Source organism: Geobacter sulfurreducens PCA (genome assembly GCF_000007985.2).
Taxonomy (GTDB): Bacteria; Desulfobacterota; Desulfuromonadia; order Geobacterales; family Geobacteraceae; genus Geobacter; species Geobacter sulfurreducens.
Genome location: NC_002939.5, coordinates 3,419,457 through 3,476,871, shown reverse-complemented (window position 1 = coordinate 3,476,871; position 57,415 = coordinate 3,419,457). Strand labels below are relative to the sequence as shown.

50 protein-coding genes (1 of these 50 running past the window's edge) are annotated in these 57,415 nt (G+C 63.6%); 28 read left to right on the top strand and 22 right to left on the bottom strand.

Annotation, left to right across the window (positions count from 1 at the left end; all coding sequences use genetic code 11):
- The 9 genes from GS_RS15900 to GS_RS15860 all read right to left on the bottom strand — a co-directional run.
- Positions 1-302, bottom strand: the 5' portion of a protein-coding gene (locus GS_RS15900; protein WP_010943788.1) for a 3-oxoacyl-ACP synthase. The gene continues 892 nt to the left of window position 1, outside the view; the window shows 302 of its 1,194 coding nt (coding positions 1-302); the start codon lies at positions 300-302; its stop codon lies beyond the left edge, outside the window.
- Positions 303-308: 6 nt separating this feature from the next.
- On the bottom strand, positions 309-2,678 hold the full coding sequence (tssA, locus tag GS_RS15895; RefSeq protein ID WP_010943787.1) for a type VI secretion system protein TssA: 2,370 nt from the start codon (positions 2,676-2,678) through the stop codon (positions 309-311).
- Positions 2,679-2,724: 46 nt separating this feature from the next.
- On the bottom strand, positions 2,725-6,189 hold the full coding sequence (locus GS_RS15890; protein WP_010943786.1) for a type VI secretion protein IcmF/TssM N-terminal domain-containing protein: 3,465 nt from the start codon (positions 6,187-6,189) through the stop codon (positions 2,725-2,727).
- A gap of 1 nt (position 6,190) precedes the next feature.
- Entirely contained in the window at positions 6,191-6,949 is a 759-nt protein-coding gene (locus GS_RS15885; protein WP_235044923.1) for a DotU family type IV/VI secretion system protein, read from the bottom strand.
- Positions 6,950-7,220: 271 nt separating this feature from the next.
- Positions 7,221-7,589, bottom strand: coding sequence for a glutaredoxin family protein (locus GS_RS15880; RefSeq protein WP_010943784.1), 369 nt, complete (start codon positions 7,587-7,589; stop codon positions 7,221-7,223).
- Positions 7,586-8,632 carry a low-specificity L-threonine aldolase gene (ltaE, locus tag GS_RS15875; protein WP_010943783.1) on the bottom strand — a complete coding sequence of 349 codons (1,047 nt, stop codon included), beginning with the start codon at positions 8,630-8,632 and terminating at the stop codon, positions 7,586-7,588. Before ltaE ends, GS_RS15880 begins: the two co-directional genes overlap by 4 nt.
- Before the next feature lie 95 nt (positions 8,633-8,727).
- Complete coding sequence (gene msrA, locus GS_RS15870) at positions 8,728-9,216, bottom strand: peptide-methionine (S)-S-oxide reductase MsrA (RefSeq protein WP_010943782.1); 489 nt, start codon at positions 9,214-9,216, stop codon at positions 8,728-8,730.
- 84 nt (positions 9,217-9,300) lie between these two features.
- Positions 9,301-10,062, bottom strand: a complete 762-nt coding sequence (locus tag GS_RS15865; protein WP_235044922.1) for a tRNA pseudouridine(65) synthase TruC — start codon at positions 10,060-10,062, stop codon at positions 9,301-9,303.
- Entirely contained in the window at positions 10,059-10,649 is a 591-nt protein-coding gene (locus tag GS_RS15860) for an NUDIX hydrolase (RefSeq protein WP_010943780.1), read from the bottom strand. Before GS_RS15860 ends, GS_RS15865 begins: the two co-directional genes overlap by 4 nt.
- Before the next feature lie 113 nt (positions 10,650-10,762).
- On the opposite strand from GS_RS15860, the gene GS_RS15855 reads away from it, so the two are divergent.
- Positions 10,763-11,689 carry a PLP-dependent cysteine synthase family protein gene (locus GS_RS15855; protein ID WP_010943779.1) on the top strand — a complete coding sequence of 309 codons (927 nt, stop codon included), beginning with the start codon at positions 10,763-10,765 and terminating at the stop codon, positions 11,687-11,689.
- A 60-nt stretch (positions 11,690-11,749) separates the two neighbouring features.
- Here the strand turns inward: GS_RS15855 and GS_RS15850 are convergent, their stop codons facing one another.
- Entirely contained in the window at positions 11,750-12,550 is an 801-nt protein-coding gene (locus GS_RS15850; protein ID WP_010943778.1) for an alpha/beta fold hydrolase, read from the bottom strand.
- A gap of 160 nt (positions 12,551-12,710) precedes the next feature.
- A complete protein-coding gene (locus GS_RS15845) occupies positions 12,711-13,826 on the bottom strand; it encodes a methyl-accepting chemotaxis protein (RefSeq protein ID WP_010943777.1) in 1,116 nt (371 codons plus the stop codon).
- Positions 13,827-14,082: 256 nt separating this feature from the next.
- Between GS_RS15845 and nrfH the strand changes: the two genes are divergently transcribed.
- The 10 genes from nrfH (at position 14,083) to GS_RS15795 (ending at position 23,868) form a co-directional block, all read left to right on the top strand.
- A complete protein-coding gene (nrfH, locus tag GS_RS15840) occupies positions 14,083-14,547 on the top strand; it encodes a cytochrome c nitrite reductase small subunit (protein ID WP_010943776.1) in 465 nt (154 codons plus the stop codon).
- Positions 14,548-14,592: 45 nt separating this feature from the next.
- On the top strand, positions 14,593-16,065 hold the full coding sequence (locus GS_RS15835) for an ammonia-forming cytochrome c nitrite reductase subunit c552 (protein ID WP_010943775.1): 1,473 nt from the start codon (positions 14,593-14,595) through the stop codon (positions 16,063-16,065).
- A 75-nt stretch (positions 16,066-16,140) separates the two neighbouring features.
- Entirely contained in the window at positions 16,141-17,148 is a 1,008-nt protein-coding gene (locus GS_RS15830) for a 4Fe-4S binding protein (protein WP_010943774.1), read from the top strand.
- 77 nt (positions 17,149-17,225) lie between these two features.
- Complete coding sequence (locus GS_RS15825; RefSeq protein WP_010943773.1) at positions 17,226-17,681, top strand: PAS domain-containing protein; 456 nt, start codon at positions 17,226-17,228, stop codon at positions 17,679-17,681.
- Between the two features lie 149 nt (positions 17,682-17,830).
- Positions 17,831-18,484 (top strand): DUF6448 family protein, encoded by a 654-nt coding sequence (locus GS_RS15820; RefSeq protein ID WP_010943772.1) that lies wholly within the window; start codon positions 17,831-17,833, stop codon positions 18,482-18,484.
- A 40-nt stretch (positions 18,485-18,524) separates the two neighbouring features.
- Positions 18,525-19,052: an HPP family protein gene (locus GS_RS15815; RefSeq protein ID WP_010943771.1), complete on the top strand. Its 528-nt coding sequence runs from the start codon at positions 18,525-18,527 to the stop codon at positions 19,050-19,052.
- Between the two features lie 121 nt (positions 19,053-19,173).
- Positions 19,174-21,189 carry a sensor histidine kinase gene (locus tag GS_RS15810; RefSeq protein WP_010943770.1) on the top strand — a complete coding sequence of 672 codons (2,016 nt, stop codon included), beginning with the start codon at positions 19,174-19,176 and terminating at the stop codon, positions 21,187-21,189.
- A 32-nt stretch (positions 21,190-21,221) separates the two neighbouring features.
- Entirely contained in the window at positions 21,222-22,334 is a 1,113-nt protein-coding gene (gene mobAB / locus GS_RS15805) for a bifunctional molybdenum cofactor guanylyltransferase MobA/molybdopterin-guanine dinucleotide biosynthesis adaptor protein MobB (RefSeq protein ID WP_010943769.1), read from the top strand.
- An 86-nt stretch (positions 22,335-22,420) separates the two neighbouring features.
- Positions 22,421-23,401, top strand: a complete 981-nt coding sequence (moaA, locus tag GS_RS15800) for a GTP 3',8-cyclase MoaA (RefSeq protein WP_010943768.1) — start codon at positions 22,421-22,423, stop codon at positions 23,399-23,401.
- A gap of 32 nt (positions 23,402-23,433) precedes the next feature.
- A complete protein-coding gene (locus GS_RS15795; RefSeq protein ID WP_010943767.1) occupies positions 23,434-23,868 on the top strand; it encodes an MOSC domain-containing protein in 435 nt (144 codons plus the stop codon).
- A 122-nt stretch (positions 23,869-23,990) separates the two neighbouring features.
- On the opposite strand, the gene GS_RS15790 is transcribed toward GS_RS15795, so the two are convergent.
- A complete protein-coding gene (locus tag GS_RS15790) occupies positions 23,991-25,199 on the bottom strand; it encodes a class I SAM-dependent rRNA methyltransferase (RefSeq protein ID WP_010943766.1) in 1,209 nt (402 codons plus the stop codon).
- Positions 25,200-25,293: 94 nt separating this feature from the next.
- On the bottom strand, positions 25,294-25,728 hold the full coding sequence (locus GS_RS15785; protein WP_010943765.1) for an FKBP-type peptidyl-prolyl cis-trans isomerase: 435 nt from the start codon (positions 25,726-25,728) through the stop codon (positions 25,294-25,296).
- 485 nt (positions 25,729-26,213) lie between these two features.
- Between GS_RS15785 and aroF the strand changes: the two genes are divergently transcribed.
- The 4 genes from aroF to GS_RS15765 all read left to right on the top strand — a co-directional run bounded on the left by aroF (position 26,214) and on the right by GS_RS15765 (position 30,866).
- Positions 26,214-27,233 (top strand): 3-deoxy-7-phosphoheptulonate synthase, encoded by a 1,020-nt coding sequence (aroF, locus tag GS_RS15780; RefSeq protein WP_010943764.1) that lies wholly within the window; start codon positions 26,214-26,216, stop codon positions 27,231-27,233.
- A gap of 99 nt (positions 27,234-27,332) precedes the next feature.
- On the top strand, positions 27,333-27,809 hold the full coding sequence (locus GS_RS15775; RefSeq protein WP_010943763.1) for a hypothetical protein: 477 nt from the start codon (positions 27,333-27,335) through the stop codon (positions 27,807-27,809).
- Positions 27,810-27,916: 107 nt separating this feature from the next.
- Positions 27,917-29,989: a M1 family metallopeptidase gene (locus GS_RS15770; RefSeq protein WP_010943762.1), complete on the top strand. Its 2,073-nt coding sequence runs from the start codon at positions 27,917-27,919 to the stop codon at positions 29,987-29,989.
- 28 nt (positions 29,990-30,017) lie between these two features.
- Positions 30,018-30,866, top strand: a complete 849-nt coding sequence (locus GS_RS15765) for a ChaN family lipoprotein (protein ID WP_010943761.1) — start codon at positions 30,018-30,020, stop codon at positions 30,864-30,866.
- 7 nt (positions 30,867-30,873) lie between these two features.
- Here the strand turns inward: GS_RS15765 and GS_RS15760 are convergent, their stop codons facing one another.
- Together GS_RS15760 and GS_RS15755 are read right to left on the bottom strand one after the other, a co-directional pair.
- Positions 30,874-32,304, bottom strand: a complete 1,431-nt coding sequence (locus tag GS_RS15760; RefSeq protein ID WP_235044921.1) for a PAS domain-containing sensor histidine kinase — start codon at positions 32,302-32,304, stop codon at positions 30,874-30,876.
- Positions 32,305-32,356: 52 nt separating this feature from the next.
- Complete coding sequence (locus GS_RS15755) at positions 32,357-34,132, bottom strand: cytochrome c3 family protein (RefSeq protein ID WP_010943759.1); 1,776 nt, start codon at positions 34,130-34,132, stop codon at positions 32,357-32,359.
- A gap of 202 nt (positions 34,133-34,334) precedes the next feature.
- On the opposite strand from GS_RS15755, the gene ileS reads away from it, so the two are divergent.
- Positions 34,335-37,106: an isoleucine--tRNA ligase gene (gene ileS / locus GS_RS15750; protein WP_010943758.1), complete on the top strand. Its 2,772-nt coding sequence runs from the start codon at positions 34,335-34,337 to the stop codon at positions 37,104-37,106.
- Between the two features lie 5 nt (positions 37,107-37,111).
- Entirely contained in the window at positions 37,112-37,594 is a 483-nt protein-coding gene (lspA, locus tag GS_RS15745; RefSeq protein ID WP_010943757.1) for a signal peptidase II, read from the top strand.
- A gap of 3 nt (positions 37,595-37,597) precedes the next feature.
- On the opposite strand, the gene GS_RS15740 is transcribed toward lspA, so the two are convergent.
- Positions 37,598-38,626: a DUF3187 family protein gene (locus GS_RS15740; protein WP_010943756.1), complete on the bottom strand. Its 1,029-nt coding sequence runs from the start codon at positions 38,624-38,626 to the stop codon at positions 37,598-37,600.
- Between the two features lie 113 nt (positions 38,627-38,739).
- Here GS_RS15740 and GS_RS15735 point away from each other — a divergent pair, with 113 nt between their 5' ends.
- The 4 genes from GS_RS15735 to GS_RS15720 all read left to right on the top strand — a co-directional run bounded on the left by GS_RS15735 (position 38,740) and on the right by GS_RS15720 (position 46,188).
- A complete protein-coding gene (locus tag GS_RS15735) occupies positions 38,740-41,193 on the top strand; it encodes a penicillin-binding protein 1A (protein ID WP_010943755.1) in 2,454 nt (817 codons plus the stop codon).
- Between the two features lie 195 nt (positions 41,194-41,388).
- The gene (locus tag GS_RS15730) at positions 41,389-41,673 is read left to right on the top strand and encodes an HU family DNA-binding protein (protein WP_010943754.1); all 285 of its coding nucleotides are present in this window, start codon (positions 41,389-41,391) and stop codon (positions 41,671-41,673) included.
- Positions 41,674-41,918: 245 nt separating this feature from the next.
- Positions 41,919-45,446 (top strand): hypothetical protein, encoded by a 3,528-nt coding sequence (locus GS_RS15725; RefSeq protein WP_010943753.1) that lies wholly within the window; start codon positions 41,919-41,921, stop codon positions 45,444-45,446.
- A 79-nt stretch (positions 45,447-45,525) separates the two neighbouring features.
- A complete protein-coding gene (locus GS_RS15720) occupies positions 45,526-46,188 on the top strand; it encodes a YdbL family protein (protein WP_010943752.1) in 663 nt (220 codons plus the stop codon).
- A gap of 46 nt (positions 46,189-46,234) precedes the next feature.
- On the opposite strand, the gene GS_RS15715 is transcribed toward GS_RS15720, so the two are convergent.
- From GS_RS15715 to GS_RS15710, 3 genes are all read right to left on the bottom strand, one after another.
- Positions 46,235-47,593, bottom strand: a complete 1,359-nt coding sequence (locus tag GS_RS15715; RefSeq protein WP_010943751.1) for an MATE family efflux transporter — start codon at positions 47,591-47,593, stop codon at positions 46,235-46,237.
- A gap of 22 nt (positions 47,594-47,615) precedes the next feature.
- A complete protein-coding gene (locus GS_RS17730; protein ID WP_255296099.1) occupies positions 47,616-47,873 on the bottom strand; it encodes a GSU3128 family (seleno)protein in 258 nt (85 codons plus the stop codon).
- A 184-nt stretch (positions 47,874-48,057) separates the two neighbouring features.
- Positions 48,058-48,996 carry an AraC family transcriptional regulator gene (locus tag GS_RS15710; RefSeq protein ID WP_010943748.1) on the bottom strand — a complete coding sequence of 313 codons (939 nt, stop codon included), beginning with the start codon at positions 48,994-48,996 and terminating at the stop codon, positions 48,058-48,060.
- Positions 48,997-49,163: 167 nt separating this feature from the next.
- Here GS_RS15710 and GS_RS15705 point away from each other — a divergent pair, with 167 nt between their 5' ends.
- The 5 genes from GS_RS15705 to GS_RS15685 all read left to right on the top strand — a co-directional run bounded on the left by GS_RS15705 (position 49,164) and on the right by GS_RS15685 (position 53,350).
- A complete protein-coding gene (locus GS_RS15705) occupies positions 49,164-50,168 on the top strand; it encodes an aldo/keto reductase (RefSeq protein WP_010943747.1) in 1,005 nt (334 codons plus the stop codon).
- Positions 50,169-50,277: 109 nt separating this feature from the next.
- Positions 50,278-51,336 carry an NAD(P)-dependent alcohol dehydrogenase gene (locus GS_RS15700; protein ID WP_010943746.1) on the top strand — a complete coding sequence of 353 codons (1,059 nt, stop codon included), beginning with the start codon at positions 50,278-50,280 and terminating at the stop codon, positions 51,334-51,336.
- 57 nt (positions 51,337-51,393) lie between these two features.
- Positions 51,394-51,843 (top strand): twin-arginine translocation signal domain-containing protein, encoded by a 450-nt coding sequence (locus tag GS_RS15695; protein WP_010943745.1) that lies wholly within the window; start codon positions 51,394-51,396, stop codon positions 51,841-51,843.
- The gene (locus GS_RS15690) at positions 51,840-52,211 is read left to right on the top strand and encodes an aldehyde ferredoxin oxidoreductase N-terminal domain-containing protein (RefSeq protein ID WP_010943744.1); all 372 of its coding nucleotides are present in this window, start codon (positions 51,840-51,842) and stop codon (positions 52,209-52,211) included. Before GS_RS15695 ends, GS_RS15690 begins: the two co-directional genes overlap by 4 nt.
- Before the next feature lie 23 nt (positions 52,212-52,234).
- Entirely contained in the window at positions 52,235-53,350 is a 1,116-nt protein-coding gene (locus tag GS_RS15685; RefSeq protein WP_010943743.1) for an MBL fold metallo-hydrolase, read from the top strand.
- Positions 53,351-53,379: 29 nt separating this feature from the next.
- On the opposite strand, the gene GS_RS15680 is transcribed toward GS_RS15685, so the two are convergent.
- Together GS_RS15680 and GS_RS15675 are read right to left on the bottom strand one after the other, a co-directional pair.
- Positions 53,380-53,844 (bottom strand): EF-hand domain-containing protein, encoded by a 465-nt coding sequence (locus tag GS_RS15680; protein WP_010943742.1) that lies wholly within the window; start codon positions 53,842-53,844, stop codon positions 53,380-53,382.
- 68 nt (positions 53,845-53,912) lie between these two features.
- Positions 53,913-54,389, bottom strand: a complete 477-nt coding sequence (locus GS_RS15675) for a Spy/CpxP family protein refolding chaperone (RefSeq protein WP_010943741.1) — start codon at positions 54,387-54,389, stop codon at positions 53,913-53,915.
- 179 nt (positions 54,390-54,568) lie between these two features.
- On the opposite strand from GS_RS15675, the gene GS_RS15670 reads away from it, so the two are divergent.
- Together GS_RS15670 and GS_RS15665 are read left to right on the top strand one after the other, a co-directional pair.
- On the top strand, positions 54,569-56,008 hold the full coding sequence (locus GS_RS15670) for an ATP-binding protein (protein WP_010943740.1): 1,440 nt from the start codon (positions 54,569-54,571) through the stop codon (positions 56,006-56,008).
- The gene (locus GS_RS15665) at positions 56,005-56,688 is read left to right on the top strand and encodes a response regulator (protein WP_010943739.1); all 684 of its coding nucleotides are present in this window, start codon (positions 56,005-56,007) and stop codon (positions 56,686-56,688) included. Before GS_RS15670 ends, GS_RS15665 begins: the two co-directional genes overlap by 4 nt.
- 62 nt (positions 56,689-56,750) lie before the next feature.
- Here GS_RS15665 and GS_RS15660 read toward each other — a convergent pair whose 3' ends face one another.
- Entirely contained in the window at positions 56,751-57,191 is a 441-nt protein-coding gene (locus GS_RS15660) for a single-stranded DNA-binding protein (protein ID WP_010943738.1), read from the bottom strand.
- Positions 57,192-57,415: the final 224 nt, after the last annotated feature.

Here is a 57,415-nt window from a genome sequence, read left to right as displayed (position 1 = left end):
GCCAAGAGCGCCAGACTTCGCTCGCTCCCGGTCAGGCCGAACCGCACGCCTTCCCCCGAAACCCGGCTGATCGTCGCACCACGCAGGGCGGTGCCGTCGGGGGCGTCGGCCACCAGAACCGTTTCGTGCCAGGCGAAGTGGCTGCGGTTGCGGATCACGGCTGACACGGAGCGCCAGGACGTAACTCCCATGGGGGTCACGAGGCCGAAACCGGTCACGGCGATCCGCCCGCCGGTTCCGGATTTTTGGGCCCTGGTTTTGGAGCCTTTTCCGCAAGCAATCGATTCGCAATCCTGTTCCATCGTTATCTACCCCTTCGTCAGTCGCACCATCTCCACCGGATCGAGGCGGGCGATCCGGTGGAGGGCATCGGCGGCCTTTTCCTTGAAGCGGGGCTCGATCTGGGAATCGAAGCCGGCCCAGGCGAGCTTCAGCCCCCGCAGGGCCAGGGCCGGGTCGTACTCTTCGAGGCCGAAGGCCTCGATGTCCGCCACGACCTGCTCTAGATGGGGGAGCGCCAGCTTGGCCCGATTGGTGTTCACAAGGAGTTGGGCCAGGGCGAGACGCCAGTGGAGCCTCTCCTTGCGGGAGGCGCCGTTGCCGAGTTGTTTCTGGAACCGCTCCACCGCCTCCAGGAGTTTGCCGTCCCGAATGAGAGCCTGGGCCTCTTCCACCTCCCGGGCAATGGCCGCGGCGCGGCCGTCGTTATGACCCACCGCAGGGCAGTCTGCAACGGATGCCCCGCGCTGTGCGAGCCCCGTGAGCCACTGGCGGGTTTCCGGGGCGGCAAAGGGAGTGCCGTCGGCAAAGGTCAGGTCAGGAAGGGCCGGAAGCCGACCCACAAAGGCGGCCGTCTCCGCGCAGACCGCTTCGCGGGCGGCGGCAAAGCGGTCGCCGAGGCGGCAGAGAGCCTTGGCGGTGAGCCGGCTCAGATCGAGCCAGAAGATGAACTGGGGAAGCCGCGCCTCAGCCGCCTTCAGGAGCGCCTCGCCGTCTCCGTGGCTGGCCAGTTCCTGGAGAAGGGTCAGCACCTGCCGCTCGGGAGGAGGGATTCGGGTACGTCCGTTTATCGACGGCGGGAGCTCGGTTACCTTCCCCCAGGCGGCAAGGCGGGAGAGCCGATAGGATACGGGGGCCGCGGGATCCTGCTGGATGAGGGCGCCGGCCGCCTCCCCCACCTGGCGAAGCGCTTCCTCCAGCATCTGAAGGGAGGAGCCAGTGGCAATCGCCTGACAGGGGGGCTCCACGGCGGGGGCGGCGGTTTGACGGGGCGGAGCGAATAGGCCAGTGGCGGGAGCCTCGGCTTGAGCCGGCGTAGCAACCACGGCTTCGGGGGCCGTTTCTTCTCCGCCTTCCGGCGCCATGTCCGCCAGTAGTTGCCTCAGTTTCGTAAGGGAGGGGGCATCCTCCAGGCGCTCTCCCAGAAAGCGGTCTATGGCGCCAAGGGTTTCCAGCACAATGCCGTGTTGCTCAGGGGGAAGGGACCAGTTTCCCTGATGATGCAGGGCGATCACGGTCCGATCCAGCCACCACTCCACCGATCGTTGGCGCCCCCGTGTGCGGGTGGGGTAGAGGGTGCACCAGAACCGTTCCAGGAGATCGCGCCAGACAGTGAGCCCCAGAGCGAGGCCGTCACCCCCGCGGGTCTGGACGAGTCCCACTGCCAGGTAGCTCGCCACAAGGAGGTCTTTGGACCGGGTGGCGAGGATGTCGGCTGCCATATGTACCACCCGTTCCCAGTCGACGGCACCGGCCACGGCGGGGGAGGTGAGCTTGTCAACCTCCGCCTGGAGCGCGTCGAAGAGGGGATCGTAGCGAATATCCTCGCCGGCCGGCCGTTCGGGGCACACCGGTTCTTTTCCGATAGATGCAATGTCCAAGGCGTGCCCCGTTCCGATGCTGTCGTGCCATCCTCCTGCCTCCGGCGCGGACCAGAGGTGGAGAAAATCCCCCGGGGCCAGGGCCCGCCGGAAGGAGGCGAGAAAGGAGTGTTCCAGGTTGCCGCCCATGAAAAGGGTGTGGGGGACTCCTTTGACGGTCCTCTTGGTCAGGAGGTGCCAAAGGCTTACCAGGGTGATTTTGTCATGCACCGGCCCCCGGTCGAGTCTGACGGAAAACTCTTCCCGGCCGGAATGTTCGGCGACCAGTCGTTCGAGACTGGGGATGTCCAGGAAGGATGCATAGGGATCAAGGGGGGAACCGAGCCGGTTCAGGCCGCGGCGCCGTTCCGCCAGCTCGTCCCAGTCCGACCCGGGGGGGCGAACCCTTCGGAGTTCTTCACCCACGTGCTTCAGACCATCAAAGGAATGCGTCGCCAAGTACTCGATCTGGCACCATGACGGTTCACAAGCAAAAGGGAGCAGGTCCCACTGCTCTTCCCATCCCTCAAGGGGGCCGCTTCCCATGATGAGCAGCGGATAGGAGCGGCCGAGGCTGTCGCTGGAGAGCCGGACCACTCCAAGGACAAGGGAATCCCGGCCGAACCCGCGGGCCCAGAAGCGCCAGGAGCAGAACGGCATTGTCGCTTCGTGCCGACTGATGAGATGCCGGTACCCGTTCTCCACCCATGCGGCCAATCCTTCGACAAAGGGAGAATCCTCACCGAGCCGAAAATAGTCAGCTGCGGCAGGATGTTTGCCGAAGGCAGACCAGCGCCAGCACGGATCAACGGAGGGCATCAGTTCCGCTCCTTGTTCCTGCGATACAGCCACAGAGAGTGTGGCCCTACCAGCACCGGGCGATCATCCGTGGAGCCGTGGCTCCGGCCATGGCGCCGCCCTGCCTGATCACCTGCTGACTGCCGGTGAACTGGTAGCTTACCCGGATTGAGGTGATCCCCATGCGAGCCAGCGCATCTTTCTCGCCGGGAAACTCTCCGGCCGCAAACGTGCGATGCCCGCTGGCGAACTCGCGTAGAAAGTCCGGGAATGCCTGGGGTCCAGCATATCGCTTTGTGAGTACCTGGTCGCCCGCCTCAATCTGGAAGATCACGTCGCCGCAGCTGTCGGGCGACCAGTAAAAGGTCTTGCCGGCAGGAAAGTTGTGGTTCGCGAGAGCCTGGGCTTGCCCGGCGCACTGGAGCTCCAATCGCGTGCCGTGCGGCTTGATCCGGGCCTCGGGGTTCGCATCGGTGGGAAGTCCCTTGATTGCTACGGTATAGTTCGACTGCCGGCCGGATGCCATGGCATTGAGCTGTGCCCCTTTGCCCAAAAAGGCGAAGAGGGATCCCTCCAGCGGCAGCGCTCCGCCCAGTGCCTGCCGGGGGGCGTACCCCGCTGCCGTGCCCCGGACAAAGGGGGCGGCCGGGCCCTTCACGAAGCGCCAGGCAAGGCCATCGGCGCCCAGCAGCATTGGCCCCGCCTGTTGGGGGGGCATGCCCAGGGTGGGGGCGAGGACCTGCTCCTCCCAGAGGGTCTGGAGCTGGCAACCGGCTTCGCGCCTGACATATCCCCAGAGAAAATCGAGGGGACCGGTGACGAGGCGCCAGAAGGCGTCGTCGGCACCGGCGCCGGCGATATCCCGCTTCAGCCGTGCGGCCGCATTCCAGGCTGCATGGAATGGGGTTTTCCCCGTGGCGGGATCATCGGTGAAGGTCTGGGATGCCAGTTGGAAGGCCTGCTGCCGCGATGATGCGGCTGGAGCGATGGCCGCCAGGGCTGCCTGGTATTCCTGCCAGCTGCGCGATGCCATGAAGGTCGGATCGATGGTGCTGGCCGCAGCCTCGTTTCCCAGCCTCCTGCGGATGGAGGCCATGAGGCGACGGCTTTCGGCGGTGACGTTGGCTGCTGCATCGTGCGAGACGGCTCCCCCGGTTCGCGCAATCTGGAATGCGAAGAGCTGTGCTGCAAAGGGAGGGAGTCCCTCCGTGCCCGCCAGGGTGTGCAACTCCTGGGTCATCCGGGTGATGAACGCGAAGTACGGACCGTGCTCGGTCGCCATCCGGGTAGCGGCCTGCTGCCACTCGCCGCTGCCCCGAAGCCTCTCGGCGCCGCGGGGGAATGAGGCTGCGAATCCCTGCCACGCCTGCAGGCACAGGGCCCGGTACCAGGGGACGAACCCTGCCCGTGCCTTCGCCAGAAGTCGTGAGTCGCCCACCGCGGTCTCCAGTTCGCGCATGAGCCCGTCAATCCGGTCTTTACCCTTGCCGGTGAAGGACGGGGTGATCGTCGGCTCATCCGGGGCCGGCACGCTTCCTCCCCAGAACTCCGCCAGGGTTACGGGTGATAGCCCCCCATGACGGTCAACCCAGGGGGCGAGCCAGGAAAGGCTGTCGGTTTTGAGCGCGAGGGACCGCCTGAGCCAGCCCTGGAGCTGGGCCGCCTCGCGGGCCAAGTCGGGAGAGTCGGATCGCCATGCAAGATAGTGGAGATAGAGCTCTCCGAACCGCTTGTGCGCGTCGGCGACCGACGGCGTCTCAGCGGCCATGAACGACAGGGACGCCGGCTGAGGGAGGGCGCGCAGTTCATCGAGCCCCCTGCCTGCCCGGCTGGCGGTAAGGATGTTGATCCGTCGCGTCAGGTGGATGGCGTACCGGGCAAAGAGTTCGTCCGGCGTGGCCGCGGAGAGACCGTTCAGCTCTTCGGCCAGGTGACGGTCATAGGGGGCGAGAAAGCCATCCCGGAACTGGTTGCAGAACTTGTCCTTGAGAACAGCTTCAACCCGCCGGCTTTCATTAAGGCCGAACCGGGGCACCCACCAGGCGCGATTCTGCTCTTCCACGCGCAGAATCCCCTGGCGAAGGCTCTCCAGGACCAGGAGATTATTCACCGGATCAGCATTGATGGGCGGCGTCCGTTCGAATTGGCGCGATACCTCGCGAATGGTGGCCATGTTCTTCACGAAGGAAAACGACAAGAGGCCACACAGGGCCAGCCCCACCAGCAGCCAGGAGAGGAGCCCGAGGTTGCCGGTGACGGTGCGCCACTGGACAGACCGTTGTGTCGGGGTCAGGAGTGCCCGGTCGGCGGGAAGGACCCGGGCAAAGAAGTCGTGGAGGAAGATGCCACGGCTGGTGTCGGGGAGCGGTTGGGGCCCGGCAACGGTGCCCAGTGTCCCGCTGAACCGGGAACGGGGGCTGCCGGCCTGACGGCCGCTGGCGAAGAACACCCCTCGCAGCAACGGGGTTTCCTGATAGGGGTTTTCGCGGAACGTCCCTTCCATGAACGCGGTGAGCCCTTCGCGGAGCCCTGCGAATTCCTCGGGGAAAAAGGCGAGAGCCGGCGTCGCGTCGCGGGCTTCGGGCCGGTGGAGGATCTGGAGCCTGAGACTTCTGAGTCGCTCGGTTACCGTCTCCATGGTCCTGGCCGTGAACGAGCCCACGTTGGCGGTCAGATCTCGGTTGATCATGCCCATGGGCTGGCGCAGCGCCTTTTCCGGCAGAAGTTCGGCGAAGCAGTTCATCCCTTCGATAAGGTCACACTTGGTTACGAGCACGTAAACCGGTACCCGCACCCCCAGGGCGCGCATCAGTTCATCCACCCGGCGGCGCATGGTACGCCCCTCCTCGGCGTTTTCCTCCCGTCCGCCGGCAAGGAGTCGGTCTGCCGCCACGGTCAGGACGAGACCGTTCAGGGGTTCGCGTCTCCGGTGCCTGACCAGCAGCGCCAGGAGCTTCTGCCATTCGTCCCGGTCCCGCTCCCCGTTGACCGGCACGGCGTAACGGCCCGCCGTGTCGAGCACGACGGACTCTTCGAAGAACCACCAGTCGCAGTTGCGCGTACCGGCATCATCGGCGGACCGTCGGGAATCGGTGTAGGGAGAGGGGAGACGGGCGCTGGCAAGGCTCGTGCTCTTGCCGGAACCGCTCTCGCCGATGACCAGGTACCAGGGGAGCACGTAGAGGGGGTTGCCCCGTCGCTTGAGGTGCGAGCCTCTGAGGGCTCCCACCCCTTCTTTCCACTGTTGAGCGAGCTGGTCCAGATGCGTACGGCTTCCGTCTGACAGGGTGGAGAGGGTGTCTTTTTCCTGCTCGATAACCTCCCTGACGAAGTGTCGCTCCCGGCGCCGCAGCAGTAGGGACCGCAGCAGTATGGCCCCCGCTGCGATTCCGGCAAGGAGCAGCAACAGGCAGAAGGTCACCCACCAGGGCCAGTCGAGCGCCAGGACGATCCCGGCCACCAGGAATACCGTGAGCACGACGACACTCGCCAGCAGCAGCCATTTCAGCGATTTCATCATCCGTTCGCTCATTTCAGTATGGTACCGTCCTCAGGAACGTGTCACCCACGCCCGTGAGCGTGAAGCGGTAGGCCAGGAGCAGAATCAGGAACAAGGCCACCGGCACAGCTGCCACGGCAACCAGGAACGCCCGGCTTCCCTGCCCGCGTCCGGGGCGGACGGTTGCCGGTGCCGGCCCCGACGGCCATGCCTCGGGAAAGAGTTCGGTCCGTTCCAGAGAGGGAAGTCCTACCGAACTTCCCATCAGCAGTTTCAGCTGGGCGGTTTTCAACTGTTCCAGGTGGTACTCGTCGCCAGGCTTGCAGTATTTGCCGGTAAAGCCGAAGGCCAGGCAGAGATAGAACACTTCCCGCACCTCCCGCTGATTGAGCCCGAGCGCCGTGAGCCTGGTGAAGAATTCCTCCCCCGCGTCGGTGGTGGCGTAGTGGATGCGCTGGAGTTGTTCCTTCAGCCAGGTGTTTTTTTCTTCCCATGATGAGGAGAGAATCGCTTCGTCGATCCAGGCGCAGACGGCGAAGCGCGCCAGGTCGAATTCCTCCCCGTCGAGCCCTTCGCTGCGGGCTGCGGCATCCGCCGTCGCCATGAACCGTTCGATTTCACAGCGAATTTCTCCGTAGGGGGGCTGTCGGACCCCGATGGTCCGGAGGGAGTGGTTCAGGTAGGCCATAACGTCTGTGAAGCAGTCGGTCAGATGCATGGATGGATAAACCTCTCTGCCGGCCGCTGCTGTGCGACGGCCGAAGGCAGGATCGAACCCGGCATCGATGGGCATGACGGGGCATGGACGCACGGCGGTACCGTTAAGCACTCCGGCTACCGTGAGTCACCGTTCGCTGTGATGGGAAATGCCAGGAAAGGTCTGATTCCGGGTGAATCGCGCGGGCCGCCGTCCTAGCGGATGGGAATGAGTCCGGTCTCCTCTGTCATGAGAATTGCCGAAACAATAAAAGAGCTCACATTAAAAGTCAATAAAAAGCTGTGGGGGTTTTCGTCGAATAACAAGGGGTTGGGTTGCTGCGATGTGTGCGAGGCGCACGGGGTGCTCACGGCCGGGAGGAGCGAATGTCCGCCAGGGCGCGTTCGATGGCAGGAATGTCGCAGCCGTCGATAACCTTCTTTCCTCCATCGAGGACTACCATGGGTACGATCTCGCCGCCGTAGCGCTCGCGCCACTCCCGGAACGCGGCGCGGTCGCGGCGGATGTCGCGGCAGGTGTAGGGGATGCCCTTTTCGGTGAAAAACCTTTCCACCTCATCGCAGTAGGGTCAGCCTTCACCGACGAAGATGACCACTGAGGGGTTACGGGATTCGGCTGTCCGGCCGGGCTTGTCCGGGGCGGAATGGAGCAGTGCCGGTGTGAGCGCCACGGTAGCGGCAAGGACAAGCATGGCTGTGAGACTGCGGACCATCATGACGATGCTCCCGGTTGCATCTCGCCGTGGCCGGCGAAGAATGCGCCGAATGCCGCGATAACCCGTTCCACGTCCGAAGAGGTTACGTCAAGGTGGGTGACGAGACGGATACTTTCCCGGCCGGAGATGAGAATTCCCTGTTCGTTGAGAAATGAGGCGAGCCGGTCCGCCGTCCGGAGAGGGAGGCACAGGAATACCATGTTGGTCTGGACCTGGGACGGGTCAAGGCCCAGCCCCGGGATGGCGGCCAACCCCTCGGCCAAGCGGCGGGCGTTGGCATGGTCCTCGGCGAGCCGGTCAACGTTTTCGGTCAGCGCCAGGATGCCGGCGGCCGCCAGGATGCCGGCCTGGCGCATGCCTCCTCCGACCGCCTTGCGCCACCGGCGGGCCGTGGCGACGAACTCCCTTCCCCCGCAGAGCAGCGACCCCACCGGGGCGCCGAGCCCCTTGGAGAGGCAGACCGACACCGAATCCACGTGACCGGCGATCTCGCGGACCGGTACGCCGAGCTTTACGGCGGCATTGAAGATGCGGGCACCGTCCATGTGCAGGCCAAGGCTCTGCTCGTTGCAGAGCCGTCTGGCGCGTGCCAGGTAGTCCAGGGGAAGAACCCGCCCGGCATGGGTGTTTTCCAGGCAGAGGAGCCGGGTGCGGGCGAAGTGGAGGTCGTCCGGCTTGATGGCGGCGGCCACGGCTGAGAGATCGAGGGTCCCGTCGGGTTCCACCTCCAGGGGCTGGGGCTGGATGCCCCCCAAAGCGGCGGCACCGCCCCCTTCGTAGCGATAGCAGTGGGCGGTCTGGCCGGCAATGTATTCGTCACCACGCCGGCAGTGGGCCAGGAGAGCCAGAAGATTGGCCTGGGTACCGCTGGCGGTGAACAGGGCCGCTTCCGTGCCGAGCGTGGCGGCGCCCAGTTCCTCCAGCCGGTTCACGGTCGGGTCTTCGCCATAGACGTCGTCCCCTACCTCGGCTCCCGCCATGGCGGCGCGCATGGCAGGGCTCGGCCGGGTAACGGTGTCGCTGCGCAGGTCAATGATGTTCATGGGATCCTCGTGGGATGGGGATAGTGTGCGTGCGTCGGGTCATTTGCCCGTGGGCGGGAGTTCACGCGCCGGGCTCGCGGAGAATATCCGCCGGCCTACCAGCGGCAACTGCCGCCGCCCCGTTTTTCCAGGTAGTGCTGGTGGTATTCCTCGGCCCACCAGAAGGTGGCAGCCGGAACGATCTCGGTAACGATGGGGCGGGCATGGCGCCCGGAACGCTGCTCGTGCTCTAGGGAGGCCCGGGCCGCCCGCTCTTGGTCCGGCGAGTGGTAAAAGATGACGGAGCGGTAGTTGGTGCCGATGTCGGGGCCCTGCCGGTTGAGCTGGGTCGGGTCGTGGCAGTCCCAGAAGACCCGCAGCAGGTGGTCATAGGTGACGGCGGCGGGGTCAAAGGTCACCTCCACCACCTCGGCGTGGCCGGTGGTCTTGGAGCAGACCTCCTCGTAGGTGGGGTGTTCCTTCCATCCCCCCATATATCCCGCCAGGGTTGAGACGACTCCGGGCACGCGGCGGAACTCCTCTTCCACATGCCAGAAACAGCCGGCCCCGAAGGTAGCCTTCTCAAGACTCGTATTCTCTCCCATGACATGTACCTCCCTGCCTGAAAAGAGTAACACAGCGCGCAATGGTTGTCCCTGCGCGTACCATACGCGCCGCCACGGCAAAAATCAAGGCGGCGCAGGCATGCCCGGCCGCCCGCGACCGGTCGCCGCAGCCAGCCAGCCGAGGCGATCCAGGAGGCGGGCGAGCTCCCGGTCCGGCGGTGCGGCGATGGTCAGGGTTTCTCCGCTTGCGGGATGCGGCAGCGAAAGCTCCGCGGCATGGAGCAGGAGACGGCCGCAGCCGAACTCTTCCCGGAAGAAGCGGTTGTGGCGCCCTTCGCCGTAGGTGGTGTCGCCGATGATCGGGTGGAAGATGTGCTTCATGTGGCGCCGCAGCTGGTGGCGGCGGCCGGTGTGGGGTGTTAGTTCCGCAAGTGAGTAGCGGGAGGAGGCATAGCGCCCCGTTACCACGGGCAGTTCTGCTTCCGCGAGTCGCCGGAAAACGGTGACCGCCGGCTGAGGCGCTGCTGGTGAGCTCTTCGCACCGTCCAGCCGGTCCGGTTCTTCGCTCAGGGAGTGGTCAATGATTCCCTCCGGCGGGACAATCCCCCGGGTGACCGCCAGGTAGGTCTTGTTCACCCGGCCGCCGGCGAAGGCATCGCCGAGCGAACGGGCCGTTGCCGGGTCCAGGGCGAACACCAGGACGCCGGAGGTGGGCTTGTCGAGGCGATGAACGGGATAGACCCGGCGGCCGAGGAGGTCGCGCACCTCCTGGAGGGCGAAACGGGTTTCATGGCGGTCGATGGGGCTTCGGTGCACCAGGAGCCCGGCCGGCTTGTGCACGGCCACCAGGTATTGGTCGCGAAAGAGGATCTCCACGGCGCTCATCCCCGTGCCTTGCCGAGGAGGGCCAGGAACTGCATCACGAGCCGGTAGGTGATCCCCCACAGGACCGGCTTTCCTGACACGGGAAGGATGATGGCCGGTCGCTCGAAGGGTTCGCCGCCGAAGCGGACCGGCGCAGTTACGTGGCGGGCGGGATCGCACAGTGCCTCCAGGGAGACCCAGAAGGCGTCGCGGACCTCGCCGCCCGGGTGAAGGGAAAGTGCTCCGGTCACACCGTAGACGAAGCAGGACACCCGGATCGGCAGGTGGGCCCCCTCGATATCGGCAAGCCGACCCAACAGGCGGGCCGAGGCCAGGTCAACGCCCAGTTCCTCCCGAGTCTCCCGTTCGGCGGCGGCACGGGGACCGGCATCGCCCGCCTCTACCTTGCCGCCCGGAAACCCCAGGTCGCCGGACCAGGGATCGCCATCGTGGGGGGAGCGCTCGATGAAGAGGATCGACACCTCGCTGGCGTCCCGGCGCAAGATCAGCGCCACGGCTGCAGGGGTATAAGCGGCGGCGGCCGGCCGGTTTTCCCCTCCGGAGTCCTTCAAGGTGCGTTCGATCTCGTCAAGGGTCGGGTTCGTCATGGGGATTTCCTGGCGGCAAAAGCCGAGGTGGCTCGCGAATGTTGTTTTTTGCGGCATGTTCGTATAGCATGAGGGGGCATTAAGCACCTTTTTCCGTTTAGAGGAATCCTGCCATGGAGCATCCCCCTTTTTCGCTTGCCGGCAGCATCGGCGCCACCCCCCTCGTTGAGCTGCGACACCTGAACCCGAATCCGCGGGTTCGCATCCTGGCCAAATTGGAGGGGAATAACGTGGGCGGTTCCGTCAAGGACCGTCCGGCTCTCTACATGCTGGCCAAGGCGGAGGAGTCCGGCGAGTTGGTGCCGGAGAAGACCATCCTCGAGCCGACCTCCGGCAATACCGGCATCGCTCTGGCCATGCTCGGCACGGTCAAGGGATACCGGGTCAAGCTCGTGATGCCCGCCTGCGTAAGCCTTGAACGGCGCGCCGTGCTGGAGGCCTATGGCGCCGAGTTGGTCCTCTCTCCCCACGACGAGGCCACCGACGGAGCCATCCGGCTGGCCCACCGCATCCTGGAAGAGGAGCCGGACCGCTACTACATGCCCAACCAGTACGCCAATCCCAACAATCCCCTGGCTCACTATGAGACCACTGCGCCTGAGATTTTCCGGGACACCGGCGGTGCCGTCGACTTCTTCGTGGCCGGCATGGGGACGGGCGGCACCTTGATGGGAACGAGCCGCTATTTCCGGGAGAAGAAGCCTTCCGTGCGCATCGTGGGCGTGGAGCCGCGATTGGGGCACAAGGTGCAGGGGCTCAAGAACATGCAGGAAGCCATCGTGCCTCCCATCTACCACCCCGAGGCCCTGGACCTGAAGCTGACGGTCCATGACGAGCCGGCCTTCGACACGGCCCGTGAGCTGGCCGCCCGCGAGGGCCTTTTCGTGGGGATGTCCAGCGGCGCCGCCGTGGCGGGTGCCGTCCAGGTGGCACGGGATGCCCCGGCAGGCAGCACCATCGTAGTGCTCCTGCCGGACCGGGGGGACCGCTATCTCAGCACGGTCCTGTTCCGGTCGGTTTGCGGCAAGTGCCCTCCCTGAGAGGCGCATGTGCCTGACGTTGCACCACCAGCCCGCATCCCGCGGGCTTTTTCATGTCCGCTACCAGCTGCCGAGCGAGGTGAGGAATTCCAGCAGGCAGTCGTTGAAGGCCCCCGGATGCTCCAGATTGGCCAGATGCCCTGCCTCGGGCACGATACAGAGTCGGCACCCCGGAACGCCGGCGGCAATGGCCCGGGAGAATTCGGCCGGGATGGCCCGGTCATCTTCGGCCCCGATGGCCAGTGCCGGCACCCGGAACCGGTCCAGAAGCGCGCCGTAGTCCGTGCGCTCCCGCATGGCCAGGAGCCCGCCCGCAAGCCCCCGCGAATCGGTGGCGCTCATCCACCCGTAGACCTCCTCAACCAGTTTCGGCCGCTCCGTGAGGTTCTGCTCGGCGAAGAGGACTTCCACAAACGCGTCCGCCACCAGCTGAGGCCCGAACTTCATCACCTCCTGGGCCAGGTGCAGCCGCCGGGCCTTGCCCGCCTCGTCGTCGGCCGGCGCCCGGGTCACGATGAAGCACGCCCCGGCAACCCGCTCCGGGTAGCGTTCCAGCAGGTTCATGAGGACGTAGCCTCCCATGGACATTCCGCCGATGACCGCCTGCCCGATCGACAGATGATCCATGAGCGCCACGATGTCGTCGGCGAATATCTCCATTGAGTAAGGTCCGTCCGGGGCATCCGATTCGCCGAAACCCCGCAGGTCTGGGGTCACGAGGCGAAAGCCGGCGCCGGTCACTGCCTGGATCTGGGGATGCCACATCTTTCTCTGGAGGGGAAAGCCGTGGATCAGGATCAGGGGCGGACCGCTGCCCTGGTCGTCATAGGCGAGGGAGATGCCGTTCACGAGTGCCTCCATGGAGGAGTCTCCTTTCAATCGTCATTGGATCAATGGGAAAACCATATACCAATGCGCCGTCGCGGGGCAACAACCTCGATGGCTGGGCAAAAAAAAGCCCGCAGAAGCGGGCTATTGCAGGCAGTTTCGTAACACTCTGATATGCGAGTCAGGCGTGGGGTCAGCCGTTGCGCGAGATTTCCTCCAGATTGCCGGCAATCACCGAGGCGGTGGCTGCCTGCTCCTCTGAGGCGGTGGCGATCTGGGTGATGACGTTCTTGATCTCCTCGATGGCCTGAACGATGGTCACCAGCGACGATTCCGCCTGGAGCGAGAGGCTTTCGCTCACTTCGGCCTCCTGCTTGGCGTTCTCGATGGAACCCACGGCCTGGCGGGTTTCCCGCTGGATTTCGGCCACCATGGCGTTGATCTGCTTGGTGGAGTTCATGGTCTTGACCGCCAGGTTGCGGACCTCATCGGCCACCACGGCGAAGCCGCGCCCCTGTTCGCCGGCGCGGGCCGCCTCGATGGCGGCGTTGAGAGCCAGGAGGTTTGTCTGGTCAGCGATTTCATTGATGACGTTGATGATCTCGCCAATCTTCTCCGATTTGCCCCCCAGCGAGTCGACGATGGCAGCCGAATCGCGGACGATCTGGGCAACCTTCTGCATCTCCTGGACCGACCGGTTGACGATTTCCTGACCCTCGTGGGCGTTCTGGGCAACCTGGACCGCCGAATCGGAAGCGTTCGAGGTGTTGCGGGCCACCTCGGTCACGGTCATGCTCATCTCTTCCATGGCCGTGGCGATCTGGGCCACCCGCTCCTCCAGATATTCCTTGCGCTGCAGCTCCTGATGGTTGCGCTCCACCACTTCCTTTTCGGCGGTGATGTCATCCCAGCATGCCATGTAGCATTTGACCCTGCCGGGATTCTTCTTGTCCCAGATGGGGAAGGATGTGGTGCGGAGCGTTATTCCCCCGATGGGGATTTCGGCCGAATGGGGCATTTCGCCCGGTTTGCCCAGGATCATGCGTACGCGGTTCGGATCCTTGTGGAACTGGTGAATGGAATGGTCCATGGCTGCTGCCACGTCGGCCCCGCGCAGGCCGGCGTTCAGGTCGCCACGGTATTTTGCCAGCAGCTCCCTCGCCGCCTTGTTCATGTAGAAGATAGTATTTTCAGGGGTTGCATCGCAGAGCATCACAATGTTTTTCACATTTTCAAGCATTTGCTTGAGCACATCAAGCTCGGCGTCTTTTTCCTCCAACTGCTTCTTCATCCCCGATACAAAAAACACGGTAGTACCTCCTTTGGACGGAAACCTTCATACGGTTTGGCACTGAACCACTACTAATCTACATCGGCAACCAAAGCAGATTCTTTATGAAAAAGTGCATTTTTTGCGGGCAATGCCGGTGCCGTCAGTTGACGGGTGTGAATGTTCGAGCTGTTGACTTGAGTCAAACCATCCGCGCCAATGGTTTGTATTCTAAATATCAACCGCCGGTACTCGCCGCAGGCCGAGCGGGCGCCGCACCCGATAGGAGAATGGAATGGGAATCTCGTTGTCACGACAGGTCCTGGCGACCACGATTATCACTGGTATTGCCGGTGTGGCGGTAGCGGCATTCGCGCTGGTGGGGCCGCCCCGGCTGCTGGAGCACTCGGAGTCGCCGGCATTTTGCGCCGGCTGCCACGTGATGGGTGAGCAGCACGAGGCTTGGAGCCACGCCGGCGCCCACCGGAGGATCAGGTGCGTGGACTGCCATCTTCCCAACGGCAATCCGGTCGCGCACTACGTCTGGAAATCCATCGACGGCATGAAGGATGTGGTGGCCTTCTATTCGGGCCATGTCCCCGATCCGATCAAGCTGTCGTCCCATGGGGCAAAAGTCGTCCAGCAGAACTGCGTCCGGTGCCACGAGGCGACGGTGACCACCATGGACCGGACCCGCCAGTGTTGGGGCTGTCACCGGCAGCTGCGGCACAAGCTGACCGGCGCCATGGCCACCCGGTGACGGGCCGGGACAGAGCATGCATTTAGCGCAGGAGAGGAGAGCGATATGAGTAAGAGAAGCATGAAGCGTTGGGCCGTCGTGACTGCCCTGGCCGCAACGGCAGCGGTGGCGGCGGCCGGAGCCGGCTGTGCCCCCAAGAAGGTGGAACAGGCCGGCAGGGTCGCCATCCCCGACGGTACCATCGACCCGGCCGAATGGGGAAAGGCCTACCCGGTCCACTACGATCTCTGGAAAAAGACCGAAGAGCCCACCGTGGCGGGTAAGAGCCGGTACAAGAAGGGGTATGACGACGACGGCGTTTTCTACGACAAGCTGGACGAGTTCCCCTTCCTGGCGCTCCTCTACAACGGTTGGGGGTTCGGCGTGGAGTACAAGGAGCCCAGGGGCCATGCCCACATGGTGCGGGACCAGTTCGAAGTTGACCCGGGGCGAGTCAAGGCGGGAGGCTCCTGTCTCACCTGCAAGACCCCCTATGCGCCGGCCCTGCAGCAGCGCCTCGGCAAGGACTACTTCTCCAAACCCTACAAGGAAGTCCATGCCCAGATCCCCAAGGAGCACCAGATGCTGGGCGTGGCCTGCATCGACTGCCACAACAACAATGACCTGTCCCTGAAGGTCTCGCGGGGGTTCACCCTCGGCAAGGCCCTGGAAAAGCTCGGCGTGGATCAGGAGAAGCTCTCCACCCAGGACAAGCGGACCCTGGTCTGTGCCCAGTGCCACGTCACCTACAGCATTCCCAAGGACGAGAACATGAAGTCGACCGATGTGTTCTTCCCCTGGGATGGCAGCAGCTATGGCGGCATTACCATCGAGAACATCATCGCAAAACTGCGGAGCAACCCGGCAAACCGCGAGTGGACCCAAGGGGTAACCGGCTTCAAACTCGCCTTCATCCGCCACCCCGAGTTCGAGCTCTTCTCCAACAACAGTGTCCACTGGCAGGCGGGGGTCGCCTGCAGCGACTGCCACATGCCCTACACCAAGGTGGGCACCCGCAAGGTCTCCGACCACCGGGTCATGAGCCCCCTCAAGAACGATCTCAAGGCGTGCCAGCAGTGCCATGCCGAGAGTCCCGAATGGCTCCGTAATCAGGTGTACGCCATCCAGGACCGGACCATGTCCCAGTTCATCCGGGCCGGATACGCCACTGCCACCGTGGCCAAGCTCTTCGAAATGGCCCACAAGGCCCAGGCCGAAGGCAAGCAGATCGACAAGGCCCTCTATGACCAAGCCAGGGATCACTACGAAGAGGCGTTCTACCGGGTAGTCTTCATCGGCGCCGAGAACTCGATCGGTTTCCATAATCCCACCGAAGCTCTGCGAATAACGGGCGACGCCGCTGCCCACGCGGGCAAGGCCGAAGGGTTCCTGCGGCAGGCCCTGGCCAAGGCCGGGGTGACGGTTCCCCTCAAGGTCGACCTGGAGCTGGCCAAGTACACGAACAACCGCGGAGTGAAGAAGCTCATGTTCAAGGCCGAGCACGAGATCAAGGACCCGTTGGCGGCCAAGGAAAAGTAGTCACGATGGCAGCGGGGCCGGGGCCGGTATCAGTCCCTGCCGGCTCCGGTACCGCTGCTGCGCGAGGCACTACCCATGAACAATCGGCATCAGCATGCACGTATCACCCTCTGGCGCTCCCTGGTCCAGTGGGGCTTCTTCGCCTGGGTTGTCGTCATCGGCATCCGCTTCGGCGTCTTTGTCCGCCACTTCGAGACCGGCGGCGCAACGCCGCTGATTTCCCGCCCGCCGGGAGTGGAGGGATTTCTTCCCATCGGTGCCTTGGCCGGCACGAAGCTCTGGCTTGCCACCGGCACCATCAACCCGGTCCACCCGGCAGCCCTGGTCATCTTCCTGACCATCGTCGGCATGAGCCTTGTGGCGAAGAAGTCGTTCTGCTCCTGGCTCTGTCCGGTGGGGACCCTGTCGGAGGCGGCCTGGAAGCTGGGACAACGGCTCTTTGGCCGCAACTTCCGGGTCTGGCCCCGGCTCGACCGGGTCCTGCGGGGGGCGAAGTACCTGCTGCTTCTCTTTTTCGTCAAGATCATCCTGGTCGACATGCCGGTCTTTGCCCTGGCGGCCTTTCTCGAAACCCCCTACTGGGCCGTGAGCGACGTGAAGATGCTTCACTTCTTTACTCGGATGTCGGGCACCACCGTGGCGACTCTCCTCGTACTCACGGCACTGTCGCTGCTCTACAAAAACGCTTGGTGCCGCTATCTCTGCCCCTACGGCGCGCTGTTGGGGGTGGCGAGTTTTCTGAGTCCCTTCAAGATCCGGCGCGACGCGGCCGGCTGCACCGGCTGCCGCAGCTGCTCCAGGGCCTGCCCGTCCGGGCTTCCGGTCCACGAGCGCGAGACAATCCGCTCCGCCGAATGCACCGGCTGCCTCACCTGCGTGGCCAGCTGTCCCCAACGGGAGGTGCTCCGGATGGCGCCACCCCTCTGGCGACAGCCGCTCCCGGCATGGGTGTTCCCTGCCGTGGTGCTGCTCCTCTTCGCCGCCGGCATCGGCACCGGTATGGCCACCGGCGCCTGGCAGAGCTCACTTACCTATGAGGACTACCGGCAGCTCATCCCCATGGTGCCGTACCTGAGCCACTGAGAGGATGGGAGGGGCTTGACCCCCGTCCAAGACGGGGTACCGTTTATCATTCAACGTGGGAGAACAGGAGGTGTTGCATGGCTGACGATACGAACGATGTCCTGTACCGCTTGGTTGCCGAGGGAGTTCCCGATGCCGTTGTCTACGCCGACCGGGAGGGGGTCATCCGTCTTTGGAGCCCCGGGGCTGAACGGATGTTCGGCTTTGCCGCAGCCGAGGCGGTGGGGCAGTCCCTGGACCTCATCATTCCCGAAAACCTGCGGGCCCGTCACTGGGAAGGGTACCGCCGGGTCATGGAGACCGGTACGACCCGCTATGGCACCAAGCTGCTCACGGCACCGGCCCTGCGGGCCGACGGCAGTCGCCTGTCCACCGAATTCTCCATGGCGCTCGTGCGCGACGAGGCCGGTACCATGGCCGGCAGCGGCGCCGTGATCCGCGACGTGACCGATCGCTGGCTGAAGGAAAAGGATATGAAAGAGCGCCTGGCGGAGCTGGAACGGTGCTGCGGCGCCGACCGGCCCGGCCGGTAGCGCGTAGGCGCGAAAAGAAGGAACCGCATGGAGTATTTCATCGCAGGACAGGCCCTTTGCTGGGGGCTCGTTGCGGCGGCCGCCCTGCTCTGGAAAAGAGAGTGAGGCAGTCTCCACCCATCACAACGACGTGAAGGAGAACCGGAACCATGAACAGGAAGACCATTGTTATCCCCGCCCTTTATCTAACCCTTCTCTCCGCCGGGGTCACCCTGTCCGCCGGCAGCGCCCGGGCCCACTGCGACACCATGGACGGCCCGGTCATCCAGGATGCCCGTATCGCCCTGAAGAAGAACGACGTCACCCCGGTCCTCAAATGGGTCCGGGAGAAGGATGAGCCCACGGTCCGCGCTTCCTTCAAAGAAGCCGTAGCCGCAGCGCAGAAGGGGACGAAGGCGAAGGAGGCGGCCGAGCACCGCTTTTTCACCTCGCTGGTGAAGGTCCACCGGACCGCAGAAGGGGCTCCCTTTACCGGGCTCAAACCCGCCGGCACGGTGGAGCCCCCGGTGGCGGCGGCCGATGAGGCCCTGGCGTCGGGGTCATCGACCGAACTCGTGAAGATCGTCACCGATGCGGTTGCCGCCGGTATCCGCGAGCGCTTCGACCGGGTTGTCGAGGCGAAGAAGCACAAGGACGAGAGCGTGGCGGCCGGCCGGAAGTACGTGGCAGCCTACGTGGAGTACACTCACTACGTGGAGCGCCTCCACCAGGCCGCGGAAGGACACGCCGCCCACCATGGCGGTCCGACCGGGACGAAGGCGCCTCACGGCCACGGCGATGCCCATGTGAGCCACGGCCACTGATCGCGCCGTTCATTGATCCAGGCATGGAGGCCGTGCGCGCTTGAAAAAACGGATCACCCGGTTACCCGGCAAGATGAAAGGGCAGGGGAGGAACAGGGAGCGTCCTCCCCTGTCGTTCAAATACGCCCTGTGGGGGTGCGTGAGCGGAATGGCAGGGGTTCTTGCCATAATGGCGGTGACCCGCATGGCGGGCCATCCCCTGCTGATCGGCTCCTTCGGCGCATCGGCGGTGCTTTTGTTCGGGGCCGCCGAGTCCCCTTTCGCCCAGCCCCGCAACCTGGTGGGGGGACACCTGGTTTCCGCCGTTACCGCGGTGGCGGTGACGGCCTGGCTCGGGTCCGGTCCCGTTGCCGTCGCCCTGGCAGTGGGGGCGGCTACCCTTCTCATGTACCTCACCCGCACCATCCATCCACCCGGTGGCGCCACGGCCCTGATCGGCGTCCAAGGGCACGCCGGGCTCTCCTTTCTCGTGGACCCGGTGCTGACCGGTGCGCTGATCCTGCTGACGGTGGCCCTCTTCACCAACAATATCGTCCAGCACCGACACTATCCGGAGCAGTGGTGGTAAGGAGCCCGGCCCGGTAAAATAAGCTTGCCCGCATACCCCGGTTCCGGTAAGCTCGACCGCAACACCCCCGCCGTTCCTCTCGCCATCATCCGGCCGGCGTTTTCGGAGTTGCGCGTCATCGATGGACAGCCCGCCCCTCTATAACAGCAGGATCTTCGATACCTATCTGAAGCTCCTCGCACAACGGTATCCTCACGTTCGGACCGATGAGGTGCTCAGCCATGCCGGGATGTCTGAGCACGAGGTCGCGGACCCCGGCCAGTGGTTCACCCAGCAGCAGGCGGATCGCTTTCACGAGGTGCTCACGCGGATGACCGGCAACCCCGGCATCGCTCGCGAGGCGGGCCGTTACGCCGCATCGCCCGAAGCGCTCGGCCTTGTACGGCAGTACGTCCTCGGACTGGTGGGGCCTGCCCTCGGCTATGCCCTCCTCAACCGCACGGCAGCCCTCTTCACCCGGTCGTCGACGTTCGAGTCCCGGAAGATCGGGGACAACAGGATCGAGGTCACGGTTCGCTTCAGGCCGGGGGTGAGTGAGCGGCCATACCAGTGCGCCAACCGCACGGGATTCCTCGAGGCGCTTGTCGTTATCTTCAGCCGGTGTCTTCCGGAAATCGAGCATCCCGAGTGCATTTTTCAGGGCGGAGGGGTCTGTCGCTACATAATTTCCTGGCCTAAGGGGCATGCCGATCTCTGGCGGACGGTGCGCCGCTGGGGGCTCCTCGGCGGGACGGTCCTCGGGCTTGCCACTCTTCTCCTGAGCCCCTCTCTGTTCCCCGTTGTGGCAGCGGTGGCCATTCCCCTGGTCCTGCTGTTTTTTCTTGCCGCCGAGCGGGCCGAGAACAAGGATTTGAGCGCGGCCGTCGACAACCTGCGGGATTCTACCGAAAAGCTGCTCGGCCAGTCTCAGTCAAACAGCGACAATGCGCTGCTCGTGAGTGAAATCGGGCAGGTGGTCAGCAGTAAGAGCGATATTGAGCACATTCTGACCGCTATTGCCGTCCTACTGGAGAAGCGGCTCGACTACGACCGGGGCGTGATCATGATGGCCGATGCCGGCGGGAGCGCTCTCAGGGTGCTGGCCAGCTACGGGTTCGACGAGGCGGGTCGGCGGGTCATGCACGAAACGCCCATTGCGCTGGACGGCGTCGGTCCCCGCGGCGTCGTGGCCGCTTCGTTCCTCGACCAGAAGCCATTCCTGGTGAACGACCTTGATGAGATTAATCATCTCATCCCGCCGCTGCATCGGGAGTTGGGCCGCCGGCTGGGCATTCGTTCCTTCATCAGCTGCCCCATTGTTTGCGAGGGGCAATCCCTCGGCGTACTGGCGGTGGATACGATACGCACCGGCAGGCCGCTGCTCCAGAGCGACCTGAGCCTCCTTATGGGGATTGCGCCGGTGATCGGCATCAGCATTCACAACGCCGAGCACCTGGCCCGGGAACAACGGCAGGCTGCCCTGCTGGAGGTTGCCAACCAGGAGTTGGAGGCGTTCTGCTATACCGTTGCCCACGACCTCCGGGCACCACTCCGGGCCATCAACGGCTATTGCGCCGTCATCCGTGAGGAGTGCGACGACCGCCTCCCGCCGCCCTCTCCGGTCTATTTTTCCCGGATCGGCGCGGCAGCGGTGCGGATGGGGGAGTTGATCGACGATCTGCTTGCTCTGTACCGGGTAACCCGCAGCGAACTGGTATGGGAGGAGATTGATCTGAGCGCCCTGGTGGCTGAGGTGGCGGAGGAGCTGCAGCAGCGGGAGGCAGCCCGCTCGGTGGAGTTTGCCATTGCCGCCGGCGTCACTGTTCGGGGAGATCGGAAGTTGCTGCGGATCGCTCTGGAAAACCTGCTGGGCAATGCCTTGAAGTATACCGGCATGCGCCCCCGGGCACTCATCGAATTCGGCACGGCAGAGGTAGGCGGTGTTACTGCCTGCTTCATCCGGGACAATGGCACCGGTTTCAACATGCGGTATGTCGACAAGTTATTCCGGCCCTTCCAACGGCTCCACCGGGACGATGAATTCGAGGGGACCGGCATCGGCTTGGCTACCGTGCACAGGATTGTGAGCCGCCACGGCGGACGGGTCTGGGCCGAAGCCGAAGAGGGTCGGGGCGCCGTATTCTACATTGCCCTTTGACTCTTCGACCGTCGCCCCCGTACAATCCGTTCATGGACAATGCTCTCCTCTCCGACGTGACCGGCGTAATCCTCGTGGGCGGCCGGAGCCGCCGCATGGGGCGTGACAAGGCTCTCCTCTCCCTGGGTGGTGCGCCTCTTGTGGCGCGAGTGATCGAAGCCTTCCGCCGGGTTTTTGCCCGGACCGTGCTGGTGGGCGACCGGGGGGAGCGCTTTCGGGAGTTCGGTGTAGAGGTGATTTCCGATATTCACCCCGGCAGCGCCCTTGGTGGTCTCCACACGGGCCTCGCCCGGGCCGGGACGCCGTACGTGTTCGTTGCGGCATGTGACGTGCCGTGGCCCGATTCCCGGGTAATCGCGCATCTTTGCTCCCTGCGGTCAGGTTACGACGTGGTGGTGCCGCGCACCGACGGAGGATTCGAACCCCTCTTCGCCGTGTACGGCACGGGTTGTCTTCCGGCGGTGGAACGGATGCTGCGGCAGGGAAACTGCCGAATCTACGATTTCTACCCCGAGGTGCGGACCCGTCAGGTTACGATGGCGGAACTGGCCGGTCTCGCTGCCCCGGAACGGACGTTCGTCAATGTCAATACGCCATCAGAGTTCGAGCACATCAGGCAACGGGAGGAGGCACCAATGGCCAAGGCCATATCGTTCGTGGCAAAGTCCGGGACCGGCAAAACCACGCTTCTGGAGAAGGTCATCGCCGAGTTGAAGTCCCGCGGCTATCGGGTCGGCGCCATCAAGCACGACGCCCACCGCTTCGATATCGATCACCCGGGCAAGGACAGCTATCGCCTTACTGCTGCCGGGGCTGACACAATGCTCATCTCTTCGCCCGAAAAGCTGGCCGTGGTGAAGAAGCACGAGGTTTCTCCGCCCATCGAGGAGTTGATCGCCACCTACTTCGGCGATGTTGACATCATCATAACCGAGGGGTTCAAGAAGAGCGGCCTTCCCAAGATCGAGGTACACCGCCGGGAGCGGAGCACAACGCTGCTCTGCCGGGGCGAGCAGCATGACCCGACGCTGCTGGCGGTGGCGAGCGACGAGCCCCTGGAGCTGGACGTGCCGGTCCTGGACCTGAATGATCCGAAGCAGGTGGCAGACTTCGTGGAGGAGCGGTTTCTTACGCAACGGAGTTGACGGTTCCGTATACGCTCACCTCTATCACGGGTCATTCTGCTATAGTAACAAAAATGCAACGTCGTACCTTTTCGCCTGGATTTCCCATGGAACTCATTGACAGCTTTGGTCGCCGCATCAACTATCTCCGCCTCTCGGTCACCGACAGGTGCAATCTCCGCTGCAGTTACTGCATGCCGGCCGAGGGGGTGGAAAAGCTCGCCCATGGCGACATCCTTTCCTACGAGGACCTTTTCCGCATTGCCCGGGCCGCCGTTGCCATAGGCATCGAGAAGATCCGGATCACCGGCGGCGAACCCCTGGTCCGCAAGGGAATCGTGCCGTTCCTGGCCCGCATTGCCGCCATTGAGGGGCTTCGGCAGCTGGTCCTCACTACCAATGGTCTCTTGTTGCCGGAGATGGCGGCCGATCTCCGGAGCGCGGGTGTCCAGCGGCTCAACATCAGCCTTGACTCGCTCAGGGCCGACACCTTCCGGGCCATCACCAGGATCGGAGAGCTGCAACGGGTGCTCGACGGCATCGCCGCCGCCGACGCGGCCGGTTTTCCTCCTCCCAAGATCAATATGGTGGTCATGCGCGGTGTCAATGACGGTGAAGTGGCCGATTTTGCCCGCCTCACCATTGACCGTCCCTGCACGGTGCGTTTCATCGAGTACATGCCGGCCACGCGGGAGAACAACTGGCAGTCCCTGACGGTGCCTGGCCGGGAAATCCTCGACCGGATCTCCGCATCGTACGAGCTGGAGCCGGTGGAGAAAGGGGCATGTGCCGGACCGTCCAGGGATTTCAGGATTCGTGGCGCTGCCGGGACACTCGGCGTGATAACCGCCGTTTCCGGGCACTTCTGCGGCGATTGTAACCGCGTCAGGGTCACCTCGACCGGCATGGCCAAGAGCTGTCTCTTCTCGGATGAAGGGTTCGACCTGCGTCCGTTCCTCGAAACCAGCGATCCGATTATCCTTCAGGAGGCGCTGCGGCGAATCGTGGGGGTCAAGCCCGAGCGCCACGGCATGAGCGCATGCAAAGCGGAGCACCAGGCGTTTTCCATGGCGAAGATCGGCGGATAACAGTGCCGGAAGCACCACAACGAGAGGGTTTCATGTCAGCGAGAGTAGTTGCCGTCTGTATCAGCAGGAACAAGGGGGAGCGCAAGACGCCGGTGACGGGCGTGGAGTTGCGGGAGAACCACGGTGTTGTGGGCGACGCCCATGCCGGCGACTGGCACCGCCAGGTGAGCCTTCTGGCCAAGGAGAGCATCGACAAGATGCGGGCCATGGGGCTCGACGTGGATAGCGGCGATTTTGCCGAGAACATCACCACCGAGGGGATCGACCTGCCGGCGCTACCGGTGGGGGCGCGTTTGACGGTGGGGGAGACGCTCCTCGAAGTCACCCAGATCGGCAAGGAATGCCACACCCGCTGTGCCATCTACTATCAGGCCGGCGACTGCGTCATGCCCAAGGAGGGCATTTTTGCCCGGGTTCTGACAGGGGGGGCGGTGAGGCCGGGGGATGTAATCGTCCGGGTGCCCTAGCATTACCTCCGACCAGTTTCCGCCCGCAATCCCCTTCTGGGTGCGACTTTTCATGTGCCCTGTCGGTCCTGCACCCGCCGGTTCTCTTGCCCCGCGATAGCCCACGGGACGTAACGCACCCGTTACGTCCTTCCCTTGACACTGACGACATATTTCAGATAGCGCCCTTCGGGAAAAGTGACCGGGTAGGGGAAATCTTCAGGCTGGCCGGCCAGGGAGATCACGCGCACGGTGCTGCCTGCCTGGAGCGCTCCGCGGCGCAATTCCTTGAGGTAGTCGGCCATATCCACCTTCTGGTGGTTGGATGAGGTGATCAGGAGCCCACCTTCCGCCAGCAGGGGAAGCGAAGCGGCAACAAGGTCAGAGGTGCCGCCGCGCGTGGTGAAGCGGCTTTTCGACGTGGTTGAGAAGGAAGGGGGGTCCATCAGGACGATGTCGAAACGCTCCTGCCGGCGGGCGAGCTCCGCCAGGGTGTCCATGCAGTCGCCCACAATGAATTCGTGGCGCTTGGGATTGAGGCGGTTTGCCTCGAAATGGGCCTTTGCCCAGTCGGTGTAGGTGGGAGAGGCATCCACGCTTGTCACGCGGCTCGCTCCGCCCGCCGCGGCTGCCACGGAAAAGGCGCCGGTATAGGCGAAGAGATTGAGCACCCGCTTGCCGGCGGTCCGGGCCATTAACTGGCGGCGGTTGGCGCGCTGGTCCAGGAAAAGGCCGGTGTTCAGACCCCGCTCCAGTTCGACCAGAAAGGTCAGACCGTTTTCCCGCACGGGCAGCCGTGGCGGTGCGGATGTCCCGGCCAGGAGCCGCCCATAACGCTTGGTGTCGCTAACCGCTTCCAGCTCCCGCGTGTTGCGGGGGCGGGTTTTTTCATAGATGCCGGCCGGTTTCAGGGCCCCGGCCAGCACCCGGGTCAGTTCCGGCAGGTGCGGTCGCCACCCCCCGCAGTAAAGCTGAACCATCAGGTAGTCGCCGTAGCGGTCCACCGTGATGCCCGGCAGACCGTCCCCTTCGCCGTTCACAAGCCGGTAGGCATCGGTCTCCTCAAGGGGGACATGGGACCGCCGCAGCTCCAGGGCGTCTTCCAACCGTTGTGCCAGCCACCTTTCTCCAAGGCGGAGTCCTTTCCCTCCCAGTACCCGCGCCACAATGCGCTCGCCCGGGTCCAGCAGGGCCGTTGCGAGAAAACGCCCCGAGGCATCCACCAGTTCCACCAGATCGCCGGCCGAGCCGGCGGGCCACTTTTTCGTATAGGCGTCGGCTATGATCCAGGGATGCCCCAACTGCAGCATTCTCACCGATTCAGGGCCGACGACGCAGCGTAGAGCTCCCATCGTCTTCTCCTTGTTCCGGTGAAACAGTTAACACAGCTGCCGACGGCGGGCAACGAATTAATCGAGCGGTCACCGTTGCCGGACCATAGCCCGCTCAGGCGTTTTCGATTCCGTCGAGCCGGAGCGCAAAGGTCAGGTCGCAACCGGCCAGGGGATGATTACCATCCAGAACCACATGGGCGTCGGTCACCTCCACCACAAGCATGACCCGCTCGGCGCTGCCGTTGAACTCAAGGCGCAGTTTCTGACCAACCGAGATGGGACGGTCCGCGGGGAAGGAGTCCCGCCCCAGGGTCAGCATGTTTTCCGCCCGGCGCGGACCATAGGCGTCTGCGGCGGCGATCAGGATGTTCCTGGCCTCGCCCGGCCGCATGCCGATGATTTGGCGCTCCAGGGCGGGAAAGATTTCGTTTTTGCCAATGGTGAAGCGCAGTGGCGCCTCGTCGGTGGTGCTGTCGAAGATTCTGCCGTTGTCCAGGGTACCGATGTAGTGAATGAAGACGATGTCGCCCGATTGAGCTGTTCTCATGTCTGGATGCTCCTTCCTGCCGGGCCGTCACGGGTGCCTAAACTATAACCACCGGTTGCCTCGGCATGGTCTCAGTCGTGAGTGTCTTGTTCGGCTGTGCGTGGTTAAGTGGTTGAAAATGCGTTAATGTCCCGTTGCGACGAGGCACCTGGAAAGAATAAAGCAGAAATCGAACCAATGGCGTATCCATTACGAATTAATGCTTGACAATGTCCTGCCGGATCGGCAACTATACGATTCATGATGAATTCGGGCTTCTACTTCTACGAGAGCTTTTACTTTTGGTACGGCTTTTATTTTAGGCCGTCTGCCCAGGGTAGGGGTTTGTCGTAGGGGAAGCACACACCATACACTAAACCGGAAGCCGAGGGTGGACAGGAAACCACCCCCGGCTTTTCAGTTTTCAAGACCAATACTGCAGCACCACTGGGCCGGGGGAGAAATCCTCCGGCCTTTTGTCTTTCGGGACACCACGGGAGGAAGGGATGATCATCGTCATGAAAGCGGGAGCGGCAAAAAAAGACCGGGACGAGGTAATCAGGCGGATCAGGGAGCTGGGCTACAAGCCCCATGTCATCCATGGCACCACGCGGGACGTGATCGGGGCCGTGGGGGACGAGCGGGGCAAGTTGGTCCTTCAGGGCGTCGAATCCATGCACGGCGTGGAGAGCGTGGTGCCGATCCTGAAGCCGTACAAGCTGGCATCAAGGGAGGTGAAGCCCGAACCGAGTGTTGTCGCCATTACGGATACCGTGGTCATCGGCGGCCCTGAAGTCATTGTCATGGCCGGTCCCTGTTCGGTCGAGGGAGAGGCCATGATTATCGAGACGGCCAGGGCGGTAAAGGCGGCCGGCGCCCAGGTGCTTCGGGGCGGAGCGTTCAAGCCGCGCACCTCTCCCTACTCCTTCCAGGGACTCGAAGAGGAAGGGCTCAAGCTGCTGGCCAAGGCGCGCGAGGAGACGGGTCTCCCCATCGTGACCGAGGTGGTCAATCCCGAGACGGCCGAACTGGTGTCCGAGTACTCCGACATTCTCCAGATCGGAGCCCGCAATGCCCAGAACTTTGCCCTGCTCAAGAAGGTGGGGCAGCTTCGGCGCCCGGTGCTCCTCAAGCGGGGCATGTCCATGACCATCCAGGAGTTCCTCATGAGCGCCGAGTATGTCATGAGTGAAGGGAATCAGTCGGTTATCCTCTGCGAACGCGGTATCCGCACCTTCGAGACCGCCACCCGCAACACGCTGGATCTCTCGGCCATTCCGGTGTTGAAGCAGATGACCCATCTGCCGGTCATTGCCGATCCTTCCCACGGCACCGGAAACTATCACTATGTGGCACCCATGGCCCTGGCAGCTGTTGCCGCCGGCGCGGACGGGCTCATGATCGAGGTGCATCCCGATCCCGAGCGTGCGTCGTCCGATGGGCCCCAGTCGCTCAAGCCGAAGAAATTCGACGCGCTTATGGCAAAGTTGCGGCTCGTGGCGGCGTCCGTGGACAGGCGACTGTAACGATGCGTGGCCGCCTGTCCCATGCCGGGTCGGGAAAGGGCTTGCGGGGGGGCGGGAGATTCGCTATGGTGAGAGCACATTAATCCATGGAGGGATTTCATGACGCTCATTCGACTGACTCTGTTTCTGACGGCCGTGCTCGCGACAACTCACGCCTTCGCGGCTCGGCAGGCGACGCCGGTTGCCGAATCAGAGGTACGGCTGGCCCTGGAGTCGATCCTCGATCTCTGGCGCGACGGTAACTACGATGCCCTCTACGAACGGACGAGCATCACCGGGGGCGGGAGTCGCGAAGCATTTGCGCGCCGCCTTGCCGGAGCCTCGCGCCGACCGGCGTGCTGCTGGGAGAAGATGCAGGAGGTTCGGGTGATGGTGCGCGGCACTGATTCCGTCTCCGTCCGGGCCAGCTTCGGCCTGGAGGGAGGACCGGGCGGCACCAATCACGTGACGCGGGCCATCCGCCTCGTTCGGGAGGACGGCGTCTGGAAGGCGTCGCGGGCTGATATCCTTGCCCTGGCAGGTGAAAAACGGGCAACGTACCGCTATGTGAAGCAGGAGGGGAACGCCGGACCGTAGCTGATCCGGGAGGAATGTCTCCCCGCCCCGCGGTTCCGGTCATGCGGCGGGGCGGGCTTCCGGGGCAGCCCTTGGTATCGGCCGGTTTGATGGTATAGTTGTTGACCATGAAACCTTACATCGCCCTTTCGGCCATTCTGGTCGCCATGCTCCTTGTCGCCTGTTCGGCACGGGGAGAAGTGCGCGTCGTCCGGCAGGAGATTGCCGTGCGGCTCGTGCCGCCGCAGCATCTCGTCGTCGGTGAAAGCACCCTGTATCTCGCCCCCGGTGCTGCCGGGGAGTTCAGCCTTGCCCTCAACGGCGCGGCCAGGCTCGAAGCCGTGCGCCTGGACGGCCGCGACATCCCTTTCCGCAGGGAGGGGGGGACGCTCCGGCTGAATCTGTCCGCGGGCACCGGCGAGCGACGGGTGACGGTTGCCTACCGCTGTATATTCAATGATCCGGCCCCGGAGCGGCCGGTCGTGACGGAGGACCCCTCTTACGGGGTGAACGCCGTGGTTGCCGAGCGGGGGACTTATCTCGGCAGCGGCGCGGGCTGGTATCCGGAACCGGCGGCTCCGCCGGGCCGCCGCATCGTTACCGTCGAGGCTCCCGCGGGCATCGAGGCCGTGACCGCCGGTCGGCGCGCTGTCAGGGAAACGGCCGGCGGCGTCACCACCTCGGTCTGGGAGGAGGAACATCCCGCCGAGGCCCTGTCGCTGTCGGCGGGCTCCTACGTGGTTGCCGAGCGGAACGTGGACGGCATCCCTCTCTACACCTACCTCTACCCTGAAAACGCGGTGCTCGCCGACCGCTATCTTGAGGCGTCCGCCGGCTACCTCCGGTTCTACGCGGAGAAATTCGGCCCCTATCCCTTTGAGAAATTCGCCGTGGTGGAGAACTTCTTCCCCACCGGTTACGGTTTCCCGTCCTACACCCTCATCGGCGGCACGGTCATCCGGCTTCCCTTCATCGTCCATACGAGCCTCCCCCATGAGATTGCTCACTGCTGGTGGGGCAACGGCGTGCTGGTGGCCTACGAGAAGGGCAACTGGTCCGAGGGACTCGTCACCTACCTGGCGGACTACTTGCTGGAAGAGCGGAAGTCGGCCCGGGATGGGCGTGACTACCGCTACCGCCTCCTGGCCGACTATGCCTCGCTGGTGTCCCCAGGAGAGGATTTCCCGCTACGGCGGTTCATGGGACGGGTCGATCCGGCCTCCCGCACCATCGGCTACGGCAAGGGATCCATGCTGTTTCACATGGTCCGCCGGGAAATTGGTGACGATGCCTTTTTCGGCGCCCTCAGGCAGGTTTTTCGTGAGTTCCGGTTCAAGGCGGCATCCTGGGACGATTTCGCCCTGGCCTTTTCCCGCGCCTCTGGCCGCGACATGGTTTCGTTCATGAACCCGTGGCTTGAACGGACCGGCGGTCCCCGACTCGCCCTGACCGATGTGGAGCGGCGGCAGGGCGGGGATGGCTGGCTCGTGAGCGGGGTGGTCCGGCAGGTGGGTGATGCGTTTCCTGGGCGGGTGCGGGTGCGGGTGGACGCCGGCGGCACGTCCCGGGACATTCTGGTGGAGCCAACGAGGGGGCGAACTGCCTTTACGGTCGATGTGAGCGGGCCGCCCGAGCGGGTTACGCTCGATCCCGAGGCGGATACCTTTCGACTTCTATCACCGGAGGAACTCCCGGCAACGGTGAACAGGATCAAGGGGAGCATGGCCCTGACGGTCGTGACGTCGCCCGGCTGCGGTGCTGACAGGGATACTCTGGCGCTTCTTCTCCGCTCTCTCGGCCAGGCGGAGGCTCCGCTGATCCGGCAGGACCAGCTCAATGCCGCGGCCCTGGCCGGTCGCGACATTCTTTTTTGCGGCGTTCCCGGGACGACTGGTATCCGGTCGCCGCTGCCCCACGGCGTTTCAGCGTCTGCCGGCACCTTTGTCGTGGACGGCACGACATATGCCGGAGCCGGCGACATGCTCTTCGCGGTCGCCAACCGGCCCGACGCGCCGGGCCGGGTAACGGCGTTCCTTCATTCCCTCTCCCCGGCTGCCGCCGGTGCGGCAGCCCTCAAGATCACCCATTACGGGCGCTACGGGGTGCTCGTTTTTTCGGGCGGGGACAACCGGGTGAAGGAAACTCCCCCGGCGCTCAGCGAAACCAGCGTGGTAACGTTTGACCGGCAGGTTGACAGATAGGATGACGCGACGTCATTCGGGAGGAAGCATGAAGCGATTGGGAACATTCGCCGGCATTGCGCTGGTGCTGGCCCTCACTGCGGTGGTGGCACGTACCTGCTTCAGTCATGATCTGATCGTGCGGATCAAGGATCGCAAGGAGATCAGCTTCGAGGAGATGCTGCGGGATCTAAAGGCGGGCAAGGTGATCTATGTGGGGGAGACTCACGACAATCCCTATCACCATGACCTTCAGCTCAGGATTGTCCGTGAGCTCCATCGGGCCGGCGTGCCGCTGGCCATTGCCATGGAGATGTTCACGTACGAAAGCCAGGAGGAGCTGGACCGCTGGGTGGCAGGGAAAACCGATCCGGCGTTGTTTCAACAGATCTACCTGAAAAACTGGAACTTCCCCTGGGCCCTGTACGGCGACATCCTGCTGTTTGCCCGGGACAGGCGCATCCCCCTCGTTGGCCTCAATGTCCCCCGGGAGGTAACCCGCAAGGTTGCCCGCCAGGGGTTCGAGTCCCTGTCGCGCGAGGAGCGCCGCAAGCTCCCCCCCAGTATCACCTGTGACGTGGATGATGCGTACATGGCCATGATCCGGCGTTCCTACTCGGATCACGATACCAGCGCCAAGACTTTCAAGAACTTCTGCGAGGCCCAGATGCTCTGGAACAAGTCAATGGCCTATCACCTGGTCGAGTATCTGAAAAACAATCCCGGCCGGACCGTTGTGGTCATCACCGGCAGCGGGCATGCTGTGCGGGGGGGGATGCCGGTCCAGGTCGACCGGGAAAAGCCCGGTCTCGCCAGCAGGGTGGTTCTTCCCGATCCGGTGGTTCAGAACGGGGCGATCTCCGTGGAGGACGCCGACTACCTCTGGCTGTCACACTGACGCCGGTTCACGTCATGGCCGGCAGGGAGATGAAGAAGGTGCTTCCTTTGCCCGGCGAGCTCTCCACCCAGCTCCGGCCGCCGTGGGTGGCCACGATTTCCCGTACGAGGGTCAGGCCCAGGCCTGCCCCGCCCACCTTGCGCCGGTCGCTGTTGTCGACCCGGAAGAAGCGCTCGAAGATCTTTTCCTGGAATTCGGGAGAGATTCCTATCCCTTGGTCCCTGACCCAGAGCGTTACGATGTCGGCGGCGGCGCTGGCGCCGATGGTCACGTCGCCCCCGTCGGGGGAGTACTTGATGGCGTTGGACACCAGGTTGGAAATGGCTTGGTAGAGCTGCTCCTCGTTCCCCCGTACCGGCGGCAGGTCGGGAGGGCATTCGACTACAATCCGGTGCTTCTTGGAGGCGGCGGCGTAGAGCGAGACGACATCCGCCACCAGCAGTCCGACGGCAACAGGCGTTATCCGGAACTTGACCATGCTCGCCTTGAGCCGCTGGAGCTGCAGGAAGTTGGTGATGAGCTCGTTGAGCCGCTCGGTCTCCCGGTAGATGGTCTTCAGGTAATTTTTCTGCAGGTCCCGGTCCACCTCGTTCTCCAGCAGAAACTCCGTAAAGCCCATCATGGCGGTGAGGGGGGTATGCATCTCGTGGCTGACTGCCGAGATCATTTCGTCCTTCATCCGCTCCATCTCTTTGCGCTCGGTGATGTCGATGGCAATCTCCATCCGGACCATGCGTCCGTCGGTCCAGCGGATGGCCTTGTCGATGCATTGGTACCAGCGGCTGCTGATGCTGTTCTGGTACTCCCAGATGTAGGGGGGGAGCGCTTTGCCGTCCATGATCAGTTTGTCGTTGGTGCAGAAGTCGCAGGGGGTGGACCGGCCACCATGGAGCACGTCGTGGCAGGTCCGGCCTTCCCATGCTTCTCCGAAGAGCTGGGCGCCGAACTTGTTCAGGTAGAGCAGCTCGTAGGAGTTCATGTCGACAACGTAGACCAGGGCGTTGAGAGAGTCGAAGATGGTACTGATCTGGTTGAACTGGGCGTGCATGGCCTCTTCGGCCTGGCGCCGGCGCCGGCGTTCGTCAGCCTCGCGCAGTTCCCGCTCGATGGCGGGGACGAGGCGGGAAAGGTTGCCCTTCATGAGGTAGTCGTGGGCGCCCGCTTTCATGGCGGCAACGGCCAGATCCTCGCCGATCTTGCCCGACACGATGATGAACGGAACGTCGAGGCCCCGCTCTTTTACGATGTCCAGGGCGGGGAGCGCCCCGAACTGGGGCATGTTGTAATCCGAAACAATGACGTCCCATTCCCCGGCATCAAGGGCTCGGCGAAGCCCTGCGGCACTGTCGGCGCGCTCGTAGGCGGGATCGATTCCCCCGCGGCGCACTTCGCGCAGCAGCAGAAGGAGATCGTCCTCGGAATCTTCAAGAATCAGCATGCGAATTGGTGTCGGTGTGGTCATGGAGTCCTCGTTGACCCTCTCGTGGCGGTCAGCGGTGAATTATACCGGCGTTACGGGCGACGTCGCGGTTGTCCTTGAACCGCTCGTACCGGGTACGATCCCCGATGGTCGGCAGGGAGAAATCGCCCGGAATGGTCCACGCGTTCTTCAGGTAGAACCAGGGTGCAAAGCTGGAGACGGTCGTGCCCGCGGTCGTCTCGATCCGCTCCTGTGTCGATATGTTGTGGATGGCGAGCCCCCTGGCATCGGCCACCACCGTATGGCTGCCGCTGAAAGGAAGGGCTCCGGCATCGGTAAAATCCCAGTCCACCTCCCGGCGCTGGGCGCCGTCGGCAGCACCGTGGCACGAGTCGCACGGCCGGGGCGGGCCGTACTTGTGAGAGACCTTGTCCATCTGGATCCAGAGGAGCGCCTTGTTGTTTTCCGGCAGGCCACCCACGAGGCCCACGTAGCCGTAGGCATCGTCGGTCCGCTCCAGATCGGGCAGCGTGGCGGGCCAGCGCCAGTGGAGGCCGGGTTTGAGTCCGGCGTCCTTCACGTTCATCACGGCCATGGGGTAAGGCTTTACCGGAATCCACCGCCCTTTCTGGTTGCGGATCAGGATCGGATCGTCCATGATCCCATAGTATTCCTTGTACTTGAAGAACGGCGTGCCGATTCCCCCCAGGATTCCCGGCCCCCAGTAGGTCCCCTGGTAGCCGCCCACATTCCGCACGTGGCAGGCCTCGCAGGTAAGGGTACGATGAACGGATGTCCCGTGACTGGCCACGATTGCCCCGTGGCACCGGTCGCAGGCCGCCTGGCGCTTCACCATGGCGTGGGTCAGCCCGTTGCCGTTGCGGCTCGACTCGTGGCAGTCGAGGCAGGCGACCTTTGCCTGCAGATGAACATCAGGGGGCGCCCCCTCCGGGTTGGCATAGACGCCGCCGAAATATCCCGCCCCGCGCCGCCGTTCCTCGGGCCCCGCGTGGCAGGTCTGCCCCCTGCCTCCGCCGTAGCAGCTTTCGGGCGGGGGAGTTCTGCGGAAGCCGTGCATTCCCTTTTTCGGGTCGGCGGGGTCCGCTGGTTGAGGGTCGTAGTGGCAGTCGAGACATCCCACGTGGCAGGTATTGCACTGGCGCTGGTTGAGTGCGTTGGTGGCCCGATCGAAGGGGGCCGCCGTATTTGCGGCGATGGCTTCATGGTTGTCGCCGAACCAAGCCCCGCAGTTGTGGGGGCCCCGCTCCCGGTCCGTCCAGGTGCGGTAGGCGCTTTGTTTGCCGTTACGGGCCATGGTGCTCCTGGTGAACTCGGCAAACTGCCGCGCGTGGCAGGCTCCGCAACTCTTCTCCATGCGCCCGAAGTCCTGAGACAGGGTGTCGGTGCGCTTGTCCTGCCACAGGATGATGCTTACGCTCTGGTCCGGCGCGGCGGTTCCGGCCTTGTCGGTCATGAGCTTGATCCGCTCCATGGGGTTGCTGCCCAGGGAAAGGGGGTGCTTTCGCTCGACCGTCTCTCCGGTGAGCCCCTTTTTCCGCACTGCCACGAGCCGTCCCATGCCGGCATGGGCCTTGTCTTTCTCTTTGGCATCGGGGCTCCCGCCGTGGCAGAGGTGGCAGTCGGCCGGCATGCCGGTCTGGGCCCTGACCTCTTGAGGGGTGACGGTGAAGTGGGGATAGCCCAGCTTTTTCATGATCGAGGGGTTGCCGTGGCAGCCGACGCATCCCGATCCGGCGGCGGGAGGCGTGGCAGCAGTCGCCGTTCCACCGGTTGCCGCGACCGCGAGGGCAGCCAGCGCGATATTCCCCGCCAACAGTCTAAGCATTCGCTAACCTCCATCCATACCGCACAAAACAGTAAAGCAGCGACAGGTATCACCATTCTATCTTCACTACTCCCTGCGGTCAACGGCACGGCCGCATGGTTTCGTTCTCCGGTACCAATGCTTGACTTTTCGACGGTTTGTGAGTAGCGTTAGACGTTTTCCCGCCGTGGCGGGGCGCGCATATCCGAACGTGGAGGAACCAATGGATTACAAGAGCACCCTCAACCTGCCGGTCACCGATTTCCCCATGAAGGCCAACCTTCCCCAGCGGGAGCCGGAGATCCTCGCCGCGTGGCAGCAGGGCGACCTGTACGGCACGATCGCCAAAGCGGGCAAGGGCAAGCCGCGGTACGTCCTCCACGACGGGCCTCCCTACGCCAACGGCCATATCCACATCGGCCACGCCCTCAACAAGATCCTCAAGGATATCATCCTCAAGAGCAAGCGGATGCAGGGGTTCGACGCCCCCTATGTGCCGGGCTGGGACTGCCACGGCCTGCCCATCGAGCTCCAGGTGGAGAAGAACCTGGGGTCGAAAAAGCACGAGACCACCAAGCTCCAGATGCGCAAGCAATGCCGGGAGTATGCCGAAAAGTTCGTACATGTCCAGCGGGCGGAATTCGAGCGGCTCGGGGTCCTGGGCGACTGGGATCGTCCCTACCTCACCATGAGTTACGATTACGAGGGAATCACCGCCCGGGAACTGGCCCGCTTTGCCGAGAACGGCGGCCTCTACAAGGGGAAAAAGCCGGTCCACTGGTGCTCCTCCTGCGTCACGGCCCTGGCGGAGGCCGAGGTGGAGTATGCCGACAAGACTTCTCCCTCCATCTATGTGAAGTTCCTCCTCCAGGACGATATCGGCGGCGCCGTGCCGGCCCTGGCCGGAAAGAGGGTGTCGCTGGTCATCTGGACCACCACTCCCTGGACTATTCCCGCCAACCTGGCCGTTGCCCTCCATCCGGAGCTGGACTACGTGGCCTTGGAGACCGGCGGCGAGGTGCTCGTGGTGGCCGAGGGACTGAAGGACGCCTTCATGGCCGCCACTGGCGTGCAAGGGGATGTGATCGCCACCTTCCGGGCGGATATCCTGTACCGGAAGCGGTGCAAACACCCCTTCTACGACCGGGATTCCATCGTTCTGCTGGGTGAGCACGTGACCCTGGACGCGGGTACCGGCTGCGTCCACACCGCGCCCGGCCACGGCCAGGAAGACTACGAACTGGCCCTGGTGGAGGGGCTCGATATCTATAACCCGGTTGACAACCGGGGCCGCTATATCCAGAGCCTGGAATTCTTCGGCGGCATGTTCGTGTTTGACGCCAATGCCGCAGTCATGGAGAAGCTCCGGGAAGTGGGTGCGCTGGTGGGCCAGGGGAGCGTGGAGCACTCCTACCCCCACTGCTGGCGGTGCAAGAAGCCGATCATCTTCCGGGCCACGGAGCAGTGGTTCATCTCCATGGAGAAGAACGACCTGCGGCAGAAGGCCCTCACGGAGATCGACCGGGTATCCTGGGTGCCCAAGTGGGGGCGGGAGCGGATTCACGGCATGATCGAGAACCGTCCCGACTGGTGCATCTCCCGCCAGCGTTCCTGGGGTGTACCCATCACCGCCTTCTACTGCACCGAGTGCGGCGAAATCCTGGCCGACGGCAAGACCATGCATCACGTGGCCGATCTCTTCATGGCGGGGGGGGCCGACCTCTGGTACGAGAAGGAGGCCGCCGAGCTTCTCCCACCGGGGACTGTCTGCCCCCAGTGCGGCAAGAGCGCTTTCGAAAAGGAAATGGACATTCTGGACGTCTGGTTCGACTCCGGCGTTTCCCACGCCGCGGTTCTGGAAAACCGCCCCGAACTGGGCTCGCCGGCCAACATGTATCTGGAGGGGAGCGATCAGCACCGGGGCTGGTTCCATTCGTCGCTTCTGGCTTCCGTCGGCACCCGCGGGGTTGCGCCGTACCGTGAGGTGCTCACCCACGGCTTCGTGGTGGACGGCTCCGGCCGGAAGATGAGCAAGTCGGTGGGGAACGTGGTGGCCCCGGAGGAAGTGATCAAGAAATACGGCGCCGAGATCCTCCGTCTCTGGGTGGCCGCCCAGGACTACCGGGACGACGTCAGGATTTCACAGGAAATCCTTACCCGCCTGGCCGAGGCCTACCGCCGGATCCGCAATACCTGCCGCTACCTGCTGGGGAACCTGAACGACTTCGATCCAGACGTGGACATGGTCCCCTACGACCGGATGACCGAACTGGACCGGTGGGCCCTGCACCAGCTTGAGGTGCTGAAGGAAAAGGTCGCCGCAGCCTACAACGAGTACGAGTTCCATATTCTCTACCACGCGGTGAACGGCTTCTGCACCGTGGAGATGAGCGCCTTCTATCTGGACATCATCAAGGAGCGCTACACGAGCAGAAAGGATGCCCCGGAGCGCCGCAGCGCCCAGAGCGTCATGTACCTGGTGCTCGAATCCCTAGTCACGCTCATGGCCCCGGTTCTCTCCTTTACGGCCGACGAGGTGTGGGGGTACATGCCGAAGCGGTCCGAATCCAGCGTCCACCTGGCAACCTTCCCCGAGTTCCGCCCCGAGTGGAAGGATGAATCCCTGGTGGAGCGGTGGGCCCGGATCATGGCGGTGCGGGGCGATGTGTCCAAGGCCCTGGAGCAGGCCCGGGTGCAGAAGACCATCGGTCACTCCCTGGACGCGGCAGTGACGCTGGCGGCCGAGCCTGGGCTGCTGTCGTTCCTGCAGGAGTATGCCGGAGAACTGTCCACGATTTTCATCGTTTCACGGGTGGATCTGGTGGAGGAGGGGGCCGGCGACTACCCGGCAGCGGAAGGGGTAAGCGGGCTGAGGATCGGGGTCAGTGCCGCGCCTGGCGAGAAGTGTGAGCGCTGCTGGCACTACGACGAGGAGATCGGCGGCGACAGCGAGCATCCGACCCTGTGCCCCAAGTGCGCAGCGGCGGTCAAGTAGCCTGTATGAAGCCGACCTATCGCATCTTCAATGCAGTGGTGCTGGGCTCCCTCGTTCTCGACCAGGCGACGAAGGTCCTCATCGACCGCACCATGGATCTTTACCAGTCGATTCCTGTTATCGACGGATTGTTCAGCATCACCTACCTGCGGAATCGGGGGGCCGCGTTCAGCTTTCTGGCGGATTTTTCCTACCGGCTCCCCTTCTTCATCCTGGTTTCGGTGGTGGCCCTAGGGGTGATAGCTGTTACGTTCCGCAAGCTTCGGGACGACCAGCACCTGGCGGCCGCCGCGCTCGCGCTCATCTTCTCGGGCGCCCTCGGCAACCTCATCGACCGGGTCAGGCTCGGCGAGGTGATCGATTTCCTGGACGTCTACTGGAAGACGTATCACTGGCCCGCGTTCAATGTGGCCGATTCGGCCATCTGCGTGGGGGTGGCGCTCCTTGCCGTCGACATGATCCGGGAGGAGCGGCGCAAGGCCCCCTGAGGTTCAGAACCGGTGTGACAGTGCCAGATGGAACACCACGTCCGGCGCCGTCTTGACACTTGCGTCCTCCGCCACCCCGATGTCAAGGGCGGTCCGGTCCGAAAAGGCGATGGTGCCGCCGCTGGTGATGGTGATGGTGTCGCTGCCCAGCTCCCGGAGACCCGATGTGCCGTAAAAGGCGGAGTGCCAATCTCCCTGGACCTTGAGGGCGATCCAGGAAGCGGGGCTCCAGCCGAAGCCGAGGGTGCCGAATCCCGCCGCGTTCCGTTGCTGGTCGGCCAGCACGTCCCCATCACCCATTACCATCCCCCCACCGGCACCGAAAAAGGTAAGGTGCCCCCATTCCCCCACCGGCAGGTCAGTGCTGCCCGTGAGCCAGAGGGCGAAGTCAGTCCCGCCGCTTCCCCTCAGCCTGCTGCTCTCCCCTGTCGGAAGCTTGAGCGATCCGCGCAGGGCCAGCGACGTCCGCGATTCCCCTGTCCCCTCATGAAGCCGTACCGCCGCATTGAGTCTGACGTCGCCGATGCCGAAGCCGCCGTCGTCGTAGTGGAGCCGTTCTGTGCCATCGCGATGATAGCTGAAGAGCAGCTCGTCCTGTGGATACTTGTCCCGGCCGCCGTTGTTGAAGTCGAACACCTTGTGGAACCCTTCCACAAAGCTGTCCAGAGCCCCGCCTGATGCGCCGATGAAGGGAACCTGGATGCCCGCCTCGAACCAGGGGGCCACGCCGTAACGAAGGTCCAGCGCCACGCGGTAGGTTTCGCCGTCCAGGTGGACCGATTCGTTGGCGTTGCTGTCGATGGCGAAGTTGTTGGCGGCATCGGCAATAAGCGTTACCTCTGTCTCCCGCGGTGCGAGCAACCGGGCGCTTCCGGCCGCGGGGGCGGGGTGGATGAGTGCCAGAGGGCTCATGTTTATGGTTCTGAAGGGGACGATTTCCGCCGCGTGGGCCGTTGCGCCGAGGACGGCGGCTCCTGCCAGAATGCCGATACATACGGCCAGGGAGTGCTGAAACGTGAGTTTTTTGCTCATGGCTCCTGTTCATCCTCCTTTACCATAATCTTCTTGAACTGTTCGACGCCTCTGCGCTAAGGTGACACGTTACGGGTTCAACATCTTCAAATCAGGGAATTTGGTGGCGCTCGATGACAGTTGGTAGGCAGAACCCCGGTCCCCGGAACATAAACCGTCGACGGGGCAAAAGTCCATTGAAAATTGTTGCTATAACATCGATATGTCTTGCGGTGGCAGCCCTGCTCGCGCTGGGGGGATATCTGTTCTACCTCATGGCGACCCTCCCGAAAGTGGACCGGTTGGCCGATTACAAGCCTCCCATCGTTTCCCAGGTTTTCGGCGACGATGGGAGCCTGGTGGGAGAGTTCTATCTGGAACGGCGGACGGTGGTGCCGGTGGAGAAGCTGCCTCGCCGGCTCGTCCAGGCTTTTGTCTCGGCCGAGGATTCCAACTTCTACCAGCACAAGGGTCTGGATTACGTGGGCATTGTCCGGGCCGCGGTTAAAAACCTCATCTCCCTGCGCAAAAAAGAGGGGGCATCGACCATTACCCAGCAAGTGGCCAAGTCAATGCTCCTTACCCCCGAGAAGAGCTACACCCGCAAACTCAAGGAGGCGGTTCTCGCCAAACGGATGGAGGAGCGGCTTTCCAAGGACGATATCCTCTATATATATCTGAACCAGATTTATCTTGGCGCCGGTTCGTACGGCGTCCAGGTGGCGGCGGAGACCTACTTCGGCAAGAACGTCGAGCAACTGAACCTGGCCGAAATGGCAATGCTCGCAGGCTTGCCCAAGGCCCCCAACGCCTATTCTCCCATCAAGCATCTTGACCGGGCGCGGGAACGCCAGGCCTATGTCCTTGAACGGATGGTAAAGGAAGGCTACGTCACCCAGGCCGAGGCGGATCATGCCCGGGCCACTCCCATCGTCATCCAGTCCATGAAGAAGGTCAACAGCGAACAGTCCGCCTATTTCCTGGAGCATATCCGGATCGCCTTGGAAGACCGCTACGGTGAGGAGCAGCTTTACAAGGAAGGGTTGCGGATTTACACCACCATGAACGCCGAGATGCAGAAGGCGGCCTATGAGGCGGTGGTGAACGGTCTCAAGAACGTGGACAAGCGGCAGGGATTCCGCGGCGCAACGGCCTATCTGGCCGAGGCTGCGGTGGCTGCAGTCTGCGATAAGGTGGAAGACGGCATCGATACTGTTTCTCTCAAGCAGGGAGCCACCTACCAGGGGGTGGTCACCGCCGTGGACCCCGTCCGGGGGGACGTGACCGTACGGGTCGGTGACCGCACCGGCACTCTCTCGCGCAAGAATATGGCCTGGGCCGGCAAGGTGCAGTTGGTGAACGCCTGGGGCAAGCAGGAGGTGAAGGGTAAATTCCTGTCGCTCGGCAGCGTGATCCTCGTATCGGTCGTTACCCCCGACGCGGACAAGAAAGGGGCTGTCTTTGCCCTTGATCAGGAACCCGAGGCCCAGGCGGCAGTGGTGGCGCTGGATCCCCTCTCCGGCGCGGTCAAGGCGATGGTCGGGGGGTACGACTTCCGCAAAAGCCAGTTCAACCGGGCATTGCAGGCAAAGCGTAATCCCGGCTCCGCGTTCAAGCCGCTTATCTATGCCGCCGCCCTGGACAAGGGGATTACCCCTGCCACCATCTTCGACGACTCGCCGGTGGAGTATGAAAGCGGCAAGGAAAAGGCCTGGAAACCCAAAAACTACGACAACATCTACCGGGGCAACGTGACCATGCGGGAGGCCCTCACCAACTCCATCAACGTGGTGAGCGTCAAGATCCTGGAGCAGATCGGCGTGGACTATGCCATCGAGTACGCCAAGAAGCTGGGCATAACGTCTCCCCTTTCGGCCAACCTGACCCTGGCCCTGGGCTCTTCCAGTCTTACCCCTCTTGAGCTGACCTCTGCCTACGCGGTGTTCGCTTCGGGCGGGTATCGGACCACCCCCTACTTCGTCACCAGGGTCGAGGATGCGGAAGGGCGGACTCTTGAGGAAACAGCACCGCCGGTCATTCCCAGATTCTCCGTCATGACGTCGGCCGAATCGTCTCCCCTCGAGGCGTCGCCCGCCCCTCCGGCCACGGCCGGGGACTCGGCGTCAACGGCGGTGCCGGTGATTGCGCCTGAAACCGCCTACATCATGACCAATCTCATGGAAAGCGTTGTCCAGAGCGGTACCGGACAGCGCGCCAGGGCCGTCGGCCGGCCGGTGGCCGGCAAGACCGGAACCACCAACGATATGAAAGATGCATGGTTCGTGGGGTACATCCCCCAACTGGTGGCCGGAGTCTGGGTCGGCTACGATCAGGAGCGCTCCCTGGGGGCCGGCGGATCGGGCGGACAGGCTGCGGCTCCCATCTGGACCGAATTCATGCGGCGGGCGGTGGCCGGGATTCCTTCCCGCGACTTCGAGACGCCTCCCAACGTTACTTTTGCCACCATCAATCCCCGCACCGGTCGGCTGGCCCGGGAGGGAAGCGACGGCGCCGTGCAGGAGTGCTTCATTGCGGGCACCGAACCGACCGCTTACGATGGTGAATCCTCCGAGGATGGTGTGCCATAAATACTTGTGATATCAGCATGTTAATATGTAGAGTTCGCGCCAGTGCTGGAGTTGCGGACGTCAGGTGGCCAAAAAACCTGATACGGTAAGGGTTTCCGCCGATAAAAAAATGAAGTTGACGAAAATAAATCCCTTGCAAAGTGGAAATTTCTGTCTATAGTATCTGCCAGAATTACCAACAAAGGAGGGTTGACCATGACCAAAGCTGAACTTGTGGATGCCGTAGCGAAATCTGCCAACCTGACCAAGGCGGCCGCAGACAAGGCCGTTGGCGCCGTTATCAGCGCCGTCAGCGACGCCCTTAAGAAGGGTGACAAAGTGACCCTGGTCGGTTTCGGTAGCTTCGAGGTGTCCACCCGCAAGGCGCGCACCGGCCGTAACCCCCAGACCGGCAAGGAGATCAAGATCGCTGCCGCCAAGGTTCCCAAGTTCCGTCCGGGCAAGGCCCTCAAGGACGCGGTTGCCGGCAAGAAGAAGTAGCGGCGGTACACCGTCATTCCAGACGGTACGGGTTCTCCCTTCACAAAGGATGAAAAAGCCCCCTTATTGCGGGGCTTTTTCATTTTAAACGAATTCATAACGGATGGTTCGGGAGCGCGCCCGTCGTCACGCCGTCTTCGACCGGACCTCAATCGCACCGTCGTTTTTGCACCCCTCTTTTTCCTGCCCTCCCTTGCCAGGGCAGTGCTTACCGGTTACAGTCTCCTTCGGAGGGAGACAGTCCAATGCCGCATTCTGACCAGATGGAGACACCACAACGCCGGGGCGGTCGCCGCATGGCAATGGCGGTGGTCGCGGTGCTTCTCCTCTGTCTCCTGATCTTGATCCTGGTTAAGCTCTATCTGGCGTCTCCCCTGGCCACACGTCACCTGTCCCGCCTGCTTTCCCGAACCCTTGGCTGTCCCGTTACCATTACCGCGCTCCATACCTCGGGCATGGGCATTGCCGTCAGAGGCATTGCCATCGGCAACCCTGCGGGGTTCCCCGCAGGCGTCCTCGCCGCAGCTGATGCCGTTACCGTTGTCCCCCGCTGGGGAGCCCTCATCCGCGGGGAGCGGACCCTGCACCGCATCATTCTGGACGGGGTACGCCTTACCTTGGTGCGAGATCGGTCCGGTACCTGGAACCTGGCGCGCCTGGCAACGGGAATGAAGGGGAAAAAGCCTGCCCCGGATACCCGCATCGGAGAGGTTGTGGTGCGCCGGGGTAGCCTGGCGGTCGAAGGCCATCGCATGGAAGGGATCGATCTGAATCTGCGCGACCTGTCAACGCAGGGGACGACCGACTCCCGGCTTGAACTCGCTTTTGCCGACGCCGCCGGAAACCGGTTCAGCCTGGCGGGACGGGGTCGCATGGGGGCCCGCCCCGCCTTTGATCTTACCCTCTCCGCCCCGTCTATTACCCTCGCATCCTTTTCGCAGCGGAGCAGCGGCCGGGCCCTAGACCTCGCCGGAGCCCACGGTTCCTTGGCTGTACGGGCTCAGCTGCGGGAGGGCATGATCCGTATTGACGGGGGCGGCGCGGTGCAGAATGGTGTGCTTATGGCCCGGGGACAGAGGATTCCGCTGGGCGGCAATCTCCAGGCAGCGGTTTCCTATGACATGCAGGCGGACCGTGCTGTGCTCGACCGCCTGGATCTGGTTCTGAGCGATCTCGTCGCGGCCCGGTTGACGGGGACCATGGAACAAGTAAGGCGCAAGGGGCGCTTTGACGCCCGTTTGACTCTTGACGAGGTGGATCTGGCCCGGTTGGGACGTTTCCTGCCGGCGTCCGGCACGCGTATCGTCACGGCGGGGATGCTCCGGACGCGGGGAATACGGGTTGTCGGCGACCGCGCACGGGGGGTAACCAGCGTTGACGGTGCTGTGACACTGAGTGGCGGGACCATTGCAATGGGCGCGAGGGTCGTCGCCCGGGACGTCGACGGGACGGTTTCCGTATCCCCTGCGGCAAGGGGATGGCGCCTGTCCGGCCAGTTGCTCTCGCCCCGGACGGCAGGAGACGTCATGGTCGATGGACTCCGCATTCCGTTCGAGGCGGAGGTGTCCTCGCACTTTAAGCCGACGGAGGCACGGGTTGCCGGCATGTCCTGCCGGGTCATGGGTATCCCGTTGGAGGGGGGCGGGCGATTCAGGCCGACGGCGGCGCAGCCACTCCAGCTCTCTTTGCGGGTACCTTCCTCGTCCCTCATGCTTGCCGCCACTCGGTTGGAACCCTACGGCCTGCGCCCCGAGCGCGGCACCGCTGCGCTTTCCCTGGATCTGGCGGGCGGCGTTCGCGGTCCTTTTGTCGGCGAACTCGCTGCGGCGGTGAACGGCGCAGCCCTGTCGATCAAGGGAAAGCCGGCCACTCTCGGGAAGGGTGACTTGCGCGCCCGTTTTGCCTGGCGCCAGGGCGCCGCGTCTGCCGCCGGCACACTTCTGCTCGACGACGCCTCCTACGGCGGCCGTCAGGGAGAGTTGGCGGCTCCGTTCAGGCTTGACGGCCGTTCACTGATGCTTGACGCCCCCCGTTTTCGCTTTGGCCCCTCAGCCGGTACGGCCCGGCTGGTGGTGGTCCGGCTGCCGGACGCGCCGGCAGGGACAGTCCGCCCCTTTACCCTGGAGGTGACGGAGGGAGCAGTGACTCACGGAACAGGAGGGGCCGGAGGAATCAATGCATCCATCCGGGGAACCTATCATGGGGGCACGCCGGGCTGGCCGGAAGTGGAAGGGAGCGGGGCGGCGGCGCACCTGACGTTGCAGGGGAAACCCATCGGCGCGCCCTCGGTTAGGTTCACGCTCGGCCGGGAGAAGGGGGAAGCGGTGGTGGGAGGGCATCTGCTGGGGGGGGCACTTAGTGCCCGGATCGATTTTCCCGCACGGTCCCCGCTGGAGGATCTTCGGTTCTCCGGTTCGCTTCGGCAGGCGAAGCTGGCGGCCATCGCTCCACTAATGCCCGCCACCGGCCGGATTCCCGCAGTGGCCGGGGGGGAGGCCACCATCAGTGTTGACGGCGGCTTTGCGGGGGGAGCAGGGCTGCACTGCGGGCTCGAAGCACGGGCATCCGGCATAGCCCTGGACGGAGCGGGGGGTAAGCGGCTCCTGTCCGGTGCGGAAGCCCGGGTGGCGGCCCGGGTGGCCGGGGAGCGGCTCGACCTGCGCGAGGCGGTGGCCGTTCTGGGAGAAGGGGCCTCCGTTCGGATTGCGGGAAGCATGGATCGGTTCCGTTCGCCGGAGCGGACAGGGACATTTTCCGTAACGCTGCCGCGTACCTCTCTCACGTCCCTGGTGGACCCCCTGATCAATGTCCTGCCGCGGCCGGTGCAGGAGGCGACCCTGGAGGGAGATGTGGCCGTCGCTGCCGAGGTGGCGTTGGCGGGAAAAGCCGGGATGGTAGACGGGACTGCGACGCTCTCCGGGGTCCGCTTAGATTTTCCGTCCCAGAAACTCAATGTCAGCGGGATCGGCGGGACGATTCCCTTCTCGCTCCGGACGGCTGCCGAAGCGGCCAAGCGCCCCCGCCAGGAGCTGAGTTTCAGTCGGGAGAATTTTGCCCGCCTGCAGGAAATGCTCCGGCAACAGGGCCCCGGGGATCATACTCTCACCGTGGGGAAGATCCGCTTCGGTCCCCTGGAGCTGGGAGAGACGACCCTGGGGCTGCGGGCCGCCAACGGCACCTTGGAGATCAGCTCGCTCCGGTCAGGGCTCTACGAGGGACAACTTCTGGGGAGAGGGTTCGTGACGGCCCGGGGAGGCATCGTCTACGGAGGCGATATTCTGGTTTACGACCTGAGCCTTGCGCGACTCTGCGATGCAGTCCCCAAGATCCGCGGATACGTTTCCGGCCGGGTCGACGGCCTGCTCAGCCTCCACGGCCAAGGGGCCGGGATGGACGGGCTCACCGGCTTCACCGACCTCTGGGCTCGGGAGTCGACTCGCGAGCGCATGCTTCTTTCCCGTGAATTCCTCCAGCGCCTGGCAGGAAAAAAGCTGCGCGGCTTCTTTTTTCGCGACGACCGTCCCTACGATCGGGGCGAAGTCAGCGCCTACCTGGAGAACGGGTATCTCACCTTCACGACCCTGGACCTGGCCCATACGAATATCTTCGGCATCAAGGACCTGAGCGTTTCGGTCGCCCCGGTCCAGAACCGGATTGCCCTGACGCACCTGTTCGGAGCCATCAAGGAGGCGGCCACCCGCGGCAAGGCGGTGGCCGGGGAGCCGGCACCGGCCGAAAAGCCGGTGGAGATGGAGTTTCAGTGGCGCGACTGATGCCACTCGCCGGCGCAGTCCTTCCAATTGGGGCTTCATGTGATATAGTGCACGGTAGCTAATCAGCAAGGAGGAAGCGATGATCAGGAAGCTCTTCGCCGGAACCCTGATGGGGCTCTGCGGCCTTCTGGCCGCCTGCGCCATCATTACCGTCAATGTGTATTTCCCCGAAAAGGCCGTCAAAGAGGCTTACAAGTCGCTGGACGATATGCTCCTTGGACGGGAGGGGGAGCAGAAGCCCGCGCCCGACCAGAAACCGGCCGAGGGGCAGCCGCCGGCGGACAAGCCCCAGAGCCGCCTGTGGAACAGTCTGCCGTCCCTGTCGCTGGTGACCGAAGCCTGGGCGGCTGACGATTATGCGGATCAGTTGGCCGTGGAACTGTCCAGCATGCCTGAGGTGCTCAAGGCCTATGACGAGATGCGGGCACGCCTGCCCAAGCTCGACCAGCTCCGGAGCCAGGGGGTCGTGGGTGAGACCAACCAGGGGCTCGTGACCATGAGGGACGCGGCAAAGGCGGCTCCCGGCGACGACGCGGTGGTCAAGGCCGAGAACGACAACCGTAAGACCGTCATCACCGGCATGGCCCGGGCGATCATCAGGCTCAACAAACAGAAGGAATCCAAGCAGGCCCTCAGTCAGGTGCTCCCCAAGGCGGCGGCGACCTATGCCGACACCAGGCGGGAGGAGGCCCGGCCGGGGTGGTGGATACAGCTCCAGAACGGCAGGTGGGTGCAGAAGTAGGGAACGGGGCGGGCCTTCACGATGTCGAAGCCGCGCCCGCTTCGGTTCAGATGATGACCGCGTGCAGGTCCCGCTGGCGGTACCGCCACCAGAAGGCGGCGGCTCGCACGTACCAGTCGATGACGAAGACGCCCCAGACGGCGTAGAGGGAAAGGTGGCACCAGTCGGACGCCACCCATGAGAGAAAGACCCGCACCCCCCACATGACGCCGAGGGTGACCAGGAAGACGTAGAAGGTGTCGCCGGTGCCGCGCAGGCTCCCGGCATAGACGAAGGAGAGGGCCAACGGCACTTGGGCGAAGGCCACCAGCCGCAGGAACACAATGCCGTTTTCGATGACCGCCGGGTCCCGGGTGAAGAGCCCGATGAGCGGCCCGGGTACTGTCAGGAAGACGGCCGCCATGGTCCCCATGACAATAACCGCCAGGCGCAGGGCCTCACGATGGCTGATCCGCGCCCGGCGGTATTTTTTTGCCCCCAGGGCCTGTCCCATGAGGGTGGCGGCGGCGATCCCCATGCCCGCACCCGGCATGAAGGACAGGGATTCGATGGAGAGTCCGATCTGGTGAGCTGCGTAGGCGGCGGTGCCGTAGCCGATGATGAATTTCGAGTAGAAGAGCTGTCCCCCCTGCTGGGCAATTCGCTCCAGGGCCACGGGCCACCCCACTCGCCAGATGCGGCCCATGAGTCCCGTGTCGGGTCGGCCGATGCGGATGTAGTCCAGCCTCAGGGCTTGCACCAGCAGGTAGAGAAAGCCGATGGCCTCGGAAGCATTGATGGCGATGGCCGCGCCGGTGACCCCCATGGCGGGGAGACCGAGCTTGCCGTAGATGAGGGGCCAGGCGATGAGCACGTGGAGAATGTTGACCAAGATAATGGCCTGCATGGGCGTGCGGGTGTTGCCGATGCCGTGCATGATGGCCGAAAGGATGTTGAGGCCAGTGGTAAAGGCAAGATAGAGGAAGACCAGCCGGGTATAGCCGGCTGCCAGGTGGAGCACGTCGTCCCGGGCACCGAGGAACGCGGCCAGGTCGTCGCTGAAGAACCAGCCGAGCGCGGAGGCCGCCGCCGTCATGCCGGCGCAGGCGAGACTCGCCGCAAAGGCCGCCCGCCGCGCTTCCCGGCGCTGTCCCGCCCCCCGGAGGTGGGCGATCACTACCGTGGTGCCGGTGGCAAGCCCCCAGAACACGGTCATCGTCACGAACACGAGAAGCTGGCCGAGTCCCGTGGCGGCAATGGCCGCGGCTCCCAGCCCCCCCACGAGAAAGATGTCGACGATGGCCACGAGCCGCTGGAAGAGCGAGGACAGGAGTACCGGCAGCGACAGGTTCATAACGTTGCGGCGGATGGAGGCGCGTTTGCTCCGTTCCCTTGCGTACCGTGCCCTGAACCCTCTCTTCGCCATCCGTTCTTCTTAAGCCTCCCTGTCAGTCACCGAGTTCCAGTTCCCCGGCCATGTTCAGAACGAAATTCTTGGCCCGCCCGGATGGTGCGATGATCCCGTAGGCCAGGGCCTCCTTTAGCTCGGCGTCCGTGGCGCCGGCCTCCTTCGCGGCCGCGAAGTGTTTCTTCAGTCAGGTAGGACACCCCACTGCCACGGCGCAGCCGACCCGGATCAGTTCCCGCGTCCGGGCATCGAGGACCTCTTCGTACTCGAAATCGAGAATCTTTTTACGGATTTTCATGGCCATCGCTCCTTTTCCGTGAACCTCATGTCCGAGCATGGGAACTATGCGGTTCCACCCGGTGATTTGCAAGCGCTTTTTGGGGGGCAGACCATTGATCCGAAAAGGCTCCGGCCGATTTATCGTTCGCCACTGACCCGGAGCATCGACACCGTGGCGGATCTGCCCCCTGGCGGTGATCAGGCTATTCAGCGACCGGACTTTGACGCAGTCTCGCGATGTCCCGCAGCGGGGGCGCTCCGAACAGCCGGCTGTATTCGCGGCTGAACTGCGAAGGGCTCTCATAGCCGACCTGGAATGCCGCGGTAGCGGCATCGAACCGCTCGGTAAGCATCAGGCGCCGTGCCTCGTTCAGTCGCAGGTGCTTTTGGTACTGGAGGGGGCTCAGCGCGGTCATCGAGCGGAAGTGATGATGAAAGGTCGAGCTGCTCATGCGGGCCTGCTCGGCGAGATCGTCGATCCGGAGCGGCTGGGTGAAGTTTCCCTTCAGCCATTCGATGGCCCGGGCGATCTGCTGGCTCTGGCTTCCGGCCGAGGCGATCTGGCGCAGCCGGGCCCCCTGGTCGCCGACGAGCAGCCGGTAGATGATCTCGCGCTGGATGATCGGCGCGAGGATCGGGATGTCCTTTTCCTCGCCGAGCAGGTCGATGAGGCGATGAAAGGCGGAGAGCAGCGGCAGCGTCACGTCGCTGGTCGCCATCCCGCGGGTCGATTGCTGTGGCGGAGGGGGCGGCAGATTGCTGTCAACCATCAGCTGCGAGATCTCCCGCTGGTCGAGCCGCATGCTGAGTCCCAGATATGGCTGCTCGGGACTTGCCTCAGTGATCTGCACGACCGTCGGCAGGTGCACCGAGGTGATCAGGTAATTGCGGGCGTCATACACATATGTGTCGTCCCCGAGCAGCACCCGCTTCGCCCCCTGCGCGACCAGACAGATGCTCGGCTCGTACATGCCGCTCATCGGCTCGGTTGGATGTTCCTTCCGAAAGAGGAACAAGCCCGGCACCGCGGTGGTGACCCGTTCCTCCGTCTCGGTCCATCGGGCAATTCTCGCTACCAGTCCTTCCAGCGCGGCTGTCAACTCGCAGCACTCGATCCGATCAGTGTCATCCCTATGTTGCATCGCTACCTCCGCGTATCATCCTACGGACCTTCCCTTCTTTCTTCAACCCCTTTGTCGAGCCGTCGCGCGATCAGGCAAGAATCAGGCAGGATCGGTCTACCGTCCCTCGCCTCGCCTGGGGTACGTTTTAACCACCCGAAAGGGAACGCGGGTGAAAGGAGAAAACGATGCACAAACGACTATTGGGGAAAAGCGGTCTGGAAGTCTCGGCGCTCGGGCTCGGTTGCATGGGGATGAGCTTTTCGTATGGACCTCCAAAAGACCGGGAGGAGATGATCGCGCTGCTTCGGACCGCCGTGGAGCGGGGCATTACCTTTTTCGACACGGCGGAGGTCTATGGTCCGTTCATCAACGAGGAACTGGTCGGTGAGGCGCTCGCGCCGTTGCGCGAACGGGTGGTGATCGCCACCAAGTTCGGGTTCGATACCAGTGTCGATCCGCGGGCGATGAAGGGGCAGGGGCCGGTATTGAACAGCCGGCCGGAGCACATCAGGGCGGTCGCCGAAGCGTCGCTCAGGCGGCTGCGGACGGACGTCATCGATCTCTTCTACCAGCACCGGGTCGACCCAGCGGTGCCGATCGAAGAGGTGGCGGGGGCGGTAAAGGAACTGATCCGGGAAGGGAAGGTCAAGCACTTCGGCCTGTCGGAAGCGGGCATCGAGACGGTCCGCCGTGCCCATGCCGTGCAGCCGGTGGCCTGCGTGCAGAACGAGTACTCGCTCTGGTTCCGGCGCCCGGAAGAGGGATTGCTGCAGGCTCTGGAAGAACTCGGCATCGGCCTCGTTGCCTACAGCCCGCTCGGCAAGGGGTTCCTTACCGGGAAGATCGGCGGTGACTCCACGTTCGACAGCACCGATTTCCGCAGCACCCTGCCCCGTTTCGCACCCGAGGCGCTGAAGGCGAACCAAGCCCTGGTCGATCTGCTCGGCAGGATTGCAGAACAAAAGAATGCGACCCCGGCCCAGATCGCCCTGGCCTGGCTGCTGTCCAGGAAGCCGTGGATCGTGCCGATTCCGGGCACCACGAAGCTGGATCGCCTGAACGAGAACATCGGCGCACTCGCCGTCGAACTGACCGCAGCGGATCTGTCCGCGATCGAAACGGCTGCCGCGCAGATAGCCATCCAGGGTAACCGGTACCCGGAAAAGCTGGAGCAGTTGACCGGGAGATAGTCATGTTGCCCCTCATCGTCCCTCTCCCCAACGGGCGAGGCGAGAAGACCCAGAGGGCCGGGGTGAGGGGCAAGGCAGTGTAAAAACAAACCGCCAAGGAGAATCAGCCATGTACAAAGCCAGAGCCTATTCTGCCGCCAGCGCCGCTTCGCCGCTGGCCCTCGACACCATTCCCCGCCGCGAGACGACCGAGCGCGACGTGCAGATCGAGATCCTCTTCTGCGGCGTCTGCCACTCGGATCTCCACACGGTGCGGGACGAGTGGAACAGCGTCATGCCCACGGTCTACCCCTGCGTGCCGGGGCACGAGATCGTCGGCCGGATTACCAGGGTCGGTTCCGCTGTCACGAAATTCAAACCGGGCGATCTTGCCGGCGTCGGCTGCCTGGTCGACTCGGATCACACCTGCCCGAGTTGCCAGTCGAACCTGGAGCAGTTCTGCCCAGACGCCACCTTCACCTACAACTCGCCGGACAAGCACCAGGCAGCGCCGGTCACCTACGGCGGCTACTCCGAGAGCATCGTGGTCGATGAGCGCTTCGTGCTGCATGTCCCCGCCACCCTCGACCTGGCCGGAGTCGCGCCGCTGCTCTGCGCCGGCATCACCACCTACTCGCCGATTCGCCGCTGGGGCGACATCAGGGGGAAGAAGGCCGGTGTCGTCGGCCTCGGCGGACTGGGGCACATGGGGGTCAAGTTCGCCCGTGCGTTCGGTGCCCAGGTGGTGGTTTTCACCACCTCTCCGGGCAAGAAGGAGGATGCCCTTCGTCTCGGTGCCCACGAGGTCATCGTTTCCACCAATGCGGAAGAGATGCAGCAGCACGCCGGCACGTTCGACTTCATCCTCGACACCATCGCCGCCGACCATGACATCAACGCCTACCTCAACATGCTCGGCCGCGACGGCACCATCACCCTGGTTGGCGCGCCGGAGAAGCCGCTGGAGGTATCCGCCTTCGCTCTCCTGTTCGGCCGCCGCAGCCTTTCCGGGTCGATCATCGGCGGCATCGCCGAGACCCAGGAGATGCTCGACTTCTGCGGCCAGCACAACATCACCGCCGATGTGGAGGTCATCCCGATTCAGAAGATCAATGAGGCCTACGAGCGGCTGCTCAAGTCGGATGTGAAGTATCGCTTTTCCATCGATATGGCGTCGCTGAAAGGGTAATGGCGACGCAACCGAAGGGCGGACCGGGATGCCGGTCCGGCCCTGACGGAGGTTGGTATGGAGATGGAGCAGATCGAGGCTCAGGAGGGCGATGAACGAACAGCCCTCACCCGGCGGGATTTCATAAAAAGCGTCGGGCTTGGAGGGGGGCTTGTCCTCTTCGGCCAGTTCGGCATCAACGCTGCGGCCTGGGCCCTTTCCGGAGACCCCGTCCTGAAGATGGTTCTGGTGGATTACGCGAAATGTACCGGCTGCCGGAGTTGCGCCACGGCGTGCGCTGCGCAGAGGACCGGGGTGATTATCCCCAACCCCGCCACGGGAAAGCCGGAGCGGATGTGCACGCTCTGCGGCGGCGACCCGCAATGTGTCAAACGGTGCCCTTTCGGCGCGCTTTCGTATGTGGAGGTTCGACCCGACCGGAAATTCTACGGCTTCGGGCCTGAAAAAATTGCGGCCGAGTTAAGCCGGAACTGGTACGGGACGGCTGATTTAGGAGGTTCAAGATGAGCGGGAAACCGGGATATCATGGCGTAATTCTGAACATAAATCTCTCCACCGGGAAGATTGAAAAGGTGGCGGTTCCCCCTGCGGACTTGGACCGATTCGTCGGCGGGCAGGGGCTCGGCATGAAAATCCTCTGGGACCGGCTGAAAAAGCCGGGGGTCAACCCGCTTTCTCCGGAGAACCCACTCATCTTCATACCCGACCGCTTTTTCGAGGATGCCTTCACCATTGGCCCGAAGAAGGGGGCGGTGCTCGACCGGGACAGCTTTGATGCCATGCTCACCCGGTACTACACGGATCGGGGGTGGGACCCGGACATCACGAAACCCGGGAGCGCAAAGCTGAAAGAACTCGGGCTGGATTTCATCTGATCCGATCAAGCAGGCGGGAACCGATGAAACGAATCATACTCTATACCCTGATCGCAGGAGTCGTCATCGTTATGGCATCCACATTGTTCAATAAAACCAGTTCCGCCAGGACCCGGTCATCTCTCTCGCTCGCGAGTGACCTGAAACGTCCGGTCGAGGTGACAACAGGCGGACCGCTTGAGCTGGCCCGCGTCATGTGGGATTTCTTTTTCAACAAACCTGCAGACACGCGCCCTTCCGGGAAAATCCCGGTACAGACAGTGATCGGAGCGCAGTTGATGAGTGCCCCGAACAACACGGTGTACCGTCTTGGACACTCAACCGTCCTGATGAAGCTTAATGACGCATTCTGGATAACCGACCCAATGTTTTCGGACCGGGCATCACCCGTACGGTTTGCCGGGCCGGAACGGTTCCACCCGCCCCCCATCAGTATCGACGAGCTCCCGCCGATCAGGGCGGTAATCATCTCCCACGACCATTACGACCATCTGGACCACGATTCCATCATGAAGCTGGCGGGAAAAACGGAGTATTTCCTGACGCCGCTCGGGGTGGGGGACATCCTTGCCGACTGGGGTGTGCCGGCGGCAAAGGTGCGGCAACTGGACTGGTGGCAGGGAATCGACGTCGGCGGTGTCCGCTTTGTTGCCACCCCTGCGCAACACTTCTCCGGACGCGGTTTCTTCGGCAAAAATCTTACCCAGTGGGCTTCATGGGTAATCCTTGCCCCTGGCCGGCGCCTGTTCTTCAGTGGTGACACCGGCTATTTCGACGGCTTCAAGCAGATCGGCGATCAATATGGCCCCTTTGACCTGACCTTGTTGGAAGCAGGTGCCTACAATGCACGCTGGCCGAACGTCCACATGCACCCGGAAGAGAGCATCCAGGCGCATCTCGACCTGAAAGGCAAGAGCCTGCTCCCGATCCACAACGGCACCTTTGATCTCTCCATGCACCCCTGGCGGGAGCCTTTTGACAGAATAGCCGCCCTGGGCATTGCCCGGGGCATTCCGGTCTTAACTCCGCTGATGGGCGAACCGGTGAGCATGGACGAGGCCACGGGCGGCCTGCGCTGGTTGCAGCTGAAGCCAGAGAGGCAAAAACGGCTAAACCCCGCCCGAGGGAGCAGGGTTTAGCCGTTTGAAGCCGGGGAGGATATGGTGCGTCAGGTTGTGATGCTTAGCAGCGACGTTGATGTGGAAGAACTGCTGCTGTCCGAGTCCGATGCTCCCTTCAGGAAGCTGATCAGCTCAGCGATGGATTGATCGTCGGCGTTCGCCAGGTACGACTGGAGGGCGTCCTTGAGGGCGGTGGCGCTTTCATCCATCGGTTCGCCACCCATCATGGCCTCCCGCTCGTGGGGCGGCCGCATGCTCTCCCTGAATCCCTTCAGTTCCTCTTCGCTGAGGGAGCCGCTGCCGTCGCTGTCGGCATTGGTGAAACTCTCCTCCACGTTGATCGATTGGCCGGTCCGCTCCTGCATCTTCTCGACCATCGCCTGCAGTTCCGTCTGGGACACTGCCCCGTCGCCATCGGTATCCACCTTCTTGAACATCTCCTTCGGGTCGGGTCGCTTCATGCCGCTCATGTGGCCCATGCTGATCCCGGTTCCGCCAATGCTGTCTACCATGGTCTGTCTCCTTTGCGAAATGGGGGAAGCGCGGCGTGGCCCCCTGTTCATTATCGGGTAGCCGTCGTTCACTCCATGCCGGGACGGTCGGGGCGGGGTCGCGGCGGGCCGTACTTCAACGGATCGAGCCGGTCTGCCAGTTCGCGTTGCTCGGCGGTCAGGATGGCGTTGATGGCATTTCTGAGCTTTGCGCGGGAGACAATCATTTCAGTCATAAGGTTTCCCTTTGTTGCGGCAAGGGCTCGTACCGTCGCCTCATCCAAGCTCGCCGCAGTCGTCGCCTCCCGGAGCGCTCGTTCATTTTCCGCCAGCTGCCGGTGCAGGGGCGCATTCTGTTCCGCATCGGTCGAAATAAGGGCTTCGATCTGTGCCTGTTGAGCGTCGGTGAGTTTGAGGACGCTCGCCATCCGCTCCAGAAAGTGTTCCTGTCCTTTGCCCATGGGGGGCGGCTCCGGTGGCGGTGGGCCGTCCAGCGACCACGAGGTGCCCGTCGTCCCGAATGCCGTCGCCCCCACCAGCGCGATCATGCACAGCTGCTTTTTCATGGTGATTCTCCTTTCCTGTGTGATGTTGCCGTACTGTCCGAGTAATAGCGCGGGAATGTGGCCGCAATGTGGAAGAAATGAGGAAAAGTGCCGGGCGCTTGTCATACCGGTCTCTCTACCCCCGGTGGATGTGGTACAACATTCACGAGAGCGTTTCGCCGGGCACAAGGACGAGGACCATGAAGATCGGCATTACCCATCGGCTGTTCCTGGCCATGCTGGCAGCCGCCGTGATGGCGGTAATCAGCATGGTCGTCATCATGACGTGGAGTGTTGACCGCGGGTTTCTCCGCTATGTCAACGCCATGGAGCAGCGTCAGATTGACCGGCTGGCAGCGGAGCTGGAAAAGCGATTCGCTGCTGCAGGAAACTGGGATTTCCTGCGCCGTGAGCCGGCCATGCTGGCCAGACTCGTGGCGGAGTCGCTACCCGCACGGGAGGAAATGCCGTTCGAACCCGGGCCGCCCGGGCCGCTCCCCGGCGATGGGATGCGGCCGCCTCCGCCGCCCGAACGCATGGTTCATCACCTGACGGAGCGTCTCCTCATTCTCGACGCACGCCGGGAGCATGTGCTGCCCGTCGACTTTTCCGGCGACGTGGCGGAGCTGAAAGCCCTGCGTTACAAGGGGGCGGTTGCGGGGTACCTGGGGCTCGCCCCCCGCCGCAAGCTCTCCGAGGCACACCAACTCCGGTTCATCCGGGAACAGAAACTGGCCGTGGCCCTGGTGGCGGGAGTGGTGGTCTGTCTCGCGGCCGGCCTGTCGCTTCTGGTCGCGAAGCGGCTCGTGCGCCCCATCCGGGATCTGGCCGGGGCCACCGGTCAGCTTGCGGCCGGCCGGTTCGACACCAGGATCCCCGTGGCGTCGTCGGACGAACTGGGACACCTGGCCCGCGACTTCAATGCCCTGGCCCTCACCTTGGAGAAGAACGAGCAGGCACGGAGGCAGTGGGTGGCGGACATTTCGCACGAGCTCCGTACTCCGCTTGCCGTGCTCCGGGGCGAAATAGAAGCGATCCAGGATGGCGTCCGACAACCGTCGCCGGATTCCATCCGCTCCCTCCATGGGGAGGTCCTGCGCCTGAATCGGTTGGTGGACGATCTTTACCAGCTTTCCCTCACCGACATCGGCGCGCTCGCCTACCGGAAAGAGCCGCTGGACTTGGGGAGGGTACTGGTCGGCGCACTGGTCAGCTACCGTGCCGAATTCGCCGGCAAGGGGATTGCCGTCCGCGAGGAGATATCCGTCCGGCAGCCAATCACGGTGTTCGGCGATGCCGAGCGATTGCAGCAACTCTTCGTCAACCTGCTGGACAATGTTCTCAAATACACCGATATCGGCGGCGAGTTGCTCGTTCGGCTCACGTGCCATGACGGGGCAGTGACCGTCGACCTGCAGGATTCGGTGCCCGGGGTGCCGGAAGAAGCCCTCGGGATGCTCTTCGAGCGGCTTTACCGGGTTGAGGGCTCCCGTAGTCGGGCCAGGGGCGGCGCGGGGCTCGGCCTGGCGATCTGCCGGAACATTGTCGAGGCTCACAACGGCACCATCACGGCCCGTTACTCGCCCCTGGGCGGGGTCTGGATTGCCGTGACGCTGCCGGTCGGGGAGCATCAGCCATGACCGGAACGATTCTCATTGTGGAGGACGAGGAGAAGATTGCCACCCTGCTGCGCGATTATCTGCGATTGGCGGGATTTGACGTCTGTTGTCTGGCGGGAGGTGCCGAGGCTGCGCCGTGGGTGCGCGAACATGCACCGGACCTCGTTCTGCTCGACCTGATGCTGCCGGGCCGCGATGGCCTGGAGATCTGCAAGGATGTCCGCGTCTTTTCCAGTGTGCCGATCATCATGATCACGGCGCGGATCGAGGAGATCGACCGCCTGCTCGGCCTTGAACTGGGGGCGGACGACTACATCTGCAAGCCCTTCAGTCCCCGCGAGGTGGTGGCGCGGGTGAAGGCGGTCCTGCGCCGTAGCGGACCGGGTCAGACAACGGCACTGGCCGGTCTCGTCATGGACGGGGCATGCTACCGTGCCGCCCTTGACGGTCACGAACTGGATTTGACCGCCGTCGAGTTCAAGCTTCTCCAGTTCCTGGCGGCCAGCCCCGGCAGGATCTACAGCCGCCAGCAACTCATGGACCGCATCTACCCCGACGAGCGGGTGGTTGCCGACCGTACCATCGACAGCCACATCAAAAAACTGCGGAAAAAGATCGCGGATGTCGCTCCCGGCGAGGATCTGATCCATTCAGTGTACGGGGTGGGGTACAAGTTCGAACGGGCATCGCGCCGCGAATGAAAAAAAGAGCCGCGGTGCAGAGACGCCGCGGCTCGTGGGTGCGTAGAAAAAAGCAGGATGTACTAAAACGGAATATCGTCGTCCGGGTTGAACGCCGGCTCGTCATAGGAGGGGCCGCCGAAGCCGCTCTCCTGGCCGCCGCGTCCGCCTGCGCGTCCGCCGCCCCCCTCGCCCTTGCCGCCGAGCATCTGCATCCGCTCGCCCACCACCTCGGTGGTCCAGCGGTCGCGGCCGTCCTTGTCCTGCCACTTGCGGGTCTGGAGCCGCCCCTCGATGAAAACGGTCCGCCCCTTGGCCAGGTATTCACCGGCGATTTCGGCCTGGCGGCCCCAGAGGACCACGTTGTGCCATTCGGTCTTTTCCTCGAATTCGCCGTTCCTGTTCTTGAATTTTTCGGTGGTGGCAAGGGAGAAGCTGGCAACTGCCGTGCCGGCAGGCGTGTAGCGAACCTCGGGATCCTTCCCGAGATTGCCGATGAGCATCACTTTGTTGAGACTTGCCATAATGCGACCTCCTGAGTATGGGAATTGCGATTGGTGATCAAAGCGTCGAAAGAACGACGGTACCCTATCACTAACATCCGCTTTGTTCAATGGATTGTTGGGGCGGCCGGAAGAAGGCCGCAGCACCGGAATCCCCGGGTGACGGCCCCGTTTCAGCGGGCCGGAGATTTGCGCCGGTGAAGGTTCAAAGGGATTTCGAGAGGTTCCGCCGGTCGTATATTGGT

Excerpts from the sequence above, each read along its gene's own strand:
- tssA (WP_010943787.1), bottom strand. The coding sequence starts at position 2,678 with ATGCCCTCCGTTGATCCGTGCTGGCGCTGGTCTGCCTTCGGCAAACAT.
- GS_RS15890 (WP_010943786.1), bottom strand. The coding sequence starts at position 6,189 with ATGAGCGAACGGATGATGAAATCGCTGAAATGGCTGCTGCTGGCGAGT.
- GS_RS15885 (WP_235044923.1), bottom strand. The coding sequence starts at position 6,949 with ATGCCCATCGATGCCGGGTTCGATCCTGCCTTCGGCCGTCGCACAGCA.
- ltaE (WP_010943783.1), bottom strand. The coding sequence starts at position 8,632 with ATGAACATCATTGACCTGCGCAGCGACACCGTTACCCGGCCGAGCCCT.
- msrA (WP_010943782.1), bottom strand. The coding sequence starts at position 9,216 with ATGGGAGAGAATACGAGTCTTGAGAAGGCTACCTTCGGGGCCGGCTGT.
- GS_RS15865 (WP_235044922.1), bottom strand. The coding sequence starts at position 10,062 with ATGAGCGCCGTGGAGATCCTCTTTCGCGACCAATACCTGGTGGCCGTG.
- GS_RS15860 (WP_010943780.1), bottom strand. The coding sequence starts at position 10,649 with ATGACGAACCCGACCCTTGACGAGATCGAACGCACCTTGAAGGACTCC.
- GS_RS15855 (WP_010943779.1), top strand. The coding sequence starts at position 10,763 with ATGGAGCATCCCCCTTTTTCGCTTGCCGGCAGCATCGGCGCCACCCCC.
- GS_RS15850 (WP_010943778.1), bottom strand. The coding sequence starts at position 12,550 with ATGGAGGCACTCGTGAACGGCATCTCCCTCGCCTATGACGACCAGGGC.
- nrfH (WP_010943776.1), top strand. The coding sequence starts at position 14,083 with ATGGGAATCTCGTTGTCACGACAGGTCCTGGCGACCACGATTATCACT.
- GS_RS15835 (WP_010943775.1), top strand. The coding sequence starts at position 14,593 with ATGAGTAAGAGAAGCATGAAGCGTTGGGCCGTCGTGACTGCCCTGGCC.
- GS_RS15830 (WP_010943774.1), top strand. The coding sequence starts at position 16,141 with ATGAACAATCGGCATCAGCATGCACGTATCACCCTCTGGCGCTCCCTG.
- GS_RS15825 (WP_010943773.1), top strand. The coding sequence starts at position 17,226 with ATGGCTGACGATACGAACGATGTCCTGTACCGCTTGGTTGCCGAGGGA.
- GS_RS15820 (WP_010943772.1), top strand. The coding sequence starts at position 17,831 with ATGAACAGGAAGACCATTGTTATCCCCGCCCTTTATCTAACCCTTCTC.
- GS_RS15810 (WP_010943770.1), top strand. The coding sequence starts at position 19,174 with ATGGACAGCCCGCCCCTCTATAACAGCAGGATCTTCGATACCTATCTG.
- mobAB (WP_010943769.1), top strand. The coding sequence starts at position 21,222 with ATGGACAATGCTCTCCTCTCCGACGTGACCGGCGTAATCCTCGTGGGC.
- moaA (WP_010943768.1), top strand. The coding sequence starts at position 22,421 with ATGGAACTCATTGACAGCTTTGGTCGCCGCATCAACTATCTCCGCCTC.
- GS_RS15795 (WP_010943767.1), top strand. The coding sequence starts at position 23,434 with ATGTCAGCGAGAGTAGTTGCCGTCTGTATCAGCAGGAACAAGGGGGAG.
- GS_RS15790 (WP_010943766.1), bottom strand. The coding sequence starts at position 25,199 with ATGGGAGCTCTACGCTGCGTCGTCGGCCCTGAATCGGTGAGAATGCTG.
- GS_RS15785 (WP_010943765.1), bottom strand. The coding sequence starts at position 25,728 with ATGAGAACAGCTCAATCGGGCGACATCGTCTTCATTCACTACATCGGT.
- aroF (WP_010943764.1), top strand. The coding sequence starts at position 26,214 with ATGATCATCGTCATGAAAGCGGGAGCGGCAAAAAAAGACCGGGACGAG.
- GS_RS15775 (WP_010943763.1), top strand. The coding sequence starts at position 27,333 with ATGACGCTCATTCGACTGACTCTGTTTCTGACGGCCGTGCTCGCGACA.
- GS_RS15770 (WP_010943762.1), top strand. The coding sequence starts at position 27,917 with ATGAAACCTTACATCGCCCTTTCGGCCATTCTGGTCGCCATGCTCCTT.
- GS_RS15765 (WP_010943761.1), top strand. The coding sequence starts at position 30,018 with ATGAAGCGATTGGGAACATTCGCCGGCATTGCGCTGGTGCTGGCCCTC.
- GS_RS15760 (WP_235044921.1), bottom strand. The coding sequence starts at position 32,304 with ATGCTGATTCTTGAAGATTCCGAGGACGATCTCCTTCTGCTGCTGCGC.
- GS_RS15755 (WP_010943759.1), bottom strand. The coding sequence starts at position 34,132 with ATGCTTAGACTGTTGGCGGGGAATATCGCGCTGGCTGCCCTCGCGGTC.
- ileS (WP_010943758.1), top strand. The coding sequence starts at position 34,335 with ATGGATTACAAGAGCACCCTCAACCTGCCGGTCACCGATTTCCCCATG.
- lspA (WP_010943757.1), top strand. The coding sequence starts at position 37,112 with ATGAAGCCGACCTATCGCATCTTCAATGCAGTGGTGCTGGGCTCCCTC.
- GS_RS15740 (WP_010943756.1), bottom strand. The coding sequence starts at position 38,626 with ATGAGCAAAAAACTCACGTTTCAGCACTCCCTGGCCGTATGTATCGGC.
- GS_RS15735 (WP_010943755.1), top strand. The coding sequence starts at position 38,740 with ATGACAGTTGGTAGGCAGAACCCCGGTCCCCGGAACATAAACCGTCGA.
- GS_RS15730 (WP_010943754.1), top strand. The coding sequence starts at position 41,389 with ATGACCAAAGCTGAACTTGTGGATGCCGTAGCGAAATCTGCCAACCTG.
- GS_RS15725 (WP_010943753.1), top strand. The coding sequence starts at position 41,919 with ATGCCGCATTCTGACCAGATGGAGACACCACAACGCCGGGGCGGTCGC.
- GS_RS15720 (WP_010943752.1), top strand. The coding sequence starts at position 45,526 with ATGATCAGGAAGCTCTTCGCCGGAACCCTGATGGGGCTCTGCGGCCTT.
- GS_RS15715 (WP_010943751.1), bottom strand. The coding sequence starts at position 47,593 with ATGGCGAAGAGAGGGTTCAGGGCACGGTACGCAAGGGAACGGAGCAAA.
- GS_RS15710 (WP_010943748.1), bottom strand. The coding sequence starts at position 48,996 with ATGCAACATAGGGATGACACTGATCGGATCGAGTGCTGCGAGTTGACA.
- GS_RS15705 (WP_010943747.1), top strand. The coding sequence starts at position 49,164 with ATGCACAAACGACTATTGGGGAAAAGCGGTCTGGAAGTCTCGGCGCTC.
- GS_RS15700 (WP_010943746.1), top strand. The coding sequence starts at position 50,278 with ATGTACAAAGCCAGAGCCTATTCTGCCGCCAGCGCCGCTTCGCCGCTG.
- GS_RS15695 (WP_010943745.1), top strand. The coding sequence starts at position 51,394 with ATGGAGATGGAGCAGATCGAGGCTCAGGAGGGCGATGAACGAACAGCC.
- GS_RS15690 (WP_010943744.1), top strand. The coding sequence starts at position 51,840 with ATGAGCGGGAAACCGGGATATCATGGCGTAATTCTGAACATAAATCTC.
- GS_RS15685 (WP_010943743.1), top strand. The coding sequence starts at position 52,235 with ATGAAACGAATCATACTCTATACCCTGATCGCAGGAGTCGTCATCGTT.
- GS_RS15680 (WP_010943742.1), bottom strand. The coding sequence starts at position 53,844 with ATGGTAGACAGCATTGGCGGAACCGGGATCAGCATGGGCCACATGAGC.
- GS_RS15675 (WP_010943741.1), bottom strand. The coding sequence starts at position 54,389 with ATGAAAAAGCAGCTGTGCATGATCGCGCTGGTGGGGGCGACGGCATTC.
- GS_RS15670 (WP_010943740.1), top strand. The coding sequence starts at position 54,569 with ATGAAGATCGGCATTACCCATCGGCTGTTCCTGGCCATGCTGGCAGCC.
- GS_RS15665 (WP_010943739.1), top strand. The coding sequence starts at position 56,005 with ATGACCGGAACGATTCTCATTGTGGAGGACGAGGAGAAGATTGCCACC.
- GS_RS15660 (WP_010943738.1), bottom strand. The coding sequence starts at position 57,191 with ATGGCAAGTCTCAACAAAGTGATGCTCATCGGCAATCTCGGGAAGGAT.